This window comes from Nitrosomonas sp. Nm51, assembly GCF_900111165.1.
Lineage (GTDB): Bacteria > Pseudomonadota > Gammaproteobacteria > Burkholderiales > Nitrosomonadaceae > Nitrosomonas.
In genome coordinates this window covers 1-57,671 of record NZ_FOGH01000001.1, presented here as the reverse complement: position 1 = coordinate 57,671, position 57,671 = coordinate 1, and the positions used below count along the sequence as shown (strand labels likewise).

Genomic DNA, 57,671 nt, shown 5'->3' with positions numbered 1-57,671 from the left:
CCGACACTACAACGTCTCAAGCTAATCAGATACGCGCTGCCACATCCCAGCGCCTTACCGATATCTTCAGCTAAAACACGTATATAGGTACCCGTTCCGCATTGCACCGATACAATCAGCTCATTGCCTGACAATGATTTAATCTGCAGATAATGAATTGAAACTGCACGTGGTATGCGTTCAACCGTTGCACCTTTGCGAGCATAGTTATATAAAGGCTTGCCTTGATACTTTAGCGCACTGTACATCGGCGGCGTTTGTGCTATTTTACCCACAAATTGCCGCAACATCGATTTACAATCTTCTATATTCAGCCGTATGTTAGCTGCGTCGGATAATTTTGTTATGACTCCCTCCGCATCACCAGTGGTACTTTGATAACCCAACTTAATTACGGCTTCATATGACTTGCTGGCTTTTAACAAGACCGAAGTAAACTTGGTTGCTTCCCCCATACAAATAGGCAGCATACCCGTAGCTAAAGGATCCAGCGTACCCGTATGTCCCGACTTGGCAGCCGCATATAAATATTTTGCTCTCTGAAGCACCTGATTGGATGTCATTCCATAAGGTTTATCTAACAGCAATATGCCACTGATATTGCGCCGGGTTATATTAAAGGCAAACAAACTATATTTGTTGATTTTGATTAGTTGATGCTGACAGGAATTCCGTCATGTGAGGTACCGATATAATCAATTGAGAAAGTTCATGTCGATTCAGCTACCATTCTTATTTTCTTGCTGCTCTTGCGCAACAGCCTCGTCAATCAGCTTGGACATATATGCGCCGTGCTCAATTGATTTATCATAAATAAAAATCAGTTGCGGCACAACGCGTAATTTAATCCGCTTGGACAGGCTTGATCTAAGAAATCCACTCGCCTTTTCCAATCCTTTCTCGGTTAAGATATTATTTTTCTGATCGCTTATAGTTGTAAAAAAAACTTTGGCGTAAGCATAGTCGCGGCTAACTTCAACAGCTGTAATCGTAATGTTACTAAGGCGTGGATCTTTGATTTCATGACCCAACATATCGGCAAGCTCACGCTGAATTTGATCAGCCACACGCAGAGAACGGTGAAAATCCTTGGGCATTGATAATTATAGCGTGCGACTCGTTTCAATTATTTCATAAGCTTCTAACTGATCGCCAACTTGGATATCATTGTAATTTTTTAGAGATACACCACATTCAAAACCTTCTTTGACTTCTTTCACATCATCTTTAAAACGTTTCAAAGAATCCAGTTCGCAGTTGTGAATCACTTTGCCATCCCGCAATACTCTGATTAGTGAATTTCTTTTAACAAAACCTTCCAGAACATAACAACCTGCAACCACACCGACTTTTGGAATCCGGTATATTTCCCGAACATCTATAAGGCCCAGAATACTCTCCTTTCGCTCAGGCGCCATCATACCGGAAAGAGCCGCTTTCACTTCATCGACAGCCTCATAAATAATATTGTAATAGTGCACATCCACGCCGCTTGAAGTAATTAATTTCCGTGCACCCGCATCCGCTCGCACATTAAATCCAATTACTACCGCCTTTGATGCCAAAGACAAATTAATATCTGATTCAATAATTGCTCCCACGCCGCTGTGTATAATGTTAACTTTGACTTCATCAGTTGAAAGTTTCTGCAGCGCATGTGTCAGCGCCTCACAGGAGCCTTGAACATCAGCTTTAATAATCAATGACAGTACCTTAACGCCTTCTTGCTGGTCAAACACATTTTCCAGTTTCGCGGCCTGCTGTTTGGCAAGCTTGACATCGCGATATTTTCCTTGACGGAATAGAGCGATTTCTCTTGCTTTACGCTCATCATCAAGAACCAACACAACATCCCCTGCATCTGGAACCTCTGACATTCCTTGTATTTCCACCGGTATTGATGTGCTTGCTTGTTTAATCAACTTGCCATTTTCGTCACTCATAGCACGCACCTTGCCAAAGACTGCACCTGCCAGAAGGACATCGCCCCGTTTTAACGTACCCGATTGAACCAGAACGGTCGCCACAGGCCCACGGCCCTTATCCAGACGTGATTCAATTACCACACCTTTTGCCGTTGTTTTCTTGGGCGCTTTAAGTTCCAGAACTTCTGCTTGCAACAAGATCGCTTCCAATAAACCATCTATGCCTTGGCCTGTTTTTGCTGACACTTCAATAAACATGGTATCGCCACCCCAGTCTTCAGGCACGACTTCATGTGCCACCAACCCCTGTTTAATTCGTTCGATATTAGCTTCAGGTTTATCAACTTTGTTCACCGCAACGATTAATGAAATTCCGGCAGCCTTGGCATGATGAATAGCCTCGATTGTCTGCGGCATAACACCATCATCTGCGGCAACTACCAAAACAACAATATCGGTGATTTTTGCACCGCGCGCGCGCATGGCAGTAAACGCTTCATGACCGGGTGTATCCAGAAACGTAATCATGCCATGCTCAGTTTCAACGTGGTATGCGCCGATATGTTGCGTAATGCCGCCGGCTTCACCACCTGCCACGCGTGAACGGCGGATGTAATCCAGCAAGGATGTCTTCCCATGATCCACATGCCCCATAACTGTAACTACGGGGGCCCGTGGTTCCAATTGCGCTTCAGCAATAAGCGATTCGGTATCAGCCAAAAATGCTTCAGGACTGTCTATTGCAGCGTATTGCGCAACATGTCCCATTTCTTCGACGACAATCATGGCTGTTTCCTGGTCCAACATTTGATTGATCGTAACCATAGAACCCATGTTCATTAATACCTTAATGATATCAGCCGCTTTAACAGACATTTTCTGGGCTAATGCACCTACAGAAATGGTTTCGGGTACGACGATTTCCCGCACAATCGGTTCAGTCGGCGCGGAAAAACCATGTTCCTTCTTCGCTTCAACTGAAATTGATTTCTGCTGTTTTTCACGGCGAGCACGCCACCCTTGGCCTCCTATATCTCCATGCGTTTTTACACCGCGCTTGCGTGCAGTATCTTCTTTCCAGCCTGATTGCTTAACCTGCTTCTTTTTCTTTTCAGTCTTGTCTGTTTTCTCGGTTTTGTCTTCTTGTTTTTTTGCCGATCCTTCAGGCAAAAGTTTTTTTTCTACTGATTCGCTATTGCTATCCGTTACCGCAACAGTCGACTGAACCGGCTTTGCTTCCTTTGCTACGCCACCAGGTGACTTTTCCAGTTCAATTTTTCCCTCAGCTGTTTGAGGAAATTCTTCATGCGCTGGCTTTGGCATTTTTCCGGCAACTTTCTGCTGTCCGGTTTGCTCAGAAGCGGGCGTGATTGATCCAGGCTGGTTTTTTTCTTCGTGGGTGATTTCAACATTTTTTCGCGCATGCTTGCGCTGAATTTCTGCCGCCTGACGCGCAATCAGCTCTGCTTGTTTTTTTGCTTCTTCTTCACGCCTCGCTAACTGTTCCGCATCAATAACAGACTCTGTTAAGTGTGGTTTGGGCTTTATTTCGGCTCCGACTGGTTTGGTTTCCAAGCTTGTTTCATAGGAAGGTTTGGTAAATACGCGCCGCTTTCTTACCTCCACCTGAATCGTGCGTGCGCGACCCATACTATCAGATTTACGAATCTCCGAAGTCTGACGGCGGGTTAGAGTCACCTTGTTTTTCATTTCTTTGGCGCCGTGTGTCTTTCTCAAGTAATCAAGTAACTGCGCCTTATCCTGCTCGGTTAGATTATCTCCTGCCAACATTTTTTTCACACCGGCAGCTTGCAGCTGTTCCAGCAACACTGCCGGTAGCAAACCAAGTTCATTAGCAAATTGTTCTACACTTATTTGCGCCATGTATAACCTTTTAAAGCCTTCTTTAAACCAAATAAAACAAAAAACCAGACTGTCACTATACTGTTCAAATCAACTCGTTATGATATTCAGTTTATTAATATTTAAACAAACCATGGTTCACGTGCTTTGATAATCAATTTATTGGCACGTTCAATATCCATTCCTGTCATTTCCACCAGATCGTCGGCAGCCAAATCAGCCAAATCACTTTGGCTGCTAATTCCTTTTGCAGCTAATATACGCACTGTCTCAATATCCATACCTTCCAGAGAAAGTAAATCATCAGCTACATTCTCGACTCTTTCTTCATTGGCGATCGCATCTGTTAACAACGCATTTCTGGCTCGTTCACGAACCTCGTTAATTACTTCCTCATCCAGAGACGCAATCTCCAGCATTTCATTTAATGGAACATACGCGACTTCTTCCAGCGTCGCAAAACCCTCTTCTACCAAAATCTCAGCAATTTCCTGATCTACATGCAATTTATCCATAAAAAGCTGACTAATGAATGCAGCTTCCTGCTCATGTTTTGTTTGGGATTCCTGAATAGTCATAATATTAAGAACCCAGCCGGCCAATTCAGACGCAAGGCGCACATTCTGTCCGCCACGGCCTATTGCCTGCGCAAGGTTTTCTTCATCAACAACAATGTCCATGCTATGCTGTTCTTCGTCAACCATGATACTGCTGATCTCCGCGGGTGCCAGCGCATTGATGATATAGGTAGCCGGATCATCCGACCATAGTATAATATCCACACGTTCACCTGCCAGTTCACTGATAACCGACTGTACTCTGGAGCCACGCATTCCAACACATGTTCCTATGGGGTCAACACGCTGATCGTTTGATTTTACAGCAATCTTTGCCCGTGACCCGGGATCTCTTGCAGCCGCTTTAATTTCCAATATGCCTTCTTCAATTTCAGGCACTTCAAGTTCAAACAATTTCACAAGAAATTCTGGCGTGATCCGTGAAAGTTTTAATTGAGGACCTCTGGCCGCGCGATCGACTTTGTACAGATAAGCACGCACACGGTCCCCTATACGAAGATTTTCTTTAGGTATCATTTGGTCACGTGGCAACTCCGCTTCTATTCTGCCTGACTCAACGATAGCATTGCCACGATCCAGCCGCTTTATTGTACCTGTTACCAAATAATCACCACGCTCGAGAAAATCATTGAGCGTTTGTTCACGTTCCGCATCGCGAATTTTTTGGAAAATAACCTGTTTGGCTGCCTGGGCACCAATACGTCCAAATTCGATAGGCTCCAACGGTTGCTCGGTATAATCTCCAACCTGTATATCAGGGTTGATTTTTTTTGCATCAGTCAAAGCAATCTGTCGAGAAAAATCTTCAACTGCATCATCTTCAACTATCAACCAGCGGCGAAAGGACTCATAATCACCTGACTTCCTGTCAATTGATACCCGTGTATCGACATCTTCATGAAATCTTTTTTTTGTTGCAGAAGATAATGCCATCTCCAATGCTGTAAAAACGATCTCCTTTTCTACAGCTTTCTCACGTGCCAACGCATCAACCAGCAGTAAAATCTCGCGGCTCATAGTCCTCCAGTCAAATTTTTAATTGCTTACAATTTTGGAACTAGCCGAGCCTTTCCAATATTGCGCATATCTAGGTCAAACAATTTTCCTTCGACTTCAAGTTTTAAAATGCCATCATTTACTTCCCGTAAAATGCCCACAAAATTTCTTTGTCCTTGTATTGGGACACGCAGTTTTAATCTAATTGTTTCGCCAATGAAACGAAAAAAGTCACCTTCTTTTCTAAGTGGCCTGTCTAAACCCGGCGAAGACACTTCCAGGCGACCGTAATCAATATTTTCTGCTGTTAACAAACGGTTCAAATGATTACTGATTGTGACACAATCATCAATAGTTATACCCTCTTGCTTGTCTACAAACACCCTTAACAGTTTACCGCGCGATAAATGTTCGACATCAACCAACTCATACCCCATGCCTTCAAGTGTTAATTCTAGCAATTTTTCCAGCATCATAGTGGCCAACACAAATAAAAAATGGGCTCTCGAAGCCCATAAAAATTTGATCTCGATTTTATCAAACAATTAAAAAATTTGGAACAAATTATTGATGATTTAGTTAAAATGTACAATGACATTTATTAATTTTAACCGCCCACTAATGCAGCAATTTCAAACAACCATATCAAAAATTGATTTATGCACACTAGAAATTGCCAGCAGCCAATGAAAGGAAAAAACATGACACGTTTAGCAATCAACACAAAAAAATTTACCTTGCTTAAAATTGCACACGTTTTTGTTTTGATGTCCGCTTTATTATTTGCATCATTTTTGAGCGCAGAAAAAATTGGAAGCGTATCGACCAAATTCAAATTACTCGGCCCAAATGACAAAATTGTTATCGAGGCGTTTGACGACCCCGACATCGGCGGTGCCACATGCTATTTAAGCAGAGCTAAAACCGGGGGTGTAAAAGGTGCGGTTGGCGTTGCCGAAGACACTTCCGACGCATCAATCGCATGCAGACAGGTTGGGCCGATTTCATTGCCCGAAAAAATTAAAAATGGTGATTTAGATGGCGATGAAGTATTCAAAAAAAGCACGTCATTACTCTTCAAATCGTTACAAGTTGCTCGTTTTTACGACCCCAAAAGAAACGTACTCATCTATTTAACGTATAGTGATCGCATCATTGAAGGATCACCCAAAAACAGTATTTCCACCATTCCGATTATGCCCTGGCATTAGTCCCGTCATAATCTTTCTCAAACTGGAATGTCCAATTTTATAGGATTAGCGCTGCCGGTCTATGGCCAACAAGGGATATAATCCGCTAATCGCCATTCAAATTGCATTGGCGGGTAAAGCTCACGAAACATGGGGTAAGTAGTTACGATATAACAATGGCAATAACTGATAACCAAGCGGAGATATTTGATCCCATTTTCATTTTAAGTATTTTCTCTTCAGGGCGAATTTGTTCTAAATCTAAGTCTTTGTTTTTCATGAGGTCTTATTTTTGCCAAAACAACGTGTTTCCTATGTTTCAAAGGTAGAACAAATTAGCCCTGATCTTCTCTTAACAACACTCTTGAGTTGCTTGTAAATATTTATTTAATTAGCCGATGTAACGTAAGGCACAGCTCGGGTCACTCATAATGACATGGTCTAATTGTATAATCAAAATTCTCGCCACACGGCGATAGGCTAACAGTACGCAAGGTCAAGTTTATACTCTACACAAAATTACAGTTTTCTTGAAAATTACTTCTTTCTCAATCATTAATCGCTGTTCACTCTTGCCAGAATCCTTTCCTGGATGACGCAAGCTTATCCGTTGATCATCCGCTTATCTCAAACTCCAGTCAACCGCCTCAACGCTTCCTGATATTTTTCCATCGTCTGCCGAATGACTGTAACCGGCAAAGCCGGTGCTGGCGGTTTTTTGTTCCAACTCTGCCTTTCCAGCCAGTCGCGCACAAATTGTTTGTCGTAACTCGGTGGGCTGATGCCGGTGCGGTATTGGTCGGCCGGCCAGAAACGGGATGAATCGGGCGTCAACGCTTCATCGATCAGATACAGCTCACCGGTCTCATCAAGCCCGAACTCAAATTTGGTGTCGGCGATGATGATGCCCCGTTGTACGGCATAATCCGCCGCTTCGGTATACAACTGCGATGCTTTTTCCTTGACTTTGGCGGTCAATTCTTTTCCGAGCTGCCGTTCTACTTCGGACACCCGGATATTCTCATCATGCGCACCTGCTTTTGCTTTGGTCGACGGGGTAAAGATGGCGCCACCCGGTATTTTTTCCGCCTGCTGTAACCCCGGCGGTAGCTGAATACCGCAAATGGCGCCGGTTGTCTGATAATCTTTCCATCCTGAACCGACGATATAACCGCGCACAATCGCCTCAACCGGCAGCGGTTTGAGCCTGCGGATGATAAAAGCGCGTTCCTGAACCTGCTCGCGCTCGGTCGCAGCGACGACTGACTCGGGCGCAATACCAGTCAAATGATTCGGTATGATATGCGCGAGTTTTTCGAACCAGAACGCCGACAATGCGGTCAGCAACTTGCCTCTGCCCGGTATCGGGTCGGGCAAAATGACATCGAAAGCCGAGATGCGGTCGGTTTGTACGATCAACAGCCTGTCGTCGTCCACGGCGTAGATATCGCGCACTTTGCCGCGATGCACGAACGGCAGGCTTTCGATATGCGTTTCAAACAATGCAGATTCGTTCAGCATACTAATTTATACAGACTCCAATTGCTGCTGAATTTCACGTGCGCTGGCAAATGCCTCATCAACAGTCGCGCCAAGGACGGTAAAATGCCCCATTTTTCGTCCTGGCCGCGCTGCTTTTTTTCCATATAAATGCAGTTTCGCCAGCGGTTGCTTGATTACATGCAGCCACTCGGGCTCACCTTTTTGCCACAAATCGCCAAGCAGATTAACCATAACGGCAGAATGGTGCATCGCCGCATTACCCAGCGGCAAACCGCACAGGGCACGCAGTTGCTGCTCGAACTGCGAAGTAATACACGCATCGACAGTATAGTGCCCACTGTTGTGCGGACGCGGGGCAATTTCATTGATTATCAATCCTTCACCTTCCAATACAAAAAACTCGACACAGAGCACGCCCTGATACTCCAGAATTTCAGCGAGGCTTTCAGCTGCGTCATTGGCCTGTTTAGCAATCATGGTTGCAATTCTGGCCGGCGCGATACTGATGTCGAGGACACCGCTGACATGCTGATTTTCCACGACTGGGAAAGATGCCATTGCGCCATCGCACCCTCTGGTTAGTACGATAGAAACTTCGGATTTCAGCGGCAGTTTTTTTTCCAGCACACATGGCACCGAACGCATCTCAACAAAGGCCGCATGCAATTCGTCCGCATCGCTTACCTGCCGTTGCCCTTTGCCATCATAACCGAACTGACTGACTTTTAGTATGCCGGGAAATAAATGCTTTACTTCATCAACACAGTCAATCTTATCAATTACTGCAAACGGCGCGACGGGGAAACCGTGTGTTTGTAAAAAACGCTTTTCTGCAATTCTGTTTTGGGCGATCGCAACACTTTCGGCGTTAGGACTGACTGCGCTATATGACGCCAATGCAGAAAGCACATCTGCCGGAATATTTTCAAACTCGGTTGTAACTGCGGCACACCTTGTGCCAAGTTGTTGCAATGCGGTTTGATCGGTATATTCTTTGCAGAGAAATTGTTCGGCTATCCGGCCAGCTGGGCTATCGGCATCTGGATCCAGCACCATTACCTGATATCCCATTTGATGCGCAGCCATGACAAACATCCGGCCAAGCTGACCGCCACCCAGCAAACCCAGCATTGCCCCTGGAAGAATTGGTTCCATTCAGTTTATCTTACCCGGTATGCGATCATTTTTCTGGCAATTGCATTGCCACCACACTTTCTGCCTGCTTACTCCGGAATGCATTCAGCTGATCCCGGATTGACGGTTGATTATTTGCCAACATGGCGACAGCAAACAGTCCTGCATTGACGGCACCCGCTTCACCGATCGCAAAGGTCGCCACCGGAACACCTGCAGGCATCTGTACAATTGACAACAAGGAATCAAGTCCTTTCAGGTAACGCGAATTGACAGGAACTCCCAGAACCGGTACCGTCGTTTTTGCAGCAATCATGCCCGGCAAATGTGCGGCACCGCCGGCGCCGGCAATAATACATTGAATACCGCGCTGGCTCGCGGTTTCGGCAAACGCAAACATGGCATCGGGTGTGCGATGCGCAGAGACGACGCGCGCTTCATGCGGAAGGTCAAAATCCTTCAGTACCGCGACCGCATGCTGCATGACATTCCAGTCGCTGTTGCTGCCCATGACAACGCTGACTAATGGCTCTTTCATATATGTCCGGAAGTCCGAGGTAATCACATTAACGAAAAAATTACAATAATAAAAACATGTCGCAGCAAACGCGCCGCGTATCATGTTGCAGATGCTACGCTGTTTTGCATGTTGTTTTATAATACGCAACTCGCGCTATATAATTCTAAACCATAACTCGAATTAAAAACGTACCCTAAATGAATTTTCAACGTGGCAGACCCAAGGAAGAGCCTGAAATCAATCTGGTGCCGATGATCGATGTTTTACTGGTGATACTGATTTTTCTGGTGGTCACTACGACTTATTCTAAGTTTGCCGAACTTGAAATTACATTGCCTGAAGCCAGCAATAAAGAAATCGATAAAAATGCAGAGCACCCTGGAACAATTGATATCACTGTCACCGCGATGGGAGAATACACAATCGATTTGGTACCAATCAAATCGACCGGCATTGAATATCTGCGCGATGCGCTGCGTAATGCCGCCAAGGAACAAGCGGATCCTTTGATTGTCATTAACGGTGACGAGAATGCTTCTCATCAATCTGTGATCAAAATCATGGAAGCCGCACGCCTTGCTGGCTACAACAAAATTACATTTGTTACAGAAATCAAACCGGAAAAATAAGGTGTTCTAAAAAAATAATAATTTTTAATCAACAGTTATAAAAACCTTCGTCAACCATTTAATTCAATTTTTCAGAAAGGAGACTCGCATGCCACTTAATCTTGATAATTTTTCCAGTGCTGCATTATCAGGCAATGAATATGTTCTGGCGCCCCTGCCCTATGCAGATAATGCTTTGGAACCGGTGATATCCGCAAACACACTCAGCTTTCATTATGGCAAGCATCACAAAACTTATGTTGACAACCTGAACAAAATGGCTGCAGGTACCGACCTGGAAGGTCAATCGCTCGAACAAATCATTCTGGCAGTTGCAGGAAAAGCGGATAAAGCCGGCGTTTTCAATAATGCGGCGCAGGTCTGGAACCACATGTTCTATTGGCATAGTCTTAGCCCCAATGGTGGCGGAGAACCATCTGCAACGCTCAAACAAAAGATAGAGCAATCATTCGGCAGTATTGATGCCTGTAAAAAAGAATTTGCCAACGCAGCCATGACACAATTTGGCAGCGGGTGGGCCTGGCTGGTCCAGGATGGTGATAAAATCGCGGTAGCCAAAACCAGTAATGCAGAATCTCCCATCACACAGAATCTTCGCCCGCTGTTGACGATTGATGTCTGGGAACATGCATACTATCTGGATTACCAGAACCGGCGTGCCGACTATGTCAATACCATTCTTGACAAACTGATAAACTGGGAATTTGCACAGGCTAATCTTGCGTGAACTTGATCAGCCAGCAGGCTGTATGACCGACATCACCATCGCCTTGTCAAAAGGGAGAATATTTGACGATACCGCACCATTACTGGAAGCTGCCGGTATCGTCTCCCAAGACAATCCCGAATCATCACGCAAACTGATTTTACCAACCAGCCGTAACAATGTGCGGCTGGTTATCGTGCGCGCTTCCGACGTACCGACCTATGTGCAATACGGTGCGGCCGATCTGGGAATTGCAGGAAAAGACGTTCTGCTGGAACATGGCGGCAACGGCCTGTATCAGCCTTTGGATTTGAACATCGCGCGCTGCCGTATGATGGTCGCAGTACCAGACGGATTCGATTATGATTCGGCAGTACGCCAAGGAGCGCGACTAAGAATTGCCACCAAGTATTTACAGACAACACGCGAACATTTCGCCGACAAAGGTGTTCACGTCGATCTCATTAAACTGTATGGTTCAATGGAACTCGCGCCACTGGTAGGACTGGCGGACGCGATAGTCGATCTGGTTTCAACTGGCGACACGCTGAAAGCCAACAACCTGCGTGCGGTAGAGGAAATAATGCCGATATCTTCAAGGTTGATTGTCAATCAGGCCGCACTAAAACTGAAGCGGGAAACAATAGAACCTATCCTGAGCGCATTCTCTCATGCCGTCAACAACTAATTGCTAACCATCATTTTTCGCTTCTATCACCCGGACAACTAATCATGGTTCAAATCAAACGGCTCATTTCAACTGACAGCAATTTCAATCAGGCTCTACATCAATTACTGGCTTTTGACGCCATTATGGATGAATCGATTGACACCGCCGTTGCGCAGATTCTTATTGAAATTAAGACACGCGGTAACGCGGCGTTGATTGAATACACCCAACGATTTGATCATGTGCATGCCAGTTCGATTAAAACGCTGGAATTAACGCACGACGAGCTGCATCAATCACTGTCGTCATTACCGGCTGAGCAACGGCAAGCGCTTGAACTTGCCGCAAAGCGCATCAAAACATATCATGAAAAACAGGTTGCCAGTTCATGGCACTATCGGGAAGACGACAATACCCTGCTCGGCCAAAAGGTCACGCCGCTCGATCGCGTGGGACTTTATGTCCCTGGCGGCAAGGCATCCTATCCATCGTCAGTACTAATGAATGCAATACCCGCCAAAGTCGCCGGCGTCGGAGAGCTTCTTATGGTTGTACCGACGCCGCACGGCGAGAAAAATGACATGGTACTGGCAGCCGCGGCTATCAGTGGAATCGATCGCGTGTTTACCATAGGTGGCGCACAGGCCATCGGCGCGCTGGCATACGGCACCGAAACCATACCGCAGGTTGATAAAATCGTCGGGCCCGGCAACGCCTATGTCGCAGCCGCCAAACGTCGCGTCTTTGGTATTGTCGGTATCGACATGGTTGCTGGCCCGTCTGAAATTCTGGTGATTTGCGACGGCAAAACAGAACCTGACTGGATTGCGATGGATATGTTTTCTCAGGCCGAACATGATGAATTGGCGCAATCGATACTGTTGGCACCGGACGCCGATTTTCTAAATCAGGTTGCCAAGAGTATTGACCGGCTCATCGATACCATGCCACGTCATGACGTCATTCGCGCAGCGCTGGAAAACCGCGGCGCGCTGATACAGATTCAGGATCTGGAAGAAGCGTGCGCAATTGCCAACGCCATCTCTCCCGAGCATCTTGAACTTTCCGTTGATAATCCCGAGTTCTGGGTTGACAAAATCAAGCATGCCGGTGCTATTTTCATGGGACGACATACCTGCGAAGCGCTGGGCGATTATTGCGCCGGTCCCAACCATGTATTGCCAACTTCGCGCACAGCGCGGTTTTCATCTCCGCTAGGCGTTTACGATTTTCAAAAACGCAGCAGTTTGATACAGGTTTCCGATCAAGGCGCCACAAAACTCGGCGAAATCGCATCCATTCTTGCAAACAGTGAAGGCCTGCAGGCACATGCCCGTTCCGCGGAATACCGGATTAAAGCATAACCACCGTTTACGGCGTGCCAGCCCGGCGTTTTTCCCGCTGCCGCATCTTTGTGGATGATTTAAATGCAGCGGATAACCTCACGCGAACATCCGTATATCAAATATCTGGTTAAGCTGCAAAAATCCGCTCGATTGCGCGAACAATCATCCAGCACGGTTCTCGACGGCATCCATCTGATTCAATCCTATCTTGCCGCCGATACAGATCTGACAGCACCGAAAAGCATTATTGTCAGCGAAACCGGTCAAAAAAACAGCGATATCCTATCACTGGTGAATACATGCAGGCAATTTCCGGAAACGGTAACGCGTGTATTCCGGGTTACCGATCATGTGTTCGAAAAGATTTCTCCGGTCAGAACGCCAACCGGCATTCTCGCCTGTATTTCTGTTCCGGCAATCACAAATCAACCCGGAAGCTCCGTTTCAAAGTCGGCCAGTTGTATTCTACTGGAATCAATTCAGGATCCGGGCAACCTGGGCGCAATTATCCGCACAGCCGCAGCTGCTGATATTTCAGACATTTTTTTATCCAAAGACTGCACCGATGCCTGGTCGCCCAAGACACTGCGCGCAGCCATGGGTGCGCATTTTTTTACAACCATTCATAATAATTGTAATCTCATTGAAATTGCAGGAAGTTTTCATGGCCAGGTGTTAGCTGCTTCGCCGAAAGGGTCTCAAACATTGTATCAATCGGACTTAAACAAACCCACTGCCTTCATTTTTGGCAATGAAGGCGCGGGACTATCAAAACCGATGCTCCAAGCAGCGGATAGAGCAATCGCCATTCCCATGCCAGGCCAAACAGAATCACTCAACGCCGCCGCTGCCGCAGCAGTTTTTCTGTTCGAAAAAGTGCGCCAGCAATGGCAGGCTCATCACATGAATACGCAATTTCAGGGCAGCGAAAACATTTGAATTGAGCGCTGTGATTGGAACTTAGCATCATAGCGGTGTATCATAGCCTGTTTGATTCAAACATCAGTGGAGGAATTATGCGGCTTTTTTTCATTCCAATCACGCTAATAACGTTTAGCCTGTTTTCTTATCCTTTGAGCACATTGGCATTGCATCACGAAGAAACCGTTACAGTTGCACCCGGCAAACAATATCCTAACAATGAAGGAAAAGTTGTAGATGTCCTGGACACCGCTGGCTATACCTACATGCAGATCGAAAACGGAGACCGGCTTTTCTGGATAGCCGCGCCGACTACGCAAGTCAAGCCCGGAGACCACATCAAATTTGTGGAAAGCATGTCAATGGAAAATTTTACCAGCAAAACACTAAACCGCACGTTCAGACGCGTTATTTTCGTTTCATCAACGATGATAAAAAAATAAAGCTATTCCATCTCGGTTGCGCCTATAAATAGCTGGTTTTTTAGCCGCTTGATTTCATCCCGGCAGTGCGCGGCCTGCTCAAACTCCAGGTTTTTGGCAGCACTCAACATGTTTTTTTCCAGCCGTTGAATTTCCTTGCCAATCTGACGCGCATCCATCGCTTGGTAAACCGCCTGCGTGTCGCTGGCTTTCTGTTTCTTGTGCGCCGTATCAAGATTATATACACCGTCAATCAGATCCTTTATCCGCTTGTGCACAGTCCGCGGCGTGATTTGATGCTTACGGTTAAAGGCCAGTTGTTTTTCACGCCGGCGGTTTGTTTCATCGATGGCTGCACGGATTGAACGGGTAAGCTGATCCGCATAAAGAATGGCCGTTCCATTAATATGACGCGCAGCTCTGCCGATGGTCTGAATCAAAGAACGCTCAGAACGTAAGAATCCTTCTTTATCTGCGTCCAGTATTGCAACCAGTGAAACCTCCGGAATGTCAAGTCCTTCACGCAGCAGATTGATACCAACCAGCACGTCAAATTCACCAAGTCTTAAATCGCGAATGATTTCAACACGCTCCACAGTATCGATGTCAGAATGCAAATAACGTACTTTTATCCGATGATCCGCAAAATAATCGGTCAGGTCCTCTGCCATACGCTTGGTCAGTGTCGTTACCAGTACACGTTCATTCCGCTCAGCGCGGATAGTCACTTCAGACATCAAGTTATCCACCTGCGATGTAACCGGGCGCACCTCAATCATCGGATCGACAAGCCCTGTCGGCCGAACGACTTGCTCGACAGTCTGTCCGCTATGACGGTGTTCATAATCCGCCGGCGTCGCAGAAATGAAAATGGTTTGCGGCATCATTTTTTCAAATTCTTCAAATTTCAGTGGGCGGTTGTCCAACGCCGAGGGCAGGCGAAAGCCATATTGCACCAGGTTTTCTTTACGCGAGCGATCTCCTTTAAACATGCCACCAATCTGCGGCACAGTCACATGACTCTCGTCAATAAACATCAGGGCATTCTTGGGCAGATAGTCAATCAGTGTTGGCGGCGGCTCGCCTGGTTTTTTTCCCGAAAGATGCCGTGAGTAATTTTCAATGCCTTTACAAAAACCCAATTCATTAAGCATCTCGAGGTCAAACCGGGTGCGCTGTTCGAGACGCTGCGCTTCAACCAGATGATGACCCTGATAAAAATAATCCAATCGCTCGCGCAATTCATGCTTTATCGAGTCCATCGCCCGCAAGACAGTGCTTCTGGGTGTCACGTAGTGGCTGGAAGGATAAACGGTATAACGTGATAATTTCTGTAAAACACGGCCGGTCAACGGATCAAACAATGACAAGTCATCAACTTCATCATCAAACAACGATATTCGCACAGCCGCCTCGGAGCTTTCTGCCGGAAAAATATCAAGCACATCACCCCTGACACGAAACATGCCACGAGCAAATTCAATTTCATTGCGTTCATACTGCATTTCAGCCAGACGCTTAATAATATCGCGTTGCGAGTATCTCTCGTTCCGCCGCAAATGTAAAATCATACCGTGATAATCAACAGGATCGCCGATACCATAGATGCAGGAAACGGTTGCTACAATCACTGTGTCGTCACGCTCAAGTAACGATTTTGTTGCCGACAACCGCATTTGCTCGATATGAGCATTGATACTGGAATCTTTTTCAATGAACAAATCGCGTGAAGGGACGTATGCCTCAGGTTGATAATAATCATAATAGGAAACAAAATATTCAACCGCATTTTCAGGAAAAAACTCACGCATTTCTGCATATAGTTGCGCTGCCAGCGTTTTGTTGGGCGCAATCAGAATTGCGGGACGGCCCAACCGCGCAATGACGTTTGCAATGGTAAATGTTTTACCTGAACCAGTGACACCCAGCAACGTTTGATAGGTCAGCCCATCATTAATCCCTTCGGCAAGATCTTCAATTGCATGCGGCTGGTCTCCGGCAGGTTTAAACGATTGATGCAATTTATATAAACTATTGGGGAAGGTCTGAATCACAGGTATAATCCATTTTCATGTTGTCATTACAATTGTTTGATCGTTATTTTAACATGCCGGTCTGTCTATTTTAGAGTGAGGAATTTGTTGTGCAACTATCCAGCCGCGTACAAGCCATCAAACCATCACCTACCCTGGCTGTTACAGCCCGCGCCGCCCGTTTGAAATCTGAAGGGAAAGATATTATCGGCTTAGGTGCTGGCGAACCTGATTTTGATACGCCTCAACATATCAAAGACGCCGCAATAGAAGCTATCAGCAAAGGCTTAACCAAATATACGGCTGTCGGCGGCACCCCTGGATTAAAAAAAGCTATCATCGCCAAGTTTAAACGTGAAAACAATTTGGAATATGATAGCGCGCAAATTCTGGTTTCCTGCGGCGGCAAACAAAGTTTTTTTAATCTTGCGTTAGCCACCCTCAATCCGGGAGATGAAGCTATTATCCCCGCACCTTACTGGGTCTCTTATCCTGACATCGTGATGATTGCCGAAGGCAGGCCAGTATTTATTGACACGGGTATTGAGCAAGGTTTCAAGATTACAGCCGATCAACTCGAGAAGGCTATTTCCCAAAAAACGAGAATGTTTGTCATAAACAGCCCAAGCAATCCAACCGGCGCTGTTTATTCACTGGAGGAACTGCGGTCGTTAGGTGAAGTACTGCGCAAATACCCTCATATCCTCATCGCCACGGACGATATGTATGAACATATACTGCTGTCAGGCAACCAATTTGCCAATATATTAAGCGCTTGTCCCGATTTATACGCACGAACGGTTGTTTTGAACGGCGTATCCAAGGCATACTCAATGACCGGATGGCGCATCGGTTACTGTGGAGGAGCTGCTGAAATCGTTACTGCCATGGAAAATATCCAGTCACAAAGCACTTCAAATCCCAGTTCGATATCCCAAGCGGCGGCGGAAATGGCGTTAAACGGCGATCAATCCTGTATAAAACCAATGATTGATGCATTCATCACGCGCAACGATTTTATTTCTGAACAATTAAACCAGTGTAAGGGAGTTACCTGTCTAAAATCTGAAGGCGCCTTCTACGCATTCGCAGATGCACGCCAAGCGGTTGACAACCTATATAGCAATGGCCTTATACAGCATAAAAACGATTTGGCATTTTGTGAATACTTGCTGGAAAAATCCGGTGTTGCAGTTGTTCCAGGTTCAGCATTTGGCAGCGAAGGTTATATGCGTTTGTCATTTGCCACTTCCATGGATAATCTGGAAAAAGCATTAACCCGGCTTAAACAAGCATTAGATCACTAGATTAGACGCAAGCAGCTAATGCAGCCTTGACTCAGCAGCAGCCTTCTTGGTTTTTCCAGCCCTGGATGGAATATTACATAATCCGCAGATATGGTTTGAATGAATATCAAGCGAATGCACTAAAAATTCTCCGCCACATTTTACGCAAGGCGTTATACATAACACTTCACTTTCAACAAAACGGATCAATGTCCAGGCACGTGTCAGACTGAGCACCTGTTCAAGCTTGTTTGCTTCGATATGCTCAAGATATAACTTGTAACCTTTTATCAAAGCATCAATACTGTTAATATCTGCATGCGTCGTAATAAAATTATAAATATTAATGAATAATGAAGAATGCATGTTAGGCTGCCAGCTCATAAACCAGTCCTCGGAGTAAGGCAGCATTCCTTTAGGGGGGGGATACCCCTTTTATTTCTTTGTATAGCTTTACGAGTCTTTCACGGCTTAAATTGGAATTCACTTCCAATACCTGTAAACGTGCACCTAATTTAATCAACTCGGATGCCAACTGAATTTGTTTAGCTTCTGTAAGTATGCTTCGATTGCGCATATATTATTTCCCTTTAGAAAACGACCAAAAGCCTAAGTAATTGCCTCGGCGGGTTGTCCGGCCATCAATATGGCAGCGTGTGATTGAGATACGGCACTATTATCATCACGATTACTACCCGACAGCAGTTCTGCTATCAAAGCGTCATTAAATCTAAAACGACATAGCAAACTATTGGAAGAAGCCATTTTCAAAAGCTGGCTTGTAGTCAGTTTTTCAATAAGTTCAGCAACATCCTGATTGATACCTAGTCGATACATAGCTGCCACCTTATCTTCACGTATCAATTGCTGGGCAAGCAGCAAGTAAGCCAAGTTGATTTCTCTGATTTCATCCAAAAGCTGCTTTGTTTCCATTTTAAATTCTCCTGTTTAATAAACTGAGTAGAACAGTTAAACAATACACCGGATACATGTAGATTTTCAATGCTTTGTGTATTTAAGTAAATGGAAGCAACGCTAAAACAAAAATAGGAAAAACTCTTATCGTAGTATAAGAATTTTTCCTACAAAATTAAAAAAGTCAATTAATTTAAATGATTAAATTAATTACTTACATTAAATTATTATAATTATTTAATGCACTGAGTTTTAAAATAAATACGATGATCACCATGAAAAAATTTGTTGATTATCTGCCGCTCAGCGGAAAAATGCTAATCGAGTGTGCCGGTTTTGCGCTGTTCCAGTAGTTTGAGAAAATCTTCAGCACTGACCGGCTGACTGAAATAATCTCCTTGAGCAAATTTACATTGCGTTTCGTATAAGATGTTTAATTGCGCTTTGCCTGTAATGCCTTGCGCAATAACGGACAGCCCCAGATTTTTCGCCATTGCATTGATTGCTGTCACAACGGCAGAATTCTCTGAGCTAATATTCTGATTTGATGTCAATTCCGGATCCAGTTTTAGGCTATTGACTGGCAAAATATTTAAACATCTGATTGATGCGCCACCTGTACCATAGTTATTGATCGAAAACCGCACACCTGTATCGCTCAGTTCTTTCAAATTAGCCATGCAGAATTCCGCACCTTGTAAAAACGATTCAGGTAATTCCAATTCCAACAACTGCGGTGGCAGTTTGGTTTCAGCCAGCATATTCTGAACGTATTTGATAAAATGTGCCTGATCAAATCCAGAAACTGCTAAGGCCAGTGTAATCGTTAATGCATCATAACCCATTTCATGCCAGAACTTGGCTTGTAAACACGCTTGTTTGAGCGCCCATTTTCCGATTTCGAGAATTAATCCGTTTTCATAAATAAAAGGAAACAGCTCGCTAGGAGTCAATGGCCCGGCTTCTGGATGATTCCATCGCAGAATGGCTTCAACCCCCCTAAAACCACCCGTGTCAAGATTGATAATAGGCTGATACAATAACTCAAGTTCGTTATTGATAATTGCTCTTCGTAATGCTTCTCTTGTAAAAACACGTTTAGTGGAGATCTCATCCGGCTTATTCAAAAAATAGCGACAGCTGTTGTGCCATTTATATCCCGGGTCACAAAAAGCATTTTCTGCATTTGCAAGCAATGATGAAACAGTGTCGCCGTGCGTCGGATAAATACTGACGCCAATGTTGAGTGTTACATAAAACTCAAGATCATTGATCACCATCGGTATTGACACCATGTGCATAATCTTGTCCGCAAAATTCTGCACATCTTCCAAATTTTTTACATCGCAATTAAAAAAAACGAACTTACTGCCGCCAATTCTGGACAACAAACATTGACTGTTTGTATAAACAGACATGCGATACGAAAGTTGCTGAATCAACATATCGCCCACGTGATATCCATAGGTACTATTGATATCGGGAAGGCCGCCAATCTTGATCAAATACACCCCTGCCAGTTTTTTTTCATTAGACTGTTTTGACAGAATCTCTGTAACTTTTTCACAAAACAAATTCCGCTTAGGAAAGCCCGTCAAATTATCATAGTAGGTCAATCGATAAATTTTACTTTCAGCCTGTAATTTTGCACGTTTGATTTCTAAATTTTTCAGCTCTCTCTCAATTACAAATACAAGCCGCGCAATATGCCCTTTATAAACATAATCATGCACACCATAATGTATTGCAGAGATAACCTTTTCATCACTGGTTTCATCAGCATAAATAATAAAGGGCGTATCACGGCCAACTTGTCTCCACACTTCCAGCGCTTCTTTCAGACTGCCGGAGTCTTTCGTGTAATTACAAATCAGCACATGCCATTCACACTCATAAAATGCAATCCGGATATCATTTGCATCCGTTATTGCTTTACAATTTATCTTGCTATTAATTTTTGACAGTTCCGCACCCAGCGCCATGGCGTCTGTTTCTGAATATCCGATCAGAAGAAACCTAAGATTATTCCGTAGCATCATAATTAATTCGTTTTATAGTGTTTTCCCATTGTGCTGTTTACGTCTTCAAACCCGTAAACTTTAATCAAAGAGACAGGGTATCAGAGAAACCACGCCCTCCCAGATTACTTATTAACAATATAATTAATAATAACTTTTTAAAGTAAATTCTGTGCAAGCAAACTGGGATTTCCACCCATAGCCGCAGCATTATCAGCCACCGCCTGTTCGACGGCAAAACGGCGTAAATAATCTGGCCCGCCCGCTTTAGGGCCGGTGCCGGATAAGCCCATGCCACCGAAAGGCTGCACGCCGACTACTGCCCCGATCATATTGCGGTTGACGTAAATATTGCCGACTCTAACCTGCTGTTGAATTTTTTTGATTGTGCCTCGGATACGACTGTGAATGCCGAACGTCAATCCATAACCGGCAGCGTTAACGCTGTTAATAACTGCATTCAAATCGCCGGACTGATACCGGACAATGTGCAAAATCGGACCAAACACTTCACTATGTAACTGCCGCATCTCATTGATTTCAATCAGTGTTGGCGGAAAATAATTGCCGGACTGAAAACTGGCGGTCCCGGACGGCAACGGCAATTGATAAATCACACGGTTACTCTTACGCATTTGTTCAACATGCAGCCCCAGCTGCTGCGCGGCATGTTGCGCGATCACCGCAGCCACATCGGTAGTGATATCATCCGGTTTACCTATTCGCAGTTCCTGCATCGCGCCAACCAGCATTTCAATAACCGTGTCTGCCGTTTCCTGAGGCACAAACAAAACACGTAAAGCGGAGCAACGTTGTCCGGCGCTATTGAAAGCTGACAAAACAGCATCCTGCACCAACTGTTCCTTATGCGCAGACGTATCGGCAATCAGCACATTCTGTCCGCCTGTTTCTGCAATCAGCGGCACGATTGCCGGATGATTCGCAAGCTGCCGGTTGATGTATCGCGCGGTTTCAATGGAGCCGGTAAAAGCCACTCCAGCCAATCGATAATCGTCAAGCAACTGCCGACCAATTTCAGAACTTTTACCTGGCAAAAAATGTAATACAGATTCCGGAATGCCGGCCTGATGCAGAATGCGTACACAAACCATGGCCGTCAGTGCCGTTCGTTCCGCCGGCTTGGCAACCACCGTATTGCCGGCTGCCAGTGCCGCAGCAACCTGGCCTGCAAAAATTGCAATCGGAAAATTCCATGGACTAATGCACACAAACACGCCACGCCCATAATACCGCAATACATTATCTTCTCCAGTCGGTCCTGGCAAAGCAGTCGGCCGCTCAAACAATTCAAGAGCCCTGGCTGCATAATAACGACAAAAATCGACTGCTTCACGCACTTCAGCCAACGCATCCTTAATTGTCCTGCCGCCCTCACGCATGCACAAAGACACCAGTTCCATACGCTGCTGTTCCATCTGATCAGCTGCTTTAAGCAAATAACCCGCACGCTTTTTTACTGAACACAAACGCCAGTCGTTAAATGCAGATTCCGCGGCATCCAGCGCCTCAGCCACGGCGGATTTATCTGCAAAATTCACAACGCCGACCACATGATTGCTATTGTAAGGCGCGCTCACAGTATGTATGTGCCCTGTATAAGCTTTGCCATTTATCAATGGAAAAGCCTGATACCGCGTGTCTGCAAGTTTATCCAGATTTTGCTTTACCTGCGTCTGCACCAGCGGATCGGCCAGGTTGAGTCCATGCGAGTTGCGACGCTGCCCGCCATAAAGCGCCGCAGGCAATACCAGTTCCGAGTGCGTCTCATTTTGCCAGACATGCACAGGATCATTGACGATTTCCTCGATAGCGACATCTGGATTTTCCATATGATGAACAAATGAAGTATTGGCGCCATTTTCCAGCAAGCGCCGGACCAGATACGGCAACAAATCCCGGTATTCGCCCACAGGCGCATATACGCGGCACACGATTTGCGGATGATGCGCCTGTATCAACTGATAAAGCATTGTCCCCATGCCATGCAGACGTTGAAATTCATAACACGGATGCTGGCGTGCAATCTGTATAATGGCGGCAATCGTATGGACGTTATGGGTAGCAAACTGCGGATAAAAGCAATCCGGATGATCAATCAATAAGCGAGCGCAAACCAGATAGCTGATATCAGTCGCCGATTTTCGTGTGAATACCGGATAACTATCAAGTCCGTTTTCCTGCGCTCTTTTGATTTCACTGTCCCAATAAGCGCCCTTGACCAGTCTAACCGGAATTTTGCGCTGCTTACCTTGCGCCAGTGCCGCGAGCCAGCGGATAACATGCGTCGCTCGCTTTTGATATGCCTGCACAACGATGCCCAACCCTGACCAGCCGTCCAGTTCTGCACGGTTAAATACCGCCGCAAAAATATCCATTGAGAGATCTAGCCGCTCACTTTCTTCGGCGTCGATAGTCAGCGCGATGCCGGCACTACGTGCTTGCAGAGCAAGATCGAACAATCTGGCAGTTAGCGCCGGCACGGCATAACGGTGCTGAAAAGGCTCATAGCGCGGATACAAGGCGGAAAGCTTGATGGAAATACTGGGTCTTGCGTAAAACAAATCAATATTACTGCAATCTTCAGCTTGAAGGTTTCGGCCCAGCTGTGTGATTGCACGGCTGTATGCTTTGAAAAACCGCTCGGCATCTGCCGCTGTAATCGCCGCTTCTCCCAGCATATCAAACGAATAACGATCTGCGAGACCTGCCTGATCATCTACTGCATTGGCAGACTTGGCAATCGCCTGCTCAATAGTCTCCGCCATCACAAACTGTTCAGCTAACACATGCATCGCCCGTTCCAATGCCGTACGAATGACAGGCCGACCCAGACGCTCATGCAGCGCTTTAAAAATCGTCTGAATGTGTGATTGATGGTCCGGTTGCGTTGGCAGCTGTTGCCGTTCCAGCAATTTGGAAATCGCTAATGCGTCTGTTGCCAGATTAACCAGCGACGAATCGCTGTGCTGCGCATGCTGATGCCAGTCGGCCGCACTTAACCGATCAGCCAGGAAGCGATCCTGGGTCGCGCGATCGGGGATGCGCAGCAACGCTTCCGCGATACCCATGAGCACCAGACCTTCTTCGCTATCGAGCTGATATTCTTGCAGAAACGCCTGTACTATCGATTGCTTAACGTGTCGTTGCGATTCAGAAGCCATGTCACTGCGCAACTGTGCCAGCAAATGGCGCGCTTGGACCACGATATCGGACGCAGGGTAATCCGGAAGTTTCAACAGCAAGTCCTGAACCAATGTCGTTTCATCGGCCAAATAAATAGCACCCATCGCCTGCCGGATCGAAAAGAGATAATCTGAATTCATTGGCATCACCACAGCATTACCTGAAATTTAAACGGATGTCCCGAGTTTAGCGCGAACCTGCACCGTTGGCTGCACAATTTAACAGCCAGATTAGCGCGTTATTTCTGCCAATCGCGCTTGTTTCTGATGAGCAAAAAGGACGCATTCGAGTCCTTTTTAAGCGCATGATTGGAAGGCCAGACACTTCATCCCACTGGGCCGGTTTTTGAAACATGCAATCCGCTGAATGGCGCTAAAAACCAATGCATGCAATTAAATTGTTAACAGCATCTCACATGCAATGTGATTTTTCACACTGCGTACAATTTCTCAAATTCGCATAATCCTCCCAACAAGAAACGCATTGAAGATCAATACAAATACATATATCTATTGGGAGTAATCAAATGCAAAAACCTGCAAATACCCTAAGCCGCAACAGTAGTACAGAACCACTTGCAATTATTGGAATCGGGTGTCGTTACGCAGGGGATGCGAATGATCCCGAGAGTTTTTGGCAATTATTACTCGGCGGAAAAGATGCAATTTCAGATATACCGCCTGATCGCTGGAATCTGAAACGATTTTACGATCCAGATTCAAGCAAACCTGGAAAAATATATACACACGCAGGCGGTTTTCTTAAGCAAAAAATTAGCGAATTTGACGCATTATTTTTTGGCATTACACCGCGCGAAGCCGAATGCATGGATCCACAGCAGCGATTATTGTTAGAAACAAGCTGGGAAGCGTTGGAAGATGCCGGTATTCCCATAGAATCAATTGCAGGCTCCAATACGGGCGTTTTTATAGGCGCTTTTACATTGGATCATAAACTAACGCAAATGGGGAGCACGAATCGCGATTTTATTACGACGCATACAGCAATTGGATCTACCATGACAATTCTATCCAATCGCATCTCTTATATGCTCGACCTTCATGGTCCCAGTATGAGCCTTGATACCGCGTGTTCTTCATCGCTTGTTGCTACGCATCTAGCCTGTCAGTCCATATGGCAAGGTGAATGCAACCTTGCCTTAGTAGGCGGAGTAAATATTATGTTCCGCCCTGAATACCCGGTTGCAATGTGTAAAGGCGGGTTTCTGGCTCGCGATGGCCGCAGTAAAAGTTTTGACGAAAACGCGGATGGTTATGGTCGTGGTGAGGGTGCCGGAGTTGTGGTATTGAAATCTTTATCTGAAGCATTAAAAGATGGCGATTCTATTTACGCATTGATCAGGGGTACCGGTGTTAATCAGGATGGCCGCACTAACGGTATTACCGTTCCCAATCCTGAAGCACAGTCTGCATTGATTCGGGAAGTATGCAATAAATATCAATTAGATCCTAAAAAAATCTGCTACTTTGAGGCCCATGGTACGGGAACGCCGGTTGGCGATCCGCTTGAAGCACAAGCATTGGGCGCAGTCATTGGTCAAGGACGTTCGCAGAAAAATGCATGTTTCATAGGATCGGTAAAATCAACCATAGGCCATACCGAAGCAGCCGCTGGCGTAGCGGGTATGATTAAAGCAGCCTTGTGTCTTTCTCACCGCCAGGTTCCGCCTCAAGCCAACTTAAAAAACCCCAATCCTAATATCCCTTTCAAAGCACTTGGGCTTCGTTTGCCACGTAAAATTGAGTCGCTGGCACCAAACGCAGATCAGCTTTTTGCGGGTGTCAATTCCTTCGGTTATGGGGGAACAAACGCACATGTTATTCTGGAAAATGCACCCATAAATCCCAATATAAAAACCATCAAACCGGAGCAAAACAAGGCGCCTTATATTTTGCCTTTATCGGCAAGAAGTGATAGCGGGCTTTCGGCACTTGCACAGTCCTGGCTTGATCGTTTTTCAGAGACCGGTTCTATATCACTTGATGACCTTTGTTACTCGGCATCCTGCCGCCGCAGTCACCATAATCACCGGTTAGCCGCAGTCGGCAGTACGTTTACAGAAATCCGCACTCAGCTTGAACAATTTGTTTCTCAAGGTGCAGGAGAATGGCTGGCGCAAGGAAAAACCCTGGACAACGAAATTAAAAATCCGGTTTTTGTTTTCACCGGTATGGGACCGCAGTGGTGGGCTATGGGTCGCGAACTTTATGCAAGTGAATCTGTATTTAGGGAAGCTGTTGATACCTGTGATACTTTATTTTTTCAATTAGCCGGCTGGTCTATCCGCAACGAAATACTTGCTGATGAAGAGCAATCGCGCATCACCAAAACGACAATCGCTCAGCCTGCAAATTTTGTTATTCAAGTTGGACTGGCCGCACTGTTACGCGCATATGGCGTTGAGCCAGCTGCAATTGTGGGTCACAGCGTCGGAGAAGTAACCGCAGCTTATGTGTCCGGAGTACTGACTCTCGAAGAAGCGATTCAAGTAAGTTATTACCGTAGCCAGATTCAAAATAAAGCAGCCGGACAAGGGCGAATGCTTGCAGTCGGCATCAATTATGAACAATGCCAGGAACTGCTCGACTTAACAGAAAACAAAGTTTCCATTGCCGCTATTAACGGGCCCACATCCATCACGCTTGCCGGCGACAGCAATAGCCTTGAAGCCATTTCAACATACTTAACTGCTATCAATGAATTCAATAGATTTTTGAAAGTTGAAGTTGCCTATCACAGCCACTATATGGATGCGCTCAAACCAGAAGTGCGTGAAAAACTGGCACAGTTAAGTCCTTCATTACCAAGCATTCCGTTATATTCGACCGTTACGGGAGATTTGGTTGATGATATTGCCTGCGACGCTGAATACTGGTGTAACAACATCCGCAAACCGGTTTATTTTGCCAAGGCCATGGAAAGCTTACTAAAAGACGGGCATCGCGTATTTCTGGAAGTCGGACCTCACCCGGTATTATCAACCGCAATTAAGGAATGCTGCAGCGCCAGAAATATTCCTGCACAAACAGCCGCTACTTTGAAACGCGGCGCACCAGAGCAGCTAACCTTTAAACTGGGTATGGCAGGCTTATATACTGCCGGATGTAACTTGAACTGGCGGCGCTTGTATGCGGAAAATGCACAATACATCAAACTTCCGACGTACCCATGGCAAAGAGAAATCTACTGGCATGAAATGGATGATTCAGTTTCAAAACGCACTAATGTTCCTGCGCATCCAATTCTTGATCAGCGTTTACGCGATCCCCGGCCAAGCTGGCAAGGCACGCTTAACCATCAATTTATTCCATATTTGAAAGACCACAAGGTTGATGGTTTAGTGGTTATGCCCGGCGCTGCCTATATTGAAGCAGGCATTGCTGCGCATAATGAATTAGCGGAAACTGCAGAGCCAGCTTGTTTAATTGAAAATATTCATTTTCATCATGCGCTTATACTTGAGTCTATTAATGACCCAACTATTCATATTAATCTTGACGAGCATACAGGAGAATATTCATTCTTCAGCAAAAAACCTGACGAGCTGATGAATTGGCAGCTGCATGCATCAGGAATAATCAAAAAAGCAAAGACAAGCGTTGTCAAGCAAACAACAGCTCAGTTAGAAAAAAATTTCAGGGATTGCGATGAAAATGTAGATATAGATTATCTTTATCAAAACCTAAGACACAGGGGACTAGACTATGGCCCGCATTTTCGTACCATTCGCCAGCTAAGACGCGGCAAAAACAAAGTCTTTGCACAAATCCAGTTACATGACCAGTTGCTAGACGATTTGTCTAACTATTATTTGCATCCTTGTTTATTAGATGGTTGTTTTCAGTCGCTCATCGCCTTGGTTGAAGATGATGAACAATTCTTTATGCCCGTTTCAATCAGCGAAATTACGTTCCACAAATCTCCTGGAAAAATGCTCTGGTGCCAAGGCAGGCTTTTACAAAGAGATAGCAACGGCATAATCGGCTCTCTGGCATTGTATGATGAAAATGGCAGTATATGCGCCAAAATAGAAGGATTATTCTGCAAGGCTTTACAAAACGAAAAAGAAAATCCTCACGATCAATTATCCCGTTACGCACATGCCTGGAAATGGTACCCCCAAAACCTGGAATCAAGAGAGACGAATGCGGGGTGCTGGGTTGTTTTCTCCGATAACAGCCTTACATGCAATGCGTTGTGCACACAGCTTGAGACTGAACCGGGCAATACTGTTTTTCAAATTAAATTGTCCGATATTTTTCAAGAAAACGATCCGGTTATTCGGCCACTTGATTGTGATCAGGTTCATCACTTGAAAGCAATCCTTAACTATGTAAAAGACAAGAGTTGTGTTGGCGTCGCCTATTTATGGGGTTTAAATCCACATGAAAAAGATAATGACCCGACCGGAATCGGGCAGACGTCTGCGGCCTTGCAAGTATTACAGTGTTTAAGTGACATTTTTACATCAAACGTACCCAGGCTATATTTCGTAACACAAGGGGTCAATCCAGTAATAGAAACAGATACGGTTACACATCTTGCACAGTCTTCTCTGATAGGCTTGATAAGAGTTGCACATAACGAATTCCCGGATTTTAAATGCACAACAATCGATCTTGATACCCAACACAGTTATGCTGCCATAGAACAACTAAAGACTGAGCTGTTAGTTAACAGCGCTGAAGACGATGTTGCACTCAGGAATTTACAACGGTTTGTTCATCGTTTGGAACGTATTGAAATACCGGATAATTATTTTCTGAATCCTGCCGTTCCGCTCAATGGAACACAGGTAGAGGCATTCCAGGTTGATCCGGGTAATGAGTCAGACTTTAGTCCCATTACCCGTGTCAGGCCCAAAGCAAATGAAGTGGAAATTGCAGTCAGCCATTTCAGTCTCGCAAGCGCCATAGCTGATCAAAATCGTGAAAATTCATCAAGCGGCTTTTTCGCAGCTGGGAATATCTGCAGTAAAGGCAAGAACATATCACAATTAAACCAAAATGATCGCGTCCTCATTGCCGCAAATCATACTCCCGCTTCTCATTGCACTATACCGGTCAAGCAGGTCTTCAGTACCGCTGAATTTAAAAAAATTACTTCTGAAGAACTGGTTGCACTGGCAACATCAATGCTGCCTGCATACTATTTACTTAGATATCTAACAAGCCTTACAGAAGGTGAGACTGTCATAGTTGATGCGCAAACCGGCATACCAGCCTCCGCACTAACGAACATTTGCAAATGGTTAAACCTCGATTTGATTTATTACAGTGATAATTCTCAACAAATCAAACTATTAGAATCATTCAAAAGTATTACTGTTTTAAACGCGAGCAAACCCGGTTTTGGAAAAATATTAATGAACAGGGTTGGCACCTGTAACATGGGTGCGTGGATTCACGCCGGCAGCGATGAACAACCGGGACTTTTGAAAATTCTCAAAACCCCCGGTACCCGCGAAATCATAATCAATCAAACCAATGCACAGCAACCGGCACTATCCAAAAAAACGAATGTTATGTTTTACAGTCCAGACGGATTGAACATTGCACTTTCTTCACCCGGTTTGTTTACAAAACTGCTTTCAGAACTGGCGCAGTTTGTAAATCAGTACTCAACAGAACCCGGCACGGCTTACCCTGTCTCTCCGGAGAAAAGCTTCAAAACAGTATTCAGCAAGCAATTTTCCGATAATTTATTTACACCTGTGGTATCGCTTAAAGATAAAGCGTCAATTTCACTGATAAACAGTAATACAAATAAATTCGATCCCAAAGCCACTTATTTAATTACCGGCGGTTTTGGCGGTTTTGGCCTGGAAAGCGCCAGGTGGCTAGCAAAACATGGTGCAAAATATCTGGTTTTACTCGGAAGGCGCGGTGCTGCCAGCAAAACTGCGATTGATACGGTAGCCTTATTGAGAAAACAGGGTGTTAAAGTAATGGAAGTTGCCGCTGATATTTGCGATAACGCTCAGATAAATCAATTAATTGAAAAAATAAAACAGGAATTTCCTGCTCTCAAAGGAATTTTACATACAGCTGCGGTACTGGATGATGCGCCAATCAATGAGCTCAATCCGTGCCGGCTTTCAACGGTAATGCAAGCCAAAGCTGTTGGCGCCTGGAATCTTCATCAAATAACCCAAAAGATGCCGCTGGATTTCTTTGTATTATTTTCTTCGGTATCTGGCTTGATTGGTAATAGCCGTCAGGCAAATTACTCAGCGGCTAATACATTTTTAGACACGCTGGCCTGGTATCGCAATGCAAGGGGGTTGCCTGCTACCAGTATTAACTGGGGCGCTATCGCAGCCGGTATGGCGGTTGATAACGATGAGGTTAAAAAACATCTTGAAAATATGGGGATTTCCCCACTTACCTCGACGCAAGCGCTGGATTCATGGATGCACATGTCCAATATGAATTTACCTCAATACGGTCTGATGGATACGAACTGGCCGCGTTGGCAAGCGTTTGAACCAATGGGTGGAAATTCTCCACGGTATTCAAAATTAATGCTATCCGATTCTAGTGACCCAGATCATCAAATGACTAGTATTTGCCAGGAAATCAGTCAATTGCCGGCTGATAAACAATTAGGCGCAATGTCGGCTGCTTTGTGCGAACAAATCGCAAAAACACTGTGCATCCCCGCCGACAAAATTGAGTTGCAGCATTCCTTAACCCAGTTAGGCGTTGATTCTTTAATGGCTGCCGATTTGCAAACCACGATTTACCAGACATTTGGCGTAAGAATTTCAGCGTTAGAACTGCTGCGTGGTAATAATCTAAGTCAAACAGCAAAAATGATTTTTGACAAATCAAATATTTCTCGCTTATCTGAACCAGAAGAAACCGGCTTAAATAAAGATTCAGTCGTTGCTCAGCTCACTGATGAAGATGTTGATGTTTTATTAAAACAATTGATGTCATAAATGGAGTAATCAAAATGCATAAAGATGTTGACAGCATGAGCAGTGCCAGCAAGCGCCAGCTTCTTCGCCAATTGTTGGCAAGCAGCGCTGCCGAACAGCAAAATACACTTCTAAACGCCACGGGCAAGAATGCAATTCCGGAAGAATTTTATCAGTTTGAAAAATTTCCCGGTTATTCTATGCTCAGCGAACAAAAAAAGACATTTCAAACACTGAAACTGGATAATCCTTACTTTTCTGTTCACCATGGAGTAAGTGATCATGTCACTAACTTTAATGGAAAAAAGTATATCAACTATTCAGGCTATAACTATTTAGGTTTATCAGGACACCCCGATGTCAATAACGCCGCCAGGAATGCGATTGATCAGTTTGGAACATCCGTATCAGCCAGCAGGATCGTTTCGGGTGAAATACCCTTACATAGAGAGCTGGAAAAAGAGCTGGCAAAAATTCATGACACTGAAAGCGCGATTGCGCTTGTCAGTGGCTATTCGACCAATGTGTCAGTAATAGGACATCTCTTCGGGCCCAGAGATCTCGTGTTGCACGACAGCCTGGCACACAACAGCATTATTACAGGCTGTATTCTCTCTGGCGCACGCAGAATGGTTTTTCCACACAATAACTGGGAAGCACTTGACCAAATACTCAGGGAAAACCGCCAAGACTATGAGCGCGTACTTATAGTCATTGAAGGTGTCTACAGTATGGACGGCGATATCGCCGATCTGCCTCAATTTATTAAAATCAAGAAAAAAAATCACAGTATTCTCATGGTAGACGAGGCTCATGCTGCCGGCGTTATAGGACCGCGGGGGCTCGGTTCTCACGATCATTTTGGGATTAACGGGAATGAAGTCGATATCTGGATGGGAACGCTCAGCAAGGCATTTGCCAGCTGTGGCGGTTATATCTGCGGATCAAATGCGTTAATTGAAAATATTAAGTATAACTCTGCTGGAGCAATCTTGTTTAGTGTGGGAATTTCTCCAGCTAACACTGCCGCGGCATTGCAGGCAGCCAGAATTCTGCAGCAAGAACCGGAACGGGCTGCACGCCTTCGAGACCGCGCCAAACTTTTTATAGAACGGGCCAAGAAAAAGGGACTGGACACCGGCCTGGCTGAGGGAACCGGCGTGATTCCCATCATTACGGGAAATTCAATAGCCTGTTTAAAGCTAGGCCAAAAACTGCTTGATGCCGGTATATGCGTTCATCCAATTCTATATCCAGCAGTACCGGAATCCGAAGCAAGACTGCGTTTCTTTATAACAAGCAACCTCGCTGAAGATGAAGTGAACTATACAGTGGATACGCTCGCAAAAGAAATAAAGTCACTATCGAACACAGACAATTCACCCCTAAACACGCTGAGCTAAGAGGTATTCAGAATGATACAAACTTATGCGCATTTCATACTTCGTTTCCGCTGGTTAATAATTGTCAGCAGCTTGCTGCTTGTAAGCATCGCAGGTTACGGCATAAAGAATCTTCACTTCAAAAGTGATTACCGTATGTTTTTTAGCGAAGAAAACCCGCAGCTGATTGCTTATGAAAGTTTACAAAAAACATATACAAAAGATGACAACGTCTTACTGGTTCTCACACCAGCTGACAACAATATTTTTTCACCGCAAAACTTGGCCATTGCTGAGAAACTGACACATGATCTTTGGCAAACACCGTATTCAACACGCGTTGATTCAATCACTAATTTTCAGCATAGCTATGCGATAGGCGATGACCTTATCGTAGAAGATCTGGTAAAAAATGCAGAGCAGTTATCCAGCGAAAAAATTTCTCAAATTAAAGATTATGCATTGAATGAACCGCTGCTTGTTAATAGACTCGTATCTCCCGATGCGCGTGTAATGGGCTTTAATGTAGTTATTCAACGGCCAGGCTTTCATCAGGATTCTGAAACCAGGGAAGTTACCCATTTTATCCGCCAGCAAGTCAAGCAACTTAAATCCGCTCATCCAGAAATGGATATCCACATAACCGGATCAGTTATGATGGATACGGCATTTGCAGAATCATCAGAACTGGATATGAAAACGCTGACGCCAGCAATGCTAACCGTCATTATTATTGTCCTGGGATTGCTTGTTAAATCCGTGTGGGGTGTGCTCGCGGCCACGATAATGATAACGCTATCAATAGTTGCCGCAGTTGGGCTGGCAGGGTGGATGAATATTGCTTTTTCACCTTCCAGTATTCCGGCGCCGACTATCCTGTTAACATTGGCTGTTGCAAATACTGTCCATATTTTAACGAGTTATTATCATTCACTGGCGCATGGCATTGAGAAAATTCAATCAATGTCGGATAGTTTAAAAGGAAACTTTAAAGCTATTTTCTTTACAAATTTTTCCACAGGCATCGGTTTCCTTTCCATGAATTTCAGTGAATCACCCCCTTTTCGTGATTTGGGTAATATTACAGCAATGGGTGTTGGCGTTACCTTCATTCTTGCCATCAGCTTTCTACCTGCGCTTGTCACGTTGCTGCCCGAGCCAAAAAATAAATTATCGCTAAAAAGCAATCCTATCTGGAAAAACCTGGCCAACAACATTATCAAACATGGGCGCACTTACTTCGCGCTATCAACAGTGCTGGTTGTTGCGCTGATTGCCTGCATTCCGTTGAACACTCTGGATGACGAGTATGTTAAATATTTCGACGAGTCTGTCCAGTTTCGGCAGGACACTGATTATACGACAGAGCACCTGACTGGTATCTACCGCATCGATTATTCCCTGAAAACCATGACAGACAGTGGGATTAACAATCCCGAATATCTCAGAAAAGTAGATGCATTTGTAGAATGGTACCGTCAGCAGCCGGAAACAATTCATGTCTTCGCTATAACGGATATTCTTAAACGTCTAAATCAGAACATGCATGGCGGGGATCCGTCATGGTACAGGCTGCCGGAAACCGCTGAGATGGCAGCACAATACTTGCTGGTCTTTGAAATGTCTTTGCCCTATGGCCTTGATTTGAATGACCGTATCGATGTTGGCAAATCGGCAACCCGCGTGACTGCATCGTTGCATAGTATTTCAAGTCAACAGGTAATTGATCTGGAAAAAAGAGCACAGGAATGGCTTAAAACATTCGCACCCGAATTAAGCCATAGTGAAGGAACCGGCACCACGCTGTTATTTGCACACATCGGGCAACGCAACATCGTCAGTATGATCGGTGGCGTGCTACTGGCAATTGGCTTAATTTCCATCCTGATGATGTTTGTATTGAGATCAGCAATAATCGGGTCGCTTAGCTTGATACCGAACCTGATTCCGGCGGGGATGGCTTTCGGCATGTGGGCATTACTGGTAGGTCAGGTTGGAATGGCTTCATCGGTTGTTATCGCCATGACTCTCGGCATCCTGGTTGATGATACTGTGCATTTTTTGAGCCGATACCAGCATGCGCGCAAGCATATGCAGCTATCACCTGATGATGCGATCCGCTACACCTTTACGACAGTTGGCAAAGCCTTGTGGGTCACTTCGGTTGTGCTAATTCTCGGATTTTTAGTATTAGCTTTATCCAGCTTTAAAATCAACCAGGAAATGGGAATGCTAACTGCAATAATTTTTGCACTCGGTCTTCTAGCCGATTTCCTGTTACTTCCGCCCATACTCTTGTTTATTGAAAAATTAAAAACCTGTTCAAAAAACAAGAAAATTCTACATATGCAAAATGCAACATTACCTAAGTAGCATAACATTTTAAGATTCTATCAAGCTCAAGGAGAATTTTCATGAGAAACATAATCCTATTCATTTCACTCTTTTCGTTGGTCAGTATTAACGGGCTGGCTCAAACTCCCGAAGAACGGGGTTACTCCATACAAGCGGAGGTCAATCGGCGGGACAATGGCTTTATCGACAGCATGCATGAAGCATTCATGACCCTGCGAAGCGCTCAGGGGGAAGAAAGCACCCGTATTTTTCTGGTAAAAACACTAGAAGTTGAGGGCGATGGCGATAAAGAAATCGGCGTTTTTCAAAGCCCCGCTGATGTCAGGGGCACAGCGGTCCTGACGCATTCACATGGTCTTGAGCCCGATGATCAATGGCTTTATTTACCCTCATTAAAACGGGTTAAACGTATATCAACCGTCAATAAATCTGGTCCATTTGTTGGCAGCGAGTTTGCTTTCGAAGATATTGCTTCCTGGGAACTTGAAAAGTATACCTATAAGTACCTGAGAGACGAGAAGCTTGGCGAATATGATACTTTTGTAGTAGAAAATACGCCTGCATACGAATATTCCGGTTATACACGCCAAGTGGAGTGGATCGATAAAACCATTTACCAACCGCGTAGAATAGATTTTTATGACCGTAAAAACGAGTTATTAAAAACACTTGCTTTCAGCGACTACACGCTGCATTTAGACCGTTTCTGGAAAGCCGGGAAATTGGTCATGACAAATCATCAAAATGGAAAAAGCACTGAATTGCTGCGTAAAAACTACAAATTCAGAAACGGTTACAATGATCGTGACTTTGCCGTCAATGCGCTGAGAAACTTAAGGTAATAATATGATTTTTCGTTATGCGGTTAATTGCTACATTGCTGCATTAGCCGCATTTCTATCGAACACGGTATTCGCCTTGGAAATTTCCGGACATGGATCGCTGGATTTCAGGCTTTACACACAATCTCCTTCCTACGCAGTACAAAATGACGATACTTTAAATCCTTCCGTGATGCTGCAACCGGAATTCCGGCATGAATGGCATACTGGCAGTAATCGTATAACATTTGTTCCATTCGGACGGGTAGACAGTCAAGATAAAAACAGAACGCATTTTGATATTCGAGAGCTGAATTGGTTTCATGTCGCAAATAGTTGGGATTTAAAGCTGGGAGTAAGCAGAACTTTCTGGGGCACCACAGAATCCCGCCATCTGGTTGATGTAATAAATCAAATTGATCTGGTCGAAAATTTATATGGAGAAGCGAAGCTGGGTCAACCGATGGTAAATTTTAATTATTTAAGCGATTTCGGTAATTTCAGTTTGTTCTACCTTCCCTATTTCCGCGACCGCACCTTTCCCGCACGAAGCGGCAGATTACGATTTGAATTTCCGGTTGATACCCATGATCCGATTTTTGACGGTATCGATCGCTGGCACCCGAGTTTTGCAGGGCGCTGGGATCATACCATTGGCCCATGGGATATCGGAATTGCACATTTTTGGGGAATTGGCCGCGAACCAAGCCTAAGATTTTTTGACGAAGGCATATTGCCCAACCAGAGCACCAGCACTTTGACACCGCTTTACGAATTGATTCATCAAACCAGTATTGACATACAAGGCGCCATTGATAATTGGTTATGGAAACTTGAAGCAATGACACGTAGCGGCCAAGGCTCGGGCCGGTTCGCTGCCGTAGTGGCTGGTTTTGAATACTCTTTTTACGGCATCCTGAACAGCAACGCCGACATGGGCATTCTGCTTGAATATTTATACGATGGCCGGGATATAACGGCGCCGCCAACACCTTTTGATAATGATGTGTATTTTGGTGTTCGCCTGAACTTAAATGATGTATCCGATACACAATTAATCGTCGGCAATACCATCGATTTGGAAACACAGGCTTCTATCTTTAAACTAAATGCAAGCCGGCGCTTGGATGAGAAATGGAAAATCGAGGCAGAAACAACACTTTTTTTAAATGTAGCGCCAAATGATTTCACCAAAGGTCAATCAACGGATATTTTAACAGGAATGCGCAAAGATGATTACTTCCAAATTCGCCTGATTCGTTTCTTCTGAGTATATCCTCGATGAATTCCTGTATTAATCAACCAGTATTGTTCCAATCGCAAACCAATGAAATACATCTTTGGTTCACAAAGCCAAATACCATTCACCAAACCGGCCTGCTAAAACAATACAGAAGCTTGCTCTCCGAACAAGAAATATTAAAGCAGCAAAGTTACGTCTTTCCAAATAAACGCCATAACGAATTGATAACACGCTCTTTTATACGAAACATACTCTCACATTACATAAATATTCATCCATCCCGCTGGCAATTTAAAAAAGATAACTACAATAAACCAAAAATTATTCAATCCCTTTTACCTTTACAATTCAACATCAGTCATTCAGATGATTTAATCTTATGCGCTATCACTCAAAACAATGAAATTGGCTGCGATGTCGAAAGTATTAACAGGAACTGTAATTTTCTATCAATCGCTAAAAATATTTTTTCCATAGCTGAGTATTCAGATTTAATCAATACGCCGGTAGGCCGACAACGCAGCCGTTTCTTTGACTACTGGACCTTAAAAGAATCCTACGTTAAAGCTTGTGGTCTAGGATTTGCAATGTATTTAGCGGACTTCGGTTTTCGAATAGGCGAAACGAAGTCAAAAAAATTCAACGACAACATTCAACTTGAATATAAGAACAAGCATTCAGGTCACCCAGTAAATTCGCGCAGCTGGCTGTTCCGCCCCAACAAGAGGCATCGAATAGCGATATCAATCAAAGCTAATTCATTTTGCCAAACAAAAGAATTCAAATTCCGTTTTTTTGAGAATATACCGCTCTACAAAACTACTGAATTGAATGAATTGAATTTCAATGGATAACTCAGTGGATAAGCTGTGAGGCAATGCGACGATAGCATAGCAGTCAGCGCTACTTGAATAGTGATTGAAACCAATTGAGCATGTTCGGCGTCAACAATTTTTCCCAGTCATGAGCGCCCGGTTGTATCGTCTCATCCTAGAGGGTGGTTTTTCTGTAACAATCGAATTAGTTGGCTGGCAGGCGTTATCAAACGCTAACTCTCTGGCAACCGGATGACTTCAGATGATCCTCCGTACGGCATAAACCGCTGGTCAGGGCCGAATGCTATCGTCGTTATCTATGCAGTTTATTTTGCATACTGTTGAAAACCGTTTTCGATGCAACCGGTAAATATCAACCCGCATTCGGTTTATGAAAATGATTATGTAATAATCATATATCTATATTTGTGCCAATCTTGAAGTCTGCGATGCGTTTCATTTTTTACTACGCAATATGGAGTATTTTCTCGGCACCCATCCTGCATGCCGCCGTTATACCTGAACGGATTGCGGTGATCGCCAATAAAAATGATGCGGAAAGTCTGGAAATTGCCGACTATTATCAGCAAAAACGAAAGATTCCTGACGAAAATATTATTCGGATCGCATTTCCGGTAACCGGTTCCATGGGCAGCCACTTATTCAATATCCTGCGAAAACAAATTTATTTGCAGACACCTGATCATGTCCAGTTTTACGTGCTTGCCTGGTCAAAACCCTATAAAGTTGCCTGTATGTCTATCACCAGTGCTATGACGTTCGGATTTGACAGGCAATACTGCGCATATGACTGCTCTCCGACAGAATCCAGTATATATTTCAACTCAGACTCTTCGTCACCCTTCGATGATTTTAAGATACGGCCCACCATGATGCTGGCGGGCAGCAATATACAACGGACAAAAGTGGTAATTGATAACGGCGTACAATCCGACGGTACCTTTCCGAAAGGAACGGCTTATCTGGTGAGCACGACGGACTCAGCACGAAACGTGCGCTCGTATGTGTACGAGAACGTTAAGACGGCGCTCTTCCGCCGTATCGCTATAGACATTGTTGAAACCGACGCACTCCATGCAAAAGCGGACGTGCTTTTTTACTTTACCGGCAGAGCTAATGTAAATAATCTGGAAACCAACCGCTATTTGCCCGGCGCCATTGCCGATCACTTGACTTCTTCCGGTGGCGTGTTGTTTGGCGATCAACAAATGAGCATACTGAACTGGCTTGATGCCGGTGTTACTGCCAGTTATGGCACCGTGACAGAACCTTGCGCGTTTCCACAGAAATTTCCGCATCCGGGTATTGTTATTGATCGATACACGCGGGGCGAATCACTCATAGAGGCGTACTGGAAAAGCGTAGCCTGGCCCGGACAGGGCCTGTTTGTGGGTGAACCGATGGCCGCACCCTTTTACGAGAAGCGCAATTGACAAAATTGCATTGGTTAGGGGGCGTTATCACACAAACCGCATCGATAAATCAATGGCCTGAATATTTTTTGTCAACGCGCCAATGGATATTCTGTCGACCCCTGTCTCAGCGATGCGCCTTACATTGTCCAGGTCAATATTGCCGGAAGCTTCCAGCAAAACGGGCTGACCGGATTTCAGGCTGTAGTGCCGGCTGACGGCAACAGCTTCTTCAAGTTGATTTACAGCAAAATTGTCCAGCAGAATCATGACCGCGCCGGCATCCAGTGCTACACGTAATTGCGGTACGGATTCGACTTCAATCTGGATAAAAATATCTTCTGGCGCAATCGATCGGGCCTGCATCATCACCTCAGCGATGCCGCCCGCCGCAGCGATATGATTTTCCTTGATCAGAATGCCGTCATACAAACCGAATCGGTGATTGCAACCGCCGCCGCATCTGACAGCATATTTCTGCGCGAACCGCAAACCGGGCAGAGTCTTGCGCGTATCGACAATAACGGCTTTTGTACCGGCAATGGCATTCACATATGCCCGGGTCTGCGTTGCCACGGCCGACAGCATTTGCAAAAAATTCAGCGCGGCACGTTCCGCCGTCAGTAGCGCGCGTGCGCTACCGGTAACTTCGCATAGTTTCTGTTCTGCGGTAACAGTATCACCATCTCTGGCCAGCCAGCGTATTTCCGATTCAGGAGACACCGCCTTAAAACAGCCTTCAAACCACTGTAAACCGCATAATACCGCTGATGTTTTACTCACAACATGCGCGGTTGACCGCTGCTGCGCCGGAATCAGCAACGCGGTCAGATCGCCTGCTCCGGTATCTTCCGTCAGCGCCCTGCGCACATTGTTATTTATTTCTTCGATCAAGTTGTATGGCATACCTGCAGCAGTCTTTGTATATTGATTAAATGCTTAGTACGCTATCCTTGTGATATTGCCTGGTACAGCGTTACCATGGCGATATGCAGCAAGGCGCGTTTTGTCATGTACTCAGACAAACGCACTGAGCCTGCCAATATCATATGGATAGAGTGCTAGTATACCGATTTTCATCAGCATCAGCGGCTGCGCGTCTTCAGCCGGGCAATGACCATCTGTAACATTATCGGAATGATCAAACTCTCGAAACATGAAAAATCCCGATTAAACAGATAAGATAGGCGCATCATCAGCAACAGGAGAATGTATGTCAAACGCGCTCGATCTGCTCTCTTATATTTTTTCAACGATGCTGGGTCTCGTCGTGATCGGCTTGATCGTATTCTGGTTTATCCAGGACATTACCCAGAAAAAACATTCTATATTGCGCAACTACCCGATCATCGGGCGGCTGCGCTTCTTTTTTGAAGAGCAGGGAAAATATTTCCGTCAGTATTTCTTTTCGAACGACAGGGAAGAAATGCCCTTTAACCGGGCTACCCGCAACTGGGTATACCGGCATTCCAAAGACAAGGGAGGGGTAATCGGCTTTGGCTCAACCAACGATTTACGTGAGCCGGGATCGATTATTTTTGTCAACGCGGCATTTCCGATTCTGGAAGAAAACCAGCTGCCTACCCCGCCTCAGATCATCGGCGAAGGTTATGCCAGGCATCCGTTCGTTGCAAAATCCATTATCAATATCAGCGGCATGAGTTACGGTGCAATTTCCAAGCCCGCTGTGCGTGCGCTGTCACTCGGCGCCGTTAATGCGGGTTGCTGGCTGAATACCGGTGAGGGCGGCCTTGCACCCTACCATCTGGAAGGTGAATGCGACGTGATTATGCAGATCGGAACCGCAAAATACGGTATCCGCGATGAGCATGGCAATTTCTCCGCGCAACGCGCCACGGAATTGGGAGAAGTCGTCAAAGCATTTGAAATCAAGCTTTCGCAGGGCGCGAAACCCGGTAAAGGCGGGCTATTGCCCGGCAGCAAAATTACAGAAGAAATCGCGATGATTCGCGGCATCCCCGCCTTCAAAGATTCAGTCAGCCCAAACCGCCACAAGGACATTGATAATATCGACGAACTACTGGATAAAATCAATCAGTTGCGCGAAATAACCGGGCGCCCCATAGGCATAAAAACCGCTATCGGCGGCTGGCATTTTATTAATGAACTGTGCGGTCGTATTGTCCATAAAGGTCTGCATTATGCACCTGACTTTATCACCATCGACGGCGGCGAAGGTGGCAGTGGCGCCTCACCGCAGACACTCATGGACAGTGTCAGTCTGCCCATTATGGAAGCGTTGCCGCGTGTCGTCGATTCATTAATCGAATCCAATCTGAAAGAGCGCATCCGCATTGTCGCCGCCGGAAAGCTCATTACCGCAACCCATGGCGCCTGGGCGCTGTGCGCAGGCGCTGATTTTGTGAATACCGCACGCGGGTTTATGTTCTCGCTCGGCTGCATACAGGCGATGCGCTGTCATAAGAATACCTGTCCCACTGGCGTCACAACACACAACCCGCGCTTGCAAAGCGGCCTGGTCGTTGAAGAAAAATGCATTCGCGTTACCAATTACGCCAGAAATTATAACAAAGAAGTCGCCATGATCGCCCACTCATGCGGCCTGCGTCATGCGCGCGAGTTCAGGCGGGAACATGTCCGTATTGTGGAAACAGCCGGCAAAAGCATTGCCATGAACATGTTGTATCCTTATCCTGAAGTGAAATAAAAATACAAATGCAGGACAATTTTGAAATCAATCTTTTAATCTGCAACTGATTGTGAGCATTCTCCGGTATCTCGTGATTAAGGCCACGGATCTCGATTGGCGGCGACGTAATGGACTTTACACATTTGGCGCAAAGCGGCCGTTTTAAAATAAGGTAATGCGCTGCCTATGAGGTTTTGAGCATGCTGATACAATGTCTCACGCTTTGAATTAGTCTGAAGCTCCCTCCAAGTAATCGCACAATTCTTCATTAATATCAACATAATATTTGAGAATTAGCCTGCAAGGCCCTGTCTACACTTTAATATCTTTTAGCAGGCGGAATGCTTCAGTCTGGTTTGGTGTGAGTTGAGTGTCAATTGTGAAAGAAGAGGTATCTGTCTCCTTGCTCTGACAGGTATTACGAACAATCGTTGCCAGGTTATGAAGCAGAGACTGGAAGCTATGTGCCGGTGTTCCATCCGGTCTTTTTTTATGTTGTGCTTTTTCTTGTGCCTCTGGAGAACGTATTGCCGGCGCAACAGGATCCCGTGTCAACCTGGCCGGTTGGTCTTCATCGGCAAACAAAAGCGGCCGCCATGCTTCCATCATATGCCACTTAACATAGCAGGCAAGCATACAGATACAGAGATGCGCTTTGACCCGGTCTTCCTGATAGTGACGGATGGGACGAACCTCCAGATCCATGGTTTTGATGGAACGGAAGACTCGCCCTGCCTGACTGAGCGACTTATAGTGGCGCACTGCATCTTCAGCTGAGAGTTTATCGTCCAGGGCGGGCGGCTCGAATGACGTAAATGCCATCAAGGGCGGCTTCTTCGTCAACCTGTTCGTGGTTAACGCTGAAATTAAATTGCTTCTCTGAAATCTCCAGGTTGAAATGTTTAGCCATCCTGTACCGATTAATGACGCGGCCGACACGCAGACCGATTTTATCTGCGTCTTTGAGATAGCCTCGCGCGGCCATTGCCTGAACCTTTTCCAGCGCTTCAGTGGTTGCCTTTAATAAAGCCTCTCGCTTATGTTTGTACCGGTACGCAAGATCGGGGTTGCGGCAAGCGACCAGCTTTTCTTCAGGAAAGTCAGGATGTACAAATTCAAGCAGATTGCGTTCATCAAATAACGTCAATTGAATACTGCCAGCATCCATCAGCTTACGAATCGCGCCAGTTTTTAACGCCGTTAAAACACAACTAATCGGGATGCCGCCATCTGCGGCATCAATATGTAGTTTGTAACCCGTCCAGCTGGTTTTATAGCCTTTGCTGTTTTTCCCGGCACCTGCATCACATTCCTGGGGCAGTTCATCCGGCACGGCCTCGATACTCATGCCACTTGCCTGGCGCTCAATCCGGGTCAGTGGCTTTGTTCGCACTTCGCCCTTTTCAGGGCGTCATCCTCTCGTCTTGCATTGCATCCCGCCAGACGCGCCCAATTCTCACACTTATTTATTCGCGGCTCCTAATTCAAAGTCTGTTGCTTGATCCAAATGACCACCATAGTCTCAATCTATTGGATATGTTTTGGCGCGAAGCATTGCCAGCCTCAGCCGAACAGATTACTGCCAATAATAATTCTCAGGCTTCAGATAACCTGCGCAAAGCCATTACCGAAACCTTATTGACAAAAGCCGCCGGCGAACACAAAGCGGCGCTCGATGTCATGGCCGGCATTGCGCCGGAAGACGATTCTAATGTGAAAAGACCGGAATCAATTGATCGCGCAAAATAATTAAAAATTATTTATAAACAGATTGTTATATATATAAAATGCAGGCCGAGTGGTATTTCTGGTCGCATCCTGTCACAATCTGTAGTTTTTTATACGTGTGCTACCCCGATAGCATTTGAACATTCATGCGTTACCTCAAATTAACCAACCATCAATTCGACCCCGACGGTCATTGGTATCGACCGTTGGATACAACGGATGTACCCTCTGCGAGCGATCTGGCGCTGTTTGATCAGAACGGCTATGATCTGACCGACCTAGAACAACGCTATGCTGGAGCCAACCGAGCGCATGCGCATGCGCACCGCGAACACCGGTTTGCGCTGAAAGCACCATGGTTCACGCAGCCGGAGCGGGTTGAAGGTGCTGTGCTGAATCACAGCTTGCTGTTTGAGCGCAAAGGTTACGGTGGAGAAGCGTTGCAACAACTGGAACAATGGGCAAAAATCAATCCGCTCATTTACAAGATCATCCGCATCCGCCCGAAATGGGGGCTTGATTTCAGCATGGACTATGCCGACCGCGACGGCAATGTTTTTGAGGTACTGCATTGGGAATACGACAGTTTCGATTACCATGAAGTCGAAACCCGCAAACAGCAACTGGAAGCCAGGCTTGCAGCCATAGACTGGGACGACGCAGCTGCTCGCATTCTGAAACAAAAGGACCAATGGCACCACCTTGATTTCTTCGCGCAAAGCGACTGGAAATGCAATTACTTCGGTATCGTTAAGGAACGCTTCAAGATGGTTATCTGGGCGTAGAGTACAATTGAACAATTTCACCATCATGCCACCGGTAACTGTTGGCAGATGATGTTTCACGAGACTGTCTCATTAACTGTGTAGTTGTCTATCAATAAATACTTCCAGTCCACGATAAAACCTTTTATAAACAGGGTCTGGCGGAGTCGTTTTATTTTTCCGGACTGTTTTGTCTGTTATTGTCTTCATTAGCATCTGTGGTACTGCTTACTTCATCAACTGCCTGACTAATGGTCTCAACTGCCGAGCTGACAGCTTCTTTCACTTTTTCCAATTGCTCATTTCCGGTTTCTGCTGCCTGGTCAATTTGTTTTTCGAGACTCTTTTTAAAAGGTTTTTCGTCGCGGCGTGCCGAACTTAGATACGCGCCCAGCGCCGCACCCAATGCCAAACCTGCGCCAATCAAGACAAAAGGTTGTTCATGCAATTTATGTAGAGAATGCTCGGCTTGGGAATCATTCTGTTGAGTGACTTTTTCTTTGGCATTTTCCGCGTCAGCGTTCTGTTTGTTGTTTGCATTGCCTGCAGTTGAATATTTGTTATTTTTCAATTGATTATCTGTTACGGCATTAGCGCTGCTGTCTTTATGGTCCTCCGCAGTCCCGCCTTGATTTCCGGCAGATTTTCCAGAAACTATCAGCCAGCCCACGCCTAAACCAATTAATGCTGTAGCTACTGGATTTTTTTTGGCAGTTTCTGTCAGGCTGGCAGTATTAATGTTATTTCTCAGAATCTTGTCACTGATATATTCAAAAGCACGATCTAAAAGCTGATCCGGCGACAAACGCCCGTTAATTTCTTCCAGCGTTACACGCATATGCTGACGTGTTTTTTCTATCTCGGTTTCTATCGTTTGGGGATCTTTGTAATTATTATCCATTCAACTTCTCTTCCACCATATTTTTGTCACGTTGAAGTGAATCTGCTGTTCTGGGCGCCAGATTTTCCGGTGCCAAATTTGATTTGCTCATTGTTATGAACATATATCCGATCACACTTGTTAATATGCCTACAATCAATGCAGCTAGCCATGGTGAATAATCAGACGGCAGTAATTCAGCGAGACCGTAAACGACAGCATCAAGGATATAAATCAATCCGACTACTAATAACCCGGCACCTGTTGCCAGCGCTGTTAAACTCCGTTTGGTTTCCGATTTCCTCTCTGACATTTCAGCGATTGCTAATTTTGTTTCTTGACGGATCAAATCAGATGTTTGTCGCGCCAAATCATTCAATAAAGTGCTAAGCGTTCGATCTTCCTTACCGGTATGCATAATGGTCTCCTAGGGTTACCAGATGAGCGATATTCAATTTATATTATTTGTCGCTGTTTTTTTTGATGGTTTCTTGGGTATGATTGCTTGAATTTTTTAAAAATTTGACCAGAAAGAAACCGGCGATAGCAGCGCCACCCAGAACAACTACAGGCTGTCGGCGCGTATAATCTTCAAAATTGCGTACCAAGGTGCCAACGTCACTATCACGAAGTGAACCTGATACTTTATCAAGCGCTTGGGCCGTTTGCCGGGTGCCATCAGCTATCCAGGACTGGCCGTCTTCCATGTTGTCTGCAGTTTTTATTAAAGCGTTAGCAATGCTATTGATCTGCTGCGCTACATTTTGCAGCTGTTGCTCAGCTATTTTACTGGTTTCTTGTTTTGTTTCATCAATTAATTTACTGGCTTCCTCTTTTGCTTCGCTGACAATCTGCTTGCCTTTTTCCTTAGTGTCTTCTATCGTCTGATCAATTTTCTTTGAAGTCTGCTGGCGAGATTGTGTGCGCTTGTTTCTCGTATTCCTCGTCTTAGGTTGTGACATATTGATTTCCTGTTAGGGTTGTGATGACTGTTAATTAATCGCTACATTAATGGTAACTGAAAAATGGAAGTTAAATATGGTCCCAAATCTTTGGACAGTTGCCTTGGGAACTATTTTCCCAAATGCAACGCAATCCTGCAGTGTGATGGATTAATCACAGGCCTGATCTGAAGCTGCTATCAAGGTCTGATGTTTCAATTTTCATTGTAAAGCCAGAAATATTTTTTGATAACTGCTGCACAATCATCGACAAATTGTCAGTGCTGCGGCGCATATCCATGGGTTCAACCGCCAACCGGATTTTTCCTGTGTTTGTAATCGATCCAGACATCTTAATCATTCGCTCAACCATTGCGGCGATATATTTATGACAGTGACCAGACGAGGAAGCTTTTGATTTAATCTCGGCTGAAACAAAAACCGGCGCAGTCTGGGCTGATTGTGGGAACGATAAAATTTCAACCAGTTTTAAATGTTTCGAATGCAGCTTATGCCGATGACAGTATCAGATGGATAAAGTATTAGCCATGTTCGGCAGTAGTCGGCGTGATTATCCTGATGGCTGCTGGCACCAAAGTGATTTCAACTGCCGAATGACCGATGATTTCACCGTCGCCGCGTACCGGCACACGTTTGCTTGTTGTCGTAACCTGAATGTTACGGGTGGCGCGATAGTAGGTCAGCTTAGGTGATAACTTGTGACGACGCCACAAGATGCTGTTTGCAAGCATTAAATAATCTTTCAAGGTGCGCGCATGGACAACGCAAATATCGATATGGCCATCATCGAGTAAAATATTTTCTCCCCAACGAAGTTCAGCAGCACCCAGTCCGCCTACATTGGCGATCATAATAAATGAAGCGTGCAGAAGAATTTTCTGATCGTCTACGGTTAAGGCCATACGCCAGGTGCGGCCGCTCAATAGCTCTGGTAGCGCATTCCAGATATAGGCAACTTGCCGGAAGTGGCGTTTGGCAGCCCGTGAAGTGCGCTCCGCGATCTTTGAATAGACTCCGAGACTGATATGTGAAAGAAAATACTGCTCGCCGACACGCATTGCATCGAGCCGGCGCTGTTTGTCACCATTCACAGCCAATTGGCAGGCTGTGGATAGATCGAATGGAATATCCAGCTCGCGTGCCAGGAGATTAGCAGTGCCAACCGGTAATATTGCCAACGGAATCCCTGTATCAACAAGCCCACTGCCAACCGCAGCTATAGTGCCGTCGCCGCCGGCGGCAACTACGCGACTACAACGATTTTTTACGGCTTGACGCACGGCATGGATGATATCCTCATTTTTTTCGCCGATCGACGTAAAATGACATTCCAGAGAAAATCCGGCATTGGTGCAAGCCTTTGTCAACGTATGCTGTACGGTTTCGGCGTCACAACTTCCTGCAACTGGGTTGATCACGGCAAAAAGCTGATTGTTTTCAGTATGCATGACCGGGATATATAGGTGTTTAATACGAGGCTCTTGGCAAAATCTGCCGTAGTGGGTCAACGCCAATCCTGTGTGCGAAAATAGTTGCTTACACGAGCAAGATGAACGCTAAAGGGGTTAATAATTAGTAAATTTTCACTGCTGCGGGACCGAGACGGACCAAGCTGTATGGATGATCTTTGGACTGTCCCTGAAGCGGCGCCATACCGCGTTATTTGCCGCTCTTTTGGAATAACCAATTTTCGTCAGTTTGTATGTAATCCACGGTTTTAATCAGTATGTTTTGTCCGTAGCATTTGCAAGTTCGTCCAAATAATAGGAGCCATATAACGACAGGATGGTGCGGCTCGACAACCTATCTTTATAAAGACGATGGATTTTTATCATTCTCTATGACGGTATTAATGTTCCGCATCTCTGATTTTATCTGCCTTATCTTCTAGCCGGTCAGCCTTTACTTCGGCAGATTCCCGAATTCGATCCGCCTGCTCCTCCAGGCTGTCGGCTCTTTTTTCTCTGATCTCTTGCCTGCTGTCTTGCATCATTTCATTTGTTTCTCTGATTCGGTCTGCTCGTTCTTCCAATCTGTCCGCTTTTTTCTCGGCCGCTTCGTTCATGCTTTCAGAATCGGGGTGTTCGGCATGACTGTTGAATGTTGCAAAAACGAATACTATCGCCACAATAGCAGTTAATTTGGCTTCAAATATCTTCATCATTTTGAGCTCCTCCTGTTAGCTGATTTTTTGTGAGATCATATCCTTAATAAATGGATATATTGCTGTTTACGGCAATACTGTAATCAGATTATGTGATAGAGGCTATTAACTATGTTAATAAATAACCGCTTGCATATAATCCCGAGTGCATGAAAAGAAGGGAATTTTTATTGTAGTGCAGTCATTTAACGGGTTGATGAAAAACGTTTTGAGGCAGCCGATGCAAGAAAGAAACAGACGAAAGCGGCGTTTATGCATAATAAACGAACATTCTGAATCTGTTTTTAACGATGCAACGGCACGTGGATAGTTTCCAACGGCCTGTTAATTATCACCGTGATGGAGCCATTTTATAAACAGCATTGATCTGATTCCGGGCTTGTATTTTCTGAAACCGTTGAAATTTTGGTTGATTTTTGACTGTGGATACTGGTTGCGACAGCGCGCATGAAATGTTTGAATAATTTGACAACGTGCAATCCGCATGCATGCCGGTCTGTGTCAATCCATACACAAGTTTTTCAGAAGAAAAGTCTGTCTGGCTTTCCGTATTCTTGCATACTACAGCAGCATAGTTTGCCGCTGGTAGTTTCTTTGCGCGATGACACAGTCGATTTACTCGACGCTTTACCCAATTTTTAACATAGTTAATAACAGCTCTCTACAGACCCATATATCGTATACACACATTCTTATTCATTATTTAAAAATCAATAGGAAGTGAAGTGTTCGTAGTAGGCGATAAATTGGTTGCCGTACTGTTTTAAGGAGCCGCGAATAAATAAGTGTGACAATTGGGCGCGTCTGGCGGGATGCAATGCAAGACGGGAGGATGAGTCATAGCCAAGCTATGGCGACGACGAACAACGCCGCAGTGTGCCCGCCGGATGCGATCCAAGTGTTACAGTTATTACAGTTATTTATGAGCGACTCCTAAGGTTTAAATTAGTCGGCAACTTAGGTGGCGCCTGAATTCAAATTCAACAAGCCGCGTAATTTTCTGCTGTGTCAATTTGATTTGGGCATTGTTTTGTAGTAGTAACATCACAAAAAGGAGCGACATTATGAACTGGGATCAAATAAAAGGTAACTGGACGCAAATGAAAGGAAAAGCGCAACAAAAGTGGGGGAAATTGACTGACGATGACTTGGATATTGTTGAAGGCAAGCGTGAAGAGATGATTGGAAAAATTCAGGAACGATATGGTATTGCAAGAGAGCAGGCAGAAAAGGAAGTTGATGAATTTTCCAACAATTGTTAGTTTGAAGTCTAATCCAAAAATTTAAAAACAGCGCCTATCCAAATCAGAATTTTCCTGATTTGGATAGGCTATCTCTACTATCCTGTTTTTGAAGTAAATATTTTGGTTTATCTTATCCATAACATGGAGAAATGTAATGATTAATTTGGCCATTACATTTTTGATAATAGCTATAATCGCAGCATTACTGGGTATTACCGGGGTTGCGGGTCTTGCAATTGAGTTGGCCTGGATCTTATTTGTTGCGGGTGTGATTTTATCAATAGTTTTTTGGATAATTGGGCGGCGGCCGCCACCTGCTTAGTTATTTTAATAATTAATCACCATGTACTGTTGTTATGCGTACAGTACATGTGCCGTTTTTAACCATCTTAGTTTATGGCCCCCAATAAAGGAAAATAAATTATGGATTTGATACGTATCATAATTGCAATATTCATTCCGCCGTTAGGTGTCTTTTTGCAAGTAGGTATTGGGAAGCATTTCTGGATAAACATTTTACTGACACTACTTGGATATATCCCGGGAATTGTGCATGCTGTCTGGATTATTGCCAAAAAATAATACCCGGAAAAGTACTGGGTACAAGATTTCATAAAAACCGCACTACAAATGCCTGTAGCCAAAGTCGCATTAATTAAACTGTCGCCATTTGTTATTTTGCGGTAGTACGAATGGTATCAAAAATCAGATGTAGATCAGAGACTCAGGATCGCTGTTCTATCCATACGTTATTCAGAAATTTCTGCGTATTCATTTGTGTTGAGAGAACTTGACGGAGATGGCGTAACCGTTTCTTCTTTTTTTGAAGTATAAGATATGCAACCAGCCAGTCCTATGCATATAATCGAGACGATAAGATATTTTATATTACTCATGGTTTACCTTTATTTGATGTCGACTAATTAAAAAATATTGTAGATTGCTTTCTATATTCTATTAGAAAATGTGCTCAATAACTAACACTAACGTAATGTATTATATTAACATATTGTGAAAAAAATTGCTGGATGGCTGCATGCTGGCGCAAAAAACGATATGTCAGGTTGGTGGGTGAGAAAAATCGTCAAAAAATTAATATGTTGATGCGGTTTGCTTAAGCCACTTTCATTCGGTTCCCAAAATTAACTGATTAAACAAATGAAACGATTGCAAGGCAAATTAAAATAGAATCATAAGTTCGTATACTTATTTATCGTTTGAGATTATGCTGCGCCGTAAGCAAACTTTAAATCTGGATTAGTTTTATTGCTAAAAGAGGCAAGAAGATTTTCTGTCTGGGCTAGATCACAAGGACGGTATTCAGCAATTTTTTTCAGTTTCTTTATATCCTTTAAGACAACCTGGTCTGCGTGGATATGTACTAAATTGTTAATCCGCAGTTTTTTTAAAGTCCGGTTCATATGAACCAAACTCAACCCGAGTGTATCCGCAAGAAAATGCTGCGAAATTGGCATCGAAAAAGTACAATTTTTTGTTTGACCCACTGCTTCCAAACGGTGAAATATCTCCAGTAGCAGATGTGCCGTCCGTTGATACGCAAGCAGTCGTCCGATTCTGACAGTCTGATCCGCCATAATCGAATCGAGACGACTAAGTATCCAGGCATAAAATAAGCTTAACCTGGGTTGGGCTATAATGGGATTGATAAAGGCATTGAGCTTGAATTCACATAGCTCGAGAGGTGTAATACTGGCCACAGAATACGCCGTATTGGGGGTTAACGTAGCAAGCGGATTAATTATGTCACCTGGTAAATAGAAATTAATTATTTGCCGGCTTCCATCGCTCAAGTCATTGTAACGGTATGCCCAGCCACGATTGACAATATAGCTTTTGTTGGAATGAGTTCCTTGATTTAAAAAGGTAGTTTGCGCATCTAATGACATGGAGTTTTCATGCATTTGAACCAAGGTTGTAAGTTCGGCTTCGTTAAATTCGCATAACAGATTGAATTTTTTTACAAGTGGTAGAGTGAGCGGACTATATGACTTTAACTTCTTCTCAGTTAATTTTGTTGGATTCATCAAATCACCTCGCTTAATAATTAAGTTATGGATTTAATAATTTTGACGAATTGCCTCAGTTCTTGGTCGAGCGATGCCGGGTAATTTTCGTCATTCAGACGTTTTCAGAGTCAGTGCGACACTAACGGAAATATCTATATCATTAATGTTCAATGACTTATTAATTTTTTTGGGATATCAGGAATGTTTAAATACCAGCGAAACCGGTATTAACTAACAACATTCATTCCAGATTATTTTTTTATGTGGATGTGGGTGTGATAGAAAATTAGGCTAAAGCCAGTAAACCACACATTAGCAGAAAAAAACTTACCACGCTCATCGTGATAAATCGTTGTAAACAGCTTATATTAAATCGAGAGGGTTCGTCAAATAATCGTTTGCAATAGCATTCACGTTACGAATAGTTCCAGTGAATATTGTTTTTTAGTATTAGCCAATGAATCGCCGGAACAGGTTTGTGTTAAGGTACTACGGCCATGTTTTAATCTAGCCGCAGTACGGTGCTGCTTGTCGTTCAAAGAAGTCTTCATCAATCTCTGTGCCAACCAATCTGTCCTTTTACCCTTGATTGATGGCAAAACAAAATGCGTGTTTGAAATTGCTATATCTTCAATTAATTGGGTTTACAGTTAAAGATTGACAAAAGCATTTTTTATTCAATCATTGAAATGGCTGGACTTCATTATTAATCCAGCGTTGCAACAAAATTTATCGTTTTTAAACGGGCGGCGGACGTCGTCCGATTATCCAAAAAACAATCGACAAAACCAAACCGACAACAAACAAAATCCATGCAATTTCGACAGCAACGCCGGCAACGCCGGTTACACCCAGCAAGGCTGCGATTATCGCAATAATTAAAAAAGTTATAGCTAAATTAATCATTTTGTAGCTCCTTGATTGCAATTGTAAAAAAGAGCGCACCCAACCGGAATTTGTTGTGATCGAGGTGCGCCGGACGGGAAGTTAATTCATTAAAACACTAGTTTTAATCAGCATCTGTTACAAAATTCATCTGCTTGTTTCTCAGCTTCTTCTTTTTCAATGCCGTATCTTTCCTGAATTCTGCCAACTAATTCCTCACGCTTTCCTTCTATAGTATCTAAGTCATCATCAGTCAATTTACCCCATTGCTGCTGTGCCTTTCCTTTTACTTGCTTCCAGTTACCTTTAATTTGATCCCAATTCATAATACTTCTCCTTGTTGATAAATTACCGCAGTTTAAATAGTTTTATAAAGATCCAATCTGACTGGATATGGATTTTTGAAAATCAAGATTTTTTGAATTTGAATCCGGGAGCTTGTTCAAGCTGTTTTTCAGTGGCGTTCAATATCATTTTGTTGTTAGTTTCGTTCATGCGAAAAGCCTGAAACGGTATTGCAACCGATTTATCGCCCATTCCGAGGATGCCGTCGACCGATACGATTGTGTATGTGACCGTATTTTTATCGTCCAGGACAAAGTCTTCAATTTCTCCCAGTTCCTTACCGTTCCGGTCAATAACAGTACTATCAAAAAGCTTCTTGGCATTTATATCAAAGTCGATATTGGTTGCGCTGTACTTGCTGTTCCCGCTGCTATCCACAGGCCGGTTATCTGTTTGATAATTGCGATCGCCGACATACTCGTATTTAAATTCCGGAATACTTTTTAACTGATCTTCAGACAGATTGACGACAATTTTTTCATCCTGCTCATTGATCTTTAAGTCATTCAGCGGAACTGCAATCAGTTTGTCGCCGATGCCTAACAAGCCACCTGCTGATACGATTGCATAAGTCGCTTTTTCGTTATGGCTTAATACTAAATCATCAATTTTTCCCAGATCATTGCTGTTTCCGTCCACGATGTCCATTTCCAGCAATTTCTTGGCATTCATCGTGTAAGCAAGATTGGCCGGAGCAAATTTTAAATCCATTTCGCTGCGGTCATGTCCGGTGTCTTTCCTGTCGTAATCGTTTTTTTTGGTGGGAGACTTCTGGTCATCACTATCGCCACCTAACATCCCTTGATCCCGGGTGTCGTCGTAATCCGATTCATTACCAGAATGTCTGCCGTGACTTGCGTCCTGGCGGGATTTTTCGGAATCCATATTGCTGCCGCTTTTTTCGCCTGCATACACAGAAAATCCGGTCAGTAATAAAAAAGTTAAAAAAGCGATAATTGACAAATGAATAGTAAACTTAATTCTTTTCATGATTAACTCCTTGAGTTCTTGAGTGAGAAATTACGACTCAATAGCGACGTCACGCTGACAATTTAATTCTTTTTGAAAATGATTGTTATTAACTATGTTAATTGTGTTTTTACGTGTGCGACAGGAGTGGGCCGGCCGGCTCCGGATACGTATAATTTTTACTCTTCAAATTTCGGTACAATATTTTTTCATTACACTGTTTATACAGAGAAATATAGAATATGACTGCCGAAATTTGATGTGTGAAGACTATATGTAAACAAAAAGGAAGTGGATAATCCCTGAGAATGTAATCAAACCCCGGAATACAATCTGACATGCATGATGTATACTACTGTATCTTGATGGATACCCACTGTTCTGCGTCATGCCTGTACCTCATTTATCCGCTGCACTGCGCGGACCTGTTCTGGATCTGGAAAACCGGATTAACGCTGCCAGACCACAGATTGAACATTGGTTGCGCGGCAAGTGGAACGAGTTCAGCATCCCTTTTTACTGCTCGGTTGATTTGCGTAATAGCGGTTTTAAGCTCGCGCCAGTAGATGCCAACCTCTTTCCCGGCGGCTTTAATAATTTGAGTCCGGAATTTTTTCCGCTGTGCGTGCAGGCCATGATGACGGCTGTGGAAAAAATCTGTCCCGATGCGCATAGCATTTTGTTGATTCCGGAGAACCATACGCGCAACACTTATTATTTACAGAATGTTGCATCGATACAGGCAATTATGCAGTATGCAGGATTGAACGTGCGTATCGGTTCATTAATACCCGATATCAAAACCGCTACGATGTTCAACCTGCCCGATGGCCAGTCTATTAAGCTCGAACCGGTGATCCGGGAAAATAATCGTTTGTATGTTGACGGGTTCGATCCCTGTGCGGTTTTGCTGAACAACGATCTGTCAAACGGTATTCCGGAAATATTGCAGAATCTGGATCAGACCATTATTCCACCTTTGCACGCAGGCTGGGCAACACGCCGAAAATCAGAGCATTTCAAGGCATACAATACCATTGCCGGTGAATTTGCCGAATTGGTCGGGATTGATCCTTGGCTCATTAATCCCTACTTTACCTCGTGCGGGAAAATCGATTTCAGGGATAAACAGGGCGAAGATTGTGTCGCCAAGTCCTCGAATAAAATTCTCGGTGTTATTCGCGAAAAATACAAAGAATATGGTGTCAAAGAAGATCCGTTTGTCATCGTCAAGGCCGATTCAGGCACCTATGGCATGGGAATCATGACGGTCAAAGACGGCGCGGAGGTGTATCAATTGAACCGCAGGGAGCGTAATAAAATGGCTGTGGTCAAGGAGGGTATGTCGGTCACCAATGTGCTGGTGCAGGAAGGCGTCTATACATTTGAAAATATTAATCATGCGGTTGCTGAACCAGTGATTTACATGATCGATCATTATGTCGTCGGCGGTTTTTTCCGTGTGCATACCGGTCGCGGCATGGATGAAAACCTTAACGCGCCCGGTATGCATTTTGTGCCGATATCATTCGAACCGGATTGTCTGCTGCCCAGTGGCACTCAGCAGCAGGGTCTGATGCCGCAACGGTATTATGCCTATGGCGTTGTCGCGCGGCTGGCTCTGTTAGCCGCTGCACTTGAGCTGCGGCAAACGGCCGGCTGATTCGGCGCGGCTTCTGATCCCAGCATAACATGAAACTGGCCTTTATTCTCGACCCGCTCGAAGCCCTTAAAATTCACAAGGATTCCAGTTATGCCATAATGCGCGAAGCCGTTGCGCGCGATCATGAGATTTTTGTTATTCACCAGGAAGACCTGTTATGGAGCGACAATTCTGTGGTTTGTTACGCACGCGGTCTGGCGCTGATTGAGCAGGCCGATCCGGGAATAGGCTGGTATCAGGCGGGCGAAAAAAGCATGCAGCCGCTGCAGGCATTCGACGCCGTATTGATGCGCAAGGACCCGCCATTTAATATGGAGTATCTCTACAGCACTTACCTGCTGGAACTGGCTGAAAAACAGGGTGCGCGGGTAATCAACAGCCCGCGCGGCATTCGTGATTTTAACGAAAAACTTGCGATCATCCGGTTTCCGCAGTTCGCGCCGCCGACACTGGTTACGCGCCAGGAGTCGCTGATTATGGAATTTTTGCATCAACACCGCGACATTATCCTGAAACCGCTCGACAGCATGGGCGGGTCGGGCATATTCCGGGTGCACGACGCGGATCATAATGTTAACGTCATTCTTGAAACCATGACTCACTATGGCACACGGACCATCATGGCGCAGCGCTTTATTCCGGAGATCGTCAAGGGCGACAAACGCATTCTGCTGATTGCAGGCAAATCCGTGCCATATGCGCTAGCGCGCATTCCCAAACCCGGTGAGACCCGTGGCAACCTTAATACCGGTGGCACCGGAGTTGCACAACCTTTATCGGATCACGACAAAAAAATTGCGGCCACACTCGGCCCGGAACTGACCGAACGGGGTCTGCTGCTGGTCGGTCTTGATGTTATCGGTGATTGTCTCACCGAAATCAATGTCACCAGCCCGACCGGTATACAGGAGATTTATAAACAAACGGGGTTTAATGCTGCAAAGATGATGATGGACGCGATTGAAGAAAATACATAGATTATTTTCCAGATCAGCTAGTACGCTATCCATATGATACTACCGGGATTGAGCTGAAAAAAAGCCATTGAAACATTTGTAAAAATATAGAAAAACGCCGTTCGTATATAACCGATGCGATTGATTTGCTTTTCCAGAATTTTTAATATTGAATCGAGTGTTTGAACCATCTCTGATAATGTTTTGATTTACTGCTAAGCTGACAGTTGATCCGTGCTACGGCGTGCAATTTCGTTTTAATCATTAGCTGTTATCATCGCGCTCAAATATACTTGACACGCACATGTCTGAATTAACCGTTTTGTTTCTGGACAACCAGCTTGCCCAGAGTTGCGCACTGGTGGCGGTTTTACTGTCGCTACGCATAGCACTGGTCCATCTGATCAAACGCAACCGCGCGATCCTGACCGAAGCTCAGCGGCACTGGATTACCAGCGTCAAGAATTCCAGCTGGCTGATTATCGTATTCGGGTTGCTTGCGATCTGGTGGCCGGAATTGAGCGAATTTGCGATTTCAATTGCAGCCGTCACGCTGGCGCTGGTGATCGCCACAAAGGAATTGATTCTGTGCTTCAGCGGCGCCATGCTGCGCGCGGGAACGGGCGCGTTTACCATCGGCGACTGGATCGAAGTTGGCGCGCATCAGGGCGAAGTCATTGATTACAACATGCTGAACACCACATTGCAGGAACTGGACAAAACACCTAACAGTTACAGTTTTACCGGTAGAACTATTGTGATACCCAATAGTCTGTTTCTGTCCGAATCGATCAAAAATCTGAATTTCTTTAAACGCTATGTGTTTCACCGCTTCAGCATCACGATTGAGCCTTACTTGAATATTGCAGCCATGCCGCGATGGATTATCAGTGAGATTGAGACACTTTCTGCCGACTTCATCGAGATCGCCCGCCGCTACAACACATTTATCGAGCATAGAACCGGCGTCGATATTGCGGGGCCAGAGCCGCGCGTCATGATCAGCACTAACGAATACGCCAAAAGCATCGTCACCGTTATCATCTTCTGTCCTACCGAAAAAGCCGTTGAGCTGGAACAATATATTACGCAGGGCGTGCTGGAACGGATTTATCATGTTAGAGAAACCGCTGATATTGGCATAACGGATCAGTGGAAACAGGGACTGTAAATTAAACTGTGTAACTGTCTGGGTTAAACATACTCAATCAGTCGATCCTCGAATTCGATCATAAACCGGTTCAAAGCCGCTTTCCAGTTTTTTATCGGCATCGTCCAGTTTTTGGAAGCTTCCTGAATTGCCAAAAAGATGACTTTTTTGGCGGAATCATCGGTTGGAAATAATTTACGTTTTTTGACCGCTTTCCGAATAACGCTGTTGAGTGATTCGATGGCATTGGTTGTATAGATAGCTTTTCTGATATCCTCGGGGTATTTGAAGAGCGTGCAAATATTGTCCCAATGTGCGCGCCATGATCGGCTGATCTGCGGATATTTCTCGTCCCAGCGTGCGGCAAATTGATCCAATGCCAGCAAGGCTTCTTCCTCGGTTACAGACTGAT

The 57,671-nt window shown here is 44.8% G+C and carries 50 protein-coding genes and 1 pseudogene (1 of these 51 running past the window's edge); 24 read left to right on the top strand and 27 right to left on the bottom strand.

The window, feature by feature from the left end; translation table 11 throughout:
• The 5 genes from truB to rimP form a co-directional block, all read right to left on the bottom strand.
• A protein-coding gene (gene truB / locus BMY60_RS00250) for a tRNA pseudouridine(55) synthase TruB (protein ID WP_256250607.1) crosses the window boundary here: on the bottom strand, positions 1-587 show its 5' portion. 349 nt of this gene lie to the left of the window's left edge; 587 of the gene's 936 nt are visible here — the first part of the coding sequence; its start codon is at positions 585-587; the stop codon falls past the left edge of the window.
• Between the two features lie 132 nt (positions 588-719).
• Positions 720-1,097: a 30S ribosome-binding factor RbfA gene (gene rbfA, locus BMY60_RS00245; RefSeq protein WP_090330295.1), complete on the bottom strand. Its 378-nt coding sequence runs from the start codon at positions 1,095-1,097 to the stop codon at positions 720-722.
• Positions 1,098-1,103: 6 nt separating this feature from the next.
• Positions 1,104-3,749, bottom strand: coding sequence for a translation initiation factor IF-2 (gene infB, locus BMY60_RS00240; RefSeq protein WP_371264172.1), 2,646 nt, complete (start codon positions 3,747-3,749; stop codon positions 1,104-1,106).
• Positions 3,750-3,910: 161 nt separating this feature from the next.
• The gene (gene nusA, locus BMY60_RS00235; RefSeq protein ID WP_090330292.1) at positions 3,911-5,383 is read right to left on the bottom strand and encodes a transcription termination factor NusA; all 1,473 of its coding nucleotides are present in this window, start codon (positions 5,381-5,383) and stop codon (positions 3,911-3,913) included.
• A 26-nt stretch (positions 5,384-5,409) separates the two neighbouring features.
• Positions 5,410-5,838: a ribosome maturation factor RimP gene (gene rimP, locus BMY60_RS00230; RefSeq protein ID WP_090330503.1), complete on the bottom strand. Its 429-nt coding sequence runs from the start codon at positions 5,836-5,838 to the stop codon at positions 5,410-5,412.
• A 225-nt stretch (positions 5,839-6,063) separates the two neighbouring features.
• Between rimP and creA the strand changes: the two genes are divergently transcribed.
• Positions 6,064-6,573: a protein CreA gene (gene creA, locus BMY60_RS00225; RefSeq protein ID WP_143057312.1), complete on the top strand. Its 510-nt coding sequence runs from the start codon at positions 6,064-6,066 to the stop codon at positions 6,571-6,573.
• Positions 6,574-7,179: 606 nt separating this feature from the next.
• On the opposite strand, the gene BMY60_RS00220 is transcribed toward creA, so the two are convergent.
• From BMY60_RS00220 to purE, 3 genes are read right to left on the bottom strand one after another with little or no spacing between them, the layout of a single operon-like run.
• On the bottom strand, positions 7,180-8,073 hold the full coding sequence (locus tag BMY60_RS00220; RefSeq protein ID WP_090330291.1) for a phosphoribosylaminoimidazolesuccinocarboxamide synthase: 894 nt from the start codon (positions 8,071-8,073) through the stop codon (positions 7,180-7,182).
• 6 nt (positions 8,074-8,079) lie between these two features.
• On the bottom strand, positions 8,080-9,210 hold the full coding sequence (locus tag BMY60_RS00215; RefSeq protein WP_090330289.1) for a 5-(carboxyamino)imidazole ribonucleotide synthase: 1,131 nt from the start codon (positions 9,208-9,210) through the stop codon (positions 8,080-8,082).
• 25 nt (positions 9,211-9,235) lie between these two features.
• Positions 9,236-9,727 (bottom strand): 5-(carboxyamino)imidazole ribonucleotide mutase, encoded by a 492-nt coding sequence (gene purE, locus BMY60_RS00210; RefSeq protein ID WP_090330500.1) that lies wholly within the window; start codon positions 9,725-9,727, stop codon positions 9,236-9,238.
• Positions 9,728-9,906: 179 nt separating this feature from the next.
• Between purE and BMY60_RS00205 the strand changes: the two genes are divergently transcribed.
• From BMY60_RS00205 to BMY60_RS00180, 6 genes are all read left to right on the top strand, one after another.
• Positions 9,907-10,338, top strand: a complete 432-nt coding sequence (locus BMY60_RS00205) for an ExbD/TolR family protein (protein WP_090330288.1) — start codon at positions 9,907-9,909, stop codon at positions 10,336-10,338.
• 88 nt (positions 10,339-10,426) lie between these two features.
• The gene (locus BMY60_RS00200) at positions 10,427-11,065 is read left to right on the top strand and encodes a superoxide dismutase (protein WP_090330287.1); all 639 of its coding nucleotides are present in this window, start codon (positions 10,427-10,429) and stop codon (positions 11,063-11,065) included.
• Positions 11,066-11,087: 22 nt separating this feature from the next.
• Complete coding sequence (gene hisG / locus BMY60_RS00195) at positions 11,088-11,732, top strand: ATP phosphoribosyltransferase (RefSeq protein WP_090330285.1); 645 nt, start codon at positions 11,088-11,090, stop codon at positions 11,730-11,732.
• 44 nt (positions 11,733-11,776) lie between these two features.
• Positions 11,777-13,078 carry a histidinol dehydrogenase gene (gene hisD / locus BMY60_RS00190; protein ID WP_090330284.1) on the top strand — a complete coding sequence of 434 codons (1,302 nt, stop codon included), beginning with the start codon at positions 11,777-11,779 and terminating at the stop codon, positions 13,076-13,078.
• Positions 13,079-13,141: 63 nt separating this feature from the next.
• A complete protein-coding gene (locus BMY60_RS00185) occupies positions 13,142-13,999 on the top strand; it encodes a TrmH family RNA methyltransferase (RefSeq protein ID WP_090330283.1) in 858 nt (285 codons plus the stop codon).
• Positions 14,000-14,076: 77 nt separating this feature from the next.
• The gene (locus BMY60_RS00180) at positions 14,077-14,424 is read left to right on the top strand and encodes a hypothetical protein (RefSeq protein ID WP_090330282.1); all 348 of its coding nucleotides are present in this window, start codon (positions 14,077-14,079) and stop codon (positions 14,422-14,424) included.
• 2 nt (positions 14,425-14,426) lie between these two features.
• Here the strand turns inward: BMY60_RS00180 and uvrB are convergent, their stop codons facing one another.
• A complete protein-coding gene (uvrB, locus tag BMY60_RS00175; RefSeq protein WP_090330281.1) occupies positions 14,427-16,457 on the bottom strand; it encodes an excinuclease ABC subunit UvrB in 2,031 nt (676 codons plus the stop codon).
• 89 nt (positions 16,458-16,546) lie between these two features.
• Between uvrB and BMY60_RS00170 the strand changes: the two genes are divergently transcribed.
• Entirely contained in the window at positions 16,547-17,743 is a 1,197-nt protein-coding gene (locus BMY60_RS00170; RefSeq protein ID WP_090330280.1) for a pyridoxal phosphate-dependent aminotransferase, read from the top strand.
• Positions 17,744-17,758: 15 nt separating this feature from the next.
• Here BMY60_RS00170 and flhC read toward each other — a convergent pair.
• The 4 genes and pseudogenes from flhC to putA form a co-directional block, all read right to left on the bottom strand.
• A pseudogene (gene flhC / locus BMY60_RS00165) lies at positions 17,759-18,299 on the bottom strand (flagellar transcriptional regulator FlhC).
• Between the two features lie 32 nt (positions 18,300-18,331).
• Positions 18,332-18,655, bottom strand: a complete 324-nt coding sequence (gene flhD, locus BMY60_RS00160) for a flagellar transcriptional regulator FlhD (RefSeq protein WP_090330279.1) — start codon at positions 18,653-18,655, stop codon at positions 18,332-18,334.
• 299 nt (positions 18,656-18,954) lie between these two features.
• Entirely contained in the window at positions 18,955-20,676 is a 1,722-nt protein-coding gene (locus tag BMY60_RS00155) for a putative bifunctional diguanylate cyclase/phosphodiesterase (protein ID WP_090330277.1), read from the bottom strand.
• Positions 20,677-20,813: 137 nt separating this feature from the next.
• A complete protein-coding gene (gene putA / locus BMY60_RS00150) occupies positions 20,814-23,999 on the bottom strand; it encodes a bifunctional proline dehydrogenase/L-glutamate gamma-semialdehyde dehydrogenase PutA (RefSeq protein WP_090330276.1) in 3,186 nt (1,061 codons plus the stop codon).
• Between the two features lie 386 nt (positions 24,000-24,385).
• Between putA and BMY60_RS00145 the strand changes: the two genes are divergently transcribed.
• From BMY60_RS00145 to BMY60_RS00115, 7 genes are all read left to right on the top strand, one after another.
• Complete coding sequence (locus BMY60_RS00145) at positions 24,386-30,823, top strand: type I polyketide synthase (protein ID WP_090330275.1); 6,438 nt, start codon at positions 24,386-24,388, stop codon at positions 30,821-30,823.
• Positions 30,824-30,837: 14 nt separating this feature from the next.
• Positions 30,838-32,205, top strand: coding sequence for an aminotransferase class I/II-fold pyridoxal phosphate-dependent enzyme (locus BMY60_RS00140; protein WP_090330274.1), 1,368 nt, complete (start codon positions 30,838-30,840; stop codon positions 32,203-32,205).
• 12 nt (positions 32,206-32,217) lie between these two features.
• Positions 32,218-34,557 carry an efflux RND transporter permease subunit gene (locus BMY60_RS00135; protein WP_090330273.1) on the top strand — a complete coding sequence of 780 codons (2,340 nt, stop codon included), beginning with the start codon at positions 32,218-32,220 and terminating at the stop codon, positions 34,555-34,557.
• Between the two features lie 41 nt (positions 34,558-34,598).
• Positions 34,599-35,381, top strand: a complete 783-nt coding sequence (locus BMY60_RS00130; RefSeq protein WP_090330272.1) for an outer membrane lipoprotein-sorting protein — start codon at positions 34,599-34,601, stop codon at positions 35,379-35,381.
• A gap of 4 nt (positions 35,382-35,385) precedes the next feature.
• A complete protein-coding gene (locus tag BMY60_RS00125; protein ID WP_090330270.1) occupies positions 35,386-36,630 on the top strand; it encodes a hypothetical protein in 1,245 nt (414 codons plus the stop codon).
• An 11-nt stretch (positions 36,631-36,641) separates the two neighbouring features.
• Complete coding sequence (locus BMY60_RS00120; protein WP_090330269.1) at positions 36,642-37,457, top strand: 4'-phosphopantetheinyl transferase family protein; 816 nt, start codon at positions 36,642-36,644, stop codon at positions 37,455-37,457.
• A 410-nt stretch (positions 37,458-37,867) separates the two neighbouring features.
• Positions 37,868-38,872: a TIGR03790 family protein gene (locus tag BMY60_RS00115; protein WP_090330267.1), complete on the top strand. Its 1,005-nt coding sequence runs from the start codon at positions 37,868-37,870 to the stop codon at positions 38,870-38,872.
• Positions 38,873-38,899: 27 nt separating this feature from the next.
• On the opposite strand, the gene nadC is transcribed toward BMY60_RS00115, so the two are convergent.
• Complete coding sequence (gene nadC, locus BMY60_RS00110) at positions 38,900-39,757, bottom strand: carboxylating nicotinate-nucleotide diphosphorylase (RefSeq protein WP_090330265.1); 858 nt, start codon at positions 39,755-39,757, stop codon at positions 38,900-38,902.
• A gap of 111 nt (positions 39,758-39,868) precedes the next feature.
• Entirely contained in the window at positions 39,869-40,009 is a 141-nt protein-coding gene (locus BMY60_RS15585; protein ID WP_177166517.1) for a hypothetical protein, read from the bottom strand.
• A gap of 55 nt (positions 40,010-40,064) precedes the next feature.
• On the opposite strand from BMY60_RS15585, the gene BMY60_RS00105 reads away from it, so the two are divergent.
• Positions 40,065-41,540 carry an FMN-binding glutamate synthase family protein gene (locus tag BMY60_RS00105; protein WP_090330264.1) on the top strand — a complete coding sequence of 492 codons (1,476 nt, stop codon included), beginning with the start codon at positions 40,065-40,067 and terminating at the stop codon, positions 41,538-41,540.
• A 294-nt stretch (positions 41,541-41,834) separates the two neighbouring features.
• Here BMY60_RS00105 and BMY60_RS00100 read toward each other — a convergent pair whose 3' ends face one another.
• Positions 41,835-42,344 carry a hypothetical protein gene (locus BMY60_RS00100; protein WP_090330263.1) on the bottom strand — a complete coding sequence of 170 codons (510 nt, stop codon included), beginning with the start codon at positions 42,342-42,344 and terminating at the stop codon, positions 41,835-41,837.
• The gene (locus BMY60_RS00095) at positions 42,304-42,870 is read right to left on the bottom strand and encodes a hypothetical protein (protein WP_090330262.1); all 567 of its coding nucleotides are present in this window, start codon (positions 42,868-42,870) and stop codon (positions 42,304-42,306) included. The genes BMY60_RS00100 and BMY60_RS00095 overlap by 41 nt, the downstream gene beginning before the upstream one ends.
• A 29-nt stretch (positions 42,871-42,899) precedes the next feature.
• On the opposite strand from BMY60_RS00095, the gene BMY60_RS15185 reads away from it, so the two are divergent.
• Positions 42,900-43,271, top strand: a complete 372-nt coding sequence (locus BMY60_RS15185) for a hypothetical protein (RefSeq protein WP_143057311.1) — start codon at positions 42,900-42,902, stop codon at positions 43,269-43,271.
• A 125-nt stretch (positions 43,272-43,396) separates the two neighbouring features.
• Complete coding sequence (locus BMY60_RS00085) at positions 43,397-44,035, top strand: hypothetical protein (RefSeq protein WP_090330259.1); 639 nt, start codon at positions 43,397-43,399, stop codon at positions 44,033-44,035.
• A gap of 151 nt (positions 44,036-44,186) precedes the next feature.
• Here BMY60_RS00085 and BMY60_RS00080 read toward each other — a convergent pair whose 3' ends face one another.
• From BMY60_RS00080 to BMY60_RS00060, 5 genes are all read right to left on the bottom strand, one after another.
• Positions 44,187-44,915: a DUF3618 domain-containing protein gene (locus BMY60_RS00080; protein WP_090330258.1), complete on the bottom strand. Its 729-nt coding sequence runs from the start codon at positions 44,913-44,915 to the stop codon at positions 44,187-44,189.
• Entirely contained in the window at positions 44,908-45,312 is a 405-nt protein-coding gene (locus BMY60_RS00075; protein ID WP_090330256.1) for a phage holin family protein, read from the bottom strand. The genes BMY60_RS00080 and BMY60_RS00075 overlap by 8 nt, the downstream gene beginning before the upstream one ends.
• 43 nt (positions 45,313-45,355) lie before the next feature.
• Complete coding sequence (locus BMY60_RS00070) at positions 45,356-45,856, bottom strand: hypothetical protein (protein ID WP_090330255.1); 501 nt, start codon at positions 45,854-45,856, stop codon at positions 45,356-45,358.
• 521 nt (positions 45,857-46,377) lie between these two features.
• Positions 46,378-47,304 carry a diacylglycerol/lipid kinase family protein gene (locus tag BMY60_RS00065; RefSeq protein ID WP_090330254.1) on the bottom strand — a complete coding sequence of 309 codons (927 nt, stop codon included), beginning with the start codon at positions 47,302-47,304 and terminating at the stop codon, positions 46,378-46,380.
• Positions 47,305-47,705: 401 nt separating this feature from the next.
• Positions 47,706-48,020: a hypothetical protein gene (locus BMY60_RS00060; RefSeq protein WP_256250590.1), complete on the bottom strand. Its 315-nt coding sequence runs from the start codon at positions 48,018-48,020 to the stop codon at positions 47,706-47,708.
• Between the two features lie 1,064 nt (positions 48,021-49,084).
• Between BMY60_RS00060 and BMY60_RS00055 the strand changes: the two genes are divergently transcribed.
• The 3 genes from BMY60_RS00055 (at position 49,085) to BMY60_RS00045 (ending at position 49,846) form a co-directional block, all read left to right on the top strand.
• The gene (locus BMY60_RS00055) at positions 49,085-49,282 is read left to right on the top strand and encodes a CsbD family protein (RefSeq protein ID WP_090330252.1); all 198 of its coding nucleotides are present in this window, start codon (positions 49,085-49,087) and stop codon (positions 49,280-49,282) included.
• Positions 49,283-49,418: 136 nt separating this feature from the next.
• Positions 49,419-49,586 carry a DUF1328 family protein gene (locus tag BMY60_RS00050; RefSeq protein ID WP_090330251.1) on the top strand — a complete coding sequence of 56 codons (168 nt, stop codon included), beginning with the start codon at positions 49,419-49,421 and terminating at the stop codon, positions 49,584-49,586.
• A gap of 101 nt (positions 49,587-49,687) precedes the next feature.
• Positions 49,688-49,846, top strand: coding sequence for a YqaE/Pmp3 family membrane protein (locus BMY60_RS00045; RefSeq protein WP_090330250.1), 159 nt, complete (start codon positions 49,688-49,690; stop codon positions 49,844-49,846).
• A gap of 641 nt (positions 49,847-50,487) precedes the next feature.
• Here the strand turns inward: BMY60_RS00045 and BMY60_RS00040 are convergent.
• The 4 genes from BMY60_RS00040 to BMY60_RS00025 form a co-directional block, all read right to left on the bottom strand.
• Entirely contained in the window at positions 50,488-51,309 is an 822-nt protein-coding gene (locus BMY60_RS00040; protein WP_090330249.1) for a Crp/Fnr family transcriptional regulator, read from the bottom strand.
• A gap of 720 nt (positions 51,310-52,029) precedes the next feature.
• Positions 52,030-52,197, bottom strand: coding sequence for a DUF1328 domain-containing protein (locus BMY60_RS00035; RefSeq protein ID WP_090330248.1), 168 nt, complete (start codon positions 52,195-52,197; stop codon positions 52,030-52,032).
• A gap of 107 nt (positions 52,198-52,304) precedes the next feature.
• A complete protein-coding gene (locus tag BMY60_RS00030) occupies positions 52,305-52,502 on the bottom strand; it encodes a CsbD family protein (RefSeq protein WP_177166516.1) in 198 nt (65 codons plus the stop codon).
• Between the two features lie 82 nt (positions 52,503-52,584).
• Positions 52,585-53,511 carry a PRC-barrel domain-containing protein gene (locus tag BMY60_RS00025; protein ID WP_090330246.1) on the bottom strand — a complete coding sequence of 309 codons (927 nt, stop codon included), beginning with the start codon at positions 53,509-53,511 and terminating at the stop codon, positions 52,585-52,587.
• A 367-nt stretch (positions 53,512-53,878) separates the two neighbouring features.
• Between BMY60_RS00025 and gshA the strand changes: the two genes are divergently transcribed.
• The 3 genes from gshA (at position 53,879) to BMY60_RS00010 (ending at position 57,280) form a co-directional block, all read left to right on the top strand.
• Entirely contained in the window at positions 53,879-55,153 is a 1,275-nt protein-coding gene (gene gshA / locus BMY60_RS00020; protein ID WP_090330245.1) for a glutamate--cysteine ligase, read from the top strand.
• 29 nt (positions 55,154-55,182) lie between these two features.
• On the top strand, positions 55,183-56,130 hold the full coding sequence (gene gshB, locus BMY60_RS00015; RefSeq protein ID WP_090330244.1) for a glutathione synthase: 948 nt from the start codon (positions 55,183-55,185) through the stop codon (positions 56,128-56,130).
• Between the two features lie 283 nt (positions 56,131-56,413).
• Positions 56,414-57,280, top strand: a complete 867-nt coding sequence (locus BMY60_RS00010; protein WP_090330243.1) for a mechanosensitive ion channel family protein — start codon at positions 56,414-56,416, stop codon at positions 57,278-57,280.
• Between the two features lie 23 nt (positions 57,281-57,303).
• Here BMY60_RS00010 and BMY60_RS00005 read toward each other — a convergent pair.
• A partial coding sequence (locus BMY60_RS00005; protein WP_143057310.1) for a transposase occupies positions 57,304-57,671 on the bottom strand: 368 nt, incomplete at its 5' end.

Excerpts from the sequence above, each read along its gene's own strand:
- hisG (WP_090330285.1), top strand. The coding sequence starts at position 11,088 with ATGACCGACATCACCATCGCCTTGTCAAAAGGGAGAATATTTGACGAT.
- BMY60_RS00185 (WP_090330283.1), top strand. The coding sequence starts at position 13,142 with ATGCAGCGGATAACCTCACGCGAACATCCGTATATCAAATATCTGGTT.
- BMY60_RS00070 (WP_090330255.1), bottom strand. The coding sequence starts at position 45,856 with ATGTCACAACCTAAGACGAGGAATACGAGAAACAAGCGCACACAATCT.
- BMY60_RS00180 (WP_090330282.1), top strand. The coding sequence starts at position 14,077 with ATGCGGCTTTTTTTCATTCCAATCACGCTAATAACGTTTAGCCTGTTT.
- gshA (WP_090330245.1), top strand. The coding sequence starts at position 53,879 with ATGCCTGTACCTCATTTATCCGCTGCACTGCGCGGACCTGTTCTGGAT.
- BMY60_RS00035 (WP_090330248.1), bottom strand. The coding sequence starts at position 52,197 with ATGATTAATTTAGCTATAACTTTTTTAATTATTGCGATAATCGCAGCC.
- purE (WP_090330500.1), bottom strand. The coding sequence starts at position 9,727 with ATGAAAGAGCCATTAGTCAGCGTTGTCATGGGCAGCAACAGCGACTGG.
- creA (WP_143057312.1), top strand. The coding sequence starts at position 6,064 with ATGACACGTTTAGCAATCAACACAAAAAAATTTACCTTGCTTAAAATT.
- BMY60_RS00200 (WP_090330287.1), top strand. The coding sequence starts at position 10,427 with ATGCCACTTAATCTTGATAATTTTTCCAGTGCTGCATTATCAGGCAAT.
- BMY60_RS00065 (WP_090330254.1), bottom strand. The coding sequence starts at position 47,304 with ATGCATACTGAAAACAATCAGCTTTTTGCCGTGATCAACCCAGTTGCA.
- BMY60_RS00155 (WP_090330277.1), bottom strand. The coding sequence starts at position 20,676 with ATGATGCTACGGAATAATCTTAGGTTTCTTCTGATCGGATATTCAGAA.
- hisD (WP_090330284.1), top strand. The coding sequence starts at position 11,777 with ATGGTTCAAATCAAACGGCTCATTTCAACTGACAGCAATTTCAATCAG.
- BMY60_RS00045 (WP_090330250.1), top strand. The coding sequence starts at position 49,688 with ATGGATTTGATACGTATCATAATTGCAATATTCATTCCGCCGTTAGGT.
- BMY60_RS00215 (WP_090330289.1), bottom strand. The coding sequence starts at position 9,210 with ATGGAACCAATTCTTCCAGGGGCAATGCTGGGTTTGCTGGGTGGCGGT.
- nadC (WP_090330265.1), bottom strand. The coding sequence starts at position 39,757 with ATGCCATACAACTTGATCGAAGAAATAAATAACAATGTGCGCAGGGCG.
- BMY60_RS00125 (WP_090330270.1), top strand. The coding sequence starts at position 35,386 with ATGATTTTTCGTTATGCGGTTAATTGCTACATTGCTGCATTAGCCGCA.
- BMY60_RS00135 (WP_090330273.1), top strand. The coding sequence starts at position 32,218 with ATGATACAAACTTATGCGCATTTCATACTTCGTTTCCGCTGGTTAATA.
- BMY60_RS00130 (WP_090330272.1), top strand. The coding sequence starts at position 34,599 with ATGAGAAACATAATCCTATTCATTTCACTCTTTTCGTTGGTCAGTATT.
- BMY60_RS00080 (WP_090330258.1), bottom strand. The coding sequence starts at position 44,915 with ATGGATAATAATTACAAAGATCCCCAAACGATAGAAACCGAGATAGAA.
- BMY60_RS00115 (WP_090330267.1), top strand. The coding sequence starts at position 37,868 with ATGCGTTTCATTTTTTACTACGCAATATGGAGTATTTTCTCGGCACCC.
- BMY60_RS00040 (WP_090330249.1), bottom strand. The coding sequence starts at position 51,309 with ATGAATCCAACAAAATTAACTGAGAAGAAGTTAAAGTCATATAGTCCG.
- BMY60_RS00085 (WP_090330259.1), top strand. The coding sequence starts at position 43,397 with ATGCGTTACCTCAAATTAACCAACCATCAATTCGACCCCGACGGTCAT.
- BMY60_RS00145 (WP_090330275.1), top strand. The coding sequence starts at position 24,386 with ATGCAAAAACCTGCAAATACCCTAAGCCGCAACAGTAGTACAGAACCA.
- BMY60_RS00025 (WP_090330246.1), bottom strand. The coding sequence starts at position 53,511 with ATGAAAAGAATTAAGTTTACTATTCATTTGTCAATTATCGCTTTTTTA.
- BMY60_RS00205 (WP_090330288.1), top strand. The coding sequence starts at position 9,907 with ATGAATTTTCAACGTGGCAGACCCAAGGAAGAGCCTGAAATCAATCTG.
- BMY60_RS00050 (WP_090330251.1), top strand. The coding sequence starts at position 49,419 with ATGATTAATTTGGCCATTACATTTTTGATAATAGCTATAATCGCAGCA.
- BMY60_RS00060 (WP_256250590.1), bottom strand. The coding sequence starts at position 48,020 with ATGATGAAGATATTTGAAGCCAAATTAACTGCTATTGTGGCGATAGTA.
- BMY60_RS00075 (WP_090330256.1), bottom strand. The coding sequence starts at position 45,312 with ATGCATACCGGTAAGGAAGATCGAACGCTTAGCACTTTATTGAATGAT.
- putA (WP_090330276.1), bottom strand. The coding sequence starts at position 23,999 with ATGAATTCAGATTATCTCTTTTCGATCCGGCAGGCGATGGGTGCTATT.
- BMY60_RS00030 (WP_177166516.1), bottom strand. The coding sequence starts at position 52,502 with ATGAATTGGGATCAAATTAAAGGTAACTGGAAGCAAGTAAAAGGAAAG.
- rbfA (WP_090330295.1), bottom strand. The coding sequence starts at position 1,097 with ATGCCCAAGGATTTTCACCGTTCTCTGCGTGTGGCTGATCAAATTCAG.
- BMY60_RS00095 (WP_090330262.1), bottom strand. The coding sequence starts at position 42,870 with ATGAGTATCGAGGCCGTGCCGGATGAACTGCCCCAGGAATGTGATGCA.
- BMY60_RS00105 (WP_090330264.1), top strand. The coding sequence starts at position 40,065 with ATGTCAAACGCGCTCGATCTGCTCTCTTATATTTTTTCAACGATGCTG.
- BMY60_RS00100 (WP_090330263.1), bottom strand. The coding sequence starts at position 42,344 with ATGGCATTTACGTCATTCGAGCCGCCCGCCCTGGACGATAAACTCTCA.
- rimP (WP_090330503.1), bottom strand. The coding sequence starts at position 5,838 with ATGATGCTGGAAAAATTGCTAGAATTAACACTTGAAGGCATGGGGTAT.
- flhD (WP_090330279.1), bottom strand. The coding sequence starts at position 18,655 with ATGGAAACAAAGCAGCTTTTGGATGAAATCAGAGAAATCAACTTGGCT.
- BMY60_RS00010 (WP_090330243.1), top strand. The coding sequence starts at position 56,414 with ATGTCTGAATTAACCGTTTTGTTTCTGGACAACCAGCTTGCCCAGAGT.
- BMY60_RS00140 (WP_090330274.1), top strand. The coding sequence starts at position 30,838 with ATGCATAAAGATGTTGACAGCATGAGCAGTGCCAGCAAGCGCCAGCTT.
- BMY60_RS15585 (WP_177166517.1), bottom strand. The coding sequence starts at position 40,009 with ATGTTTCGAGAGTTTGATCATTCCGATAATGTTACAGATGGTCATTGC.
- BMY60_RS00220 (WP_090330291.1), bottom strand. The coding sequence starts at position 8,073 with ATGCTGAACGAATCTGCATTGTTTGAAACGCATATCGAAAGCCTGCCG.
- BMY60_RS00055 (WP_090330252.1), top strand. The coding sequence starts at position 49,085 with ATGAACTGGGATCAAATAAAAGGTAACTGGACGCAAATGAAAGGAAAA.
- nusA (WP_090330292.1), bottom strand. The coding sequence starts at position 5,383 with ATGAGCCGCGAGATTTTACTGCTGGTTGATGCGTTGGCACGTGAGAAA.
- BMY60_RS00120 (WP_090330269.1), top strand. The coding sequence starts at position 36,642 with ATGAATTCCTGTATTAATCAACCAGTATTGTTCCAATCGCAAACCAAT.
- gshB (WP_090330244.1), top strand. The coding sequence starts at position 55,183 with ATGAAACTGGCCTTTATTCTCGACCCGCTCGAAGCCCTTAAAATTCAC.